This window comes from Neptunomonas concharum (assembly GCF_008630635.1).
Taxonomy (GTDB): Bacteria; Pseudomonadota; Gammaproteobacteria; order Pseudomonadales; family Balneatricaceae; genus Neptunomonas; species Neptunomonas concharum.
This window is the reverse complement of record NZ_CP043869.1, coordinates 3,110,001-3,166,555: the sequence shown is the minus strand read 5'-3', so window position 1 is coordinate 3,166,555 and position 56,555 is coordinate 3,110,001. Positions and strand designations below refer to the sequence as shown.

The 56,555-nt window shown below is 47.1% G+C and carries 59 protein-coding genes and 1 riboswitch (2 of these 60 cut by a window edge); of the genes, 34 read left to right on the top strand and 25 right to left on the bottom strand.

Features of this window, described 5'->3' with window-relative positions:
- The 8 genes from F0U83_RS15030 to F0U83_RS14995 all read right to left on the bottom strand — a co-directional run.
- Positions 1-460: the beginning of a formate dehydrogenase subunit gamma gene (locus F0U83_RS15030; protein WP_138989047.1), read on the bottom strand. It extends 506 nt beyond the left edge of the window; 460 of the gene's 966 nt are visible here — the first part of the coding sequence; it begins with the start codon at positions 458-460; its stop codon lies beyond the left edge, outside the window.
- Between the two features lie 51 nt (positions 461-511).
- Positions 512-1,117, bottom strand: coding sequence for a formate dehydrogenase FDH3 subunit beta (fdh3B, locus tag F0U83_RS15025; RefSeq protein ID WP_138989046.1), 606 nt, complete (start codon positions 1,115-1,117; stop codon positions 512-514).
- A gap of 12 nt (positions 1,118-1,129) precedes the next feature.
- Positions 1,130-3,994 (bottom strand): formate dehydrogenase subunit alpha, encoded by a 2,865-nt coding sequence (locus tag F0U83_RS15020; protein WP_138989045.1) that lies wholly within the window; start codon positions 3,992-3,994, stop codon positions 1,130-1,132.
- A 19-nt stretch (positions 3,995-4,013) separates the two neighbouring features.
- Positions 4,014-4,217, bottom strand: a complete 204-nt coding sequence (locus tag F0U83_RS15015; protein WP_138989044.1) for a twin-arginine translocation signal domain-containing protein — start codon at positions 4,215-4,217, stop codon at positions 4,014-4,016.
- Positions 4,218-4,222: 5 nt separating this feature from the next.
- Entirely contained in the window at positions 4,223-4,873 is a 651-nt protein-coding gene (locus tag F0U83_RS15010; RefSeq protein ID WP_138989043.1) for a TorD/DmsD family molecular chaperone, read from the bottom strand.
- An 8-nt stretch (positions 4,874-4,881) separates the two neighbouring features.
- A complete protein-coding gene (locus tag F0U83_RS15005; RefSeq protein ID WP_138989042.1) occupies positions 4,882-6,573 on the bottom strand; it encodes a 4Fe-4S binding protein in 1,692 nt (563 codons plus the stop codon).
- 212 nt (positions 6,574-6,785) lie between these two features.
- Positions 6,786-7,337 (bottom strand): DUF3306 domain-containing protein, encoded by a 552-nt coding sequence (locus F0U83_RS15000; protein ID WP_170221947.1) that lies wholly within the window; start codon positions 7,335-7,337, stop codon positions 6,786-6,788.
- Positions 7,327-7,773: a DUF3305 domain-containing protein gene (locus F0U83_RS14995; RefSeq protein ID WP_138989040.1), complete on the bottom strand. Its 447-nt coding sequence runs from the start codon at positions 7,771-7,773 to the stop codon at positions 7,327-7,329. Before F0U83_RS14995 ends, F0U83_RS15000 begins: the two co-directional genes overlap by 11 nt.
- Positions 7,774-8,019: 246 nt before the next feature.
- On the opposite strand from F0U83_RS14995, the gene fdhD reads away from it, so the two are divergent.
- Together fdhD and F0U83_RS14985 are read left to right on the top strand one after the other, a co-directional pair.
- On the top strand, positions 8,020-8,859 hold the full coding sequence (gene fdhD, locus F0U83_RS14990; protein ID WP_138989039.1) for a formate dehydrogenase accessory sulfurtransferase FdhD: 840 nt from the start codon (positions 8,020-8,022) through the stop codon (positions 8,857-8,859).
- Entirely contained in the window at positions 8,852-9,754 is a 903-nt protein-coding gene (locus tag F0U83_RS14985; protein ID WP_170221945.1) for a helix-turn-helix transcriptional regulator, read from the top strand. Before fdhD ends, F0U83_RS14985 begins: the two co-directional genes overlap by 8 nt.
- Here F0U83_RS14985 and F0U83_RS14980 read toward each other — a convergent pair whose 3' ends face one another.
- Positions 9,755-11,890, bottom strand: coding sequence for a sensor histidine kinase (locus tag F0U83_RS14980; protein WP_170221943.1), 2,136 nt, complete (start codon positions 11,888-11,890; stop codon positions 9,755-9,757).
- Positions 11,874-13,259, bottom strand: coding sequence for a sigma-54-dependent transcriptional regulator (locus F0U83_RS14975; RefSeq protein ID WP_138989037.1), 1,386 nt, complete (start codon positions 13,257-13,259; stop codon positions 11,874-11,876). The genes F0U83_RS14980 and F0U83_RS14975 overlap by 17 nt, the downstream gene beginning before the upstream one ends.
- Before the next feature lie 262 nt (positions 13,260-13,521).
- Here F0U83_RS14975 and F0U83_RS14970 point away from each other — a divergent pair, with 262 nt between their 5' ends.
- The 8 genes from F0U83_RS14970 to F0U83_RS14940 are packed head-to-tail and all read left to right on the top strand — an operon-like array spanning position 13,522 to position 20,305.
- The gene (locus tag F0U83_RS14970) at positions 13,522-14,331 is read left to right on the top strand and encodes an ABC transporter substrate-binding protein (protein ID WP_138989036.1); all 810 of its coding nucleotides are present in this window, start codon (positions 13,522-13,524) and stop codon (positions 14,329-14,331) included.
- Positions 14,332-14,336: 5 nt separating this feature from the next.
- Complete coding sequence (locus F0U83_RS14965) at positions 14,337-15,041, top strand: ABC transporter permease (protein ID WP_138989035.1); 705 nt, start codon at positions 14,337-14,339, stop codon at positions 15,039-15,041.
- Between the two features lie 46 nt (positions 15,042-15,087).
- On the top strand, positions 15,088-15,714 hold the full coding sequence (locus F0U83_RS14960) for an ABC transporter ATP-binding protein (RefSeq protein WP_170221941.1): 627 nt from the start codon (positions 15,088-15,090) through the stop codon (positions 15,712-15,714).
- Complete coding sequence (mobA, locus tag F0U83_RS17435; protein WP_211343721.1) at positions 15,707-16,795, top strand: molybdenum cofactor guanylyltransferase MobA; 1,089 nt, start codon at positions 15,707-15,709, stop codon at positions 16,793-16,795. Before F0U83_RS14960 ends, mobA begins: the two co-directional genes overlap by 8 nt.
- Positions 16,795-18,045 (top strand): bifunctional molybdopterin-guanine dinucleotide biosynthesis adaptor protein MobB/molybdopterin molybdotransferase MoeA, encoded by a 1,251-nt coding sequence (locus tag F0U83_RS14955; RefSeq protein WP_211343720.1) that lies wholly within the window; start codon positions 16,795-16,797, stop codon positions 18,043-18,045. The genes mobA and F0U83_RS14955 overlap by 1 nt, the downstream gene beginning before the upstream one ends.
- Before the next feature lie 7 nt (positions 18,046-18,052).
- A complete protein-coding gene (gene moaA / locus F0U83_RS14950; protein ID WP_138989033.1) occupies positions 18,053-19,045 on the top strand; it encodes a GTP 3',8-cyclase MoaA in 993 nt (330 codons plus the stop codon).
- Between the two features lie 46 nt (positions 19,046-19,091).
- Entirely contained in the window at positions 19,092-19,595 is a 504-nt protein-coding gene (locus tag F0U83_RS14945) for a hypothetical protein (RefSeq protein ID WP_138989032.1), read from the top strand.
- Positions 19,595-20,305, top strand: coding sequence for a tRNA-uridine aminocarboxypropyltransferase (locus F0U83_RS14940; protein ID WP_138989031.1), 711 nt, complete (start codon positions 19,595-19,597; stop codon positions 20,303-20,305). The genes F0U83_RS14945 and F0U83_RS14940 overlap by 1 nt, the downstream gene beginning before the upstream one ends.
- Here the strand turns inward: F0U83_RS14940 and dtd are convergent.
- The 3 genes from dtd to typA form a co-directional block, all read right to left on the bottom strand.
- The gene (dtd, locus tag F0U83_RS14935) at positions 20,302-20,742 is read right to left on the bottom strand and encodes a D-aminoacyl-tRNA deacylase (protein WP_138989030.1); all 441 of its coding nucleotides are present in this window, start codon (positions 20,740-20,742) and stop codon (positions 20,302-20,304) included. The genes F0U83_RS14940 and dtd overlap by 4 nt on opposite strands.
- Positions 20,743-20,753: 11 nt before the next feature.
- Positions 20,754-21,704: a prolyl aminopeptidase gene (pip, locus tag F0U83_RS14930; RefSeq protein WP_138989029.1), complete on the bottom strand. Its 951-nt coding sequence runs from the start codon at positions 21,702-21,704 to the stop codon at positions 20,754-20,756.
- A gap of 111 nt (positions 21,705-21,815) precedes the next feature.
- The gene (gene typA, locus F0U83_RS14925) at positions 21,816-23,633 is read right to left on the bottom strand and encodes a translational GTPase TypA (RefSeq protein WP_138989028.1); all 1,818 of its coding nucleotides are present in this window, start codon (positions 23,631-23,633) and stop codon (positions 21,816-21,818) included.
- 367 nt (positions 23,634-24,000) lie between these two features.
- Between typA and glnA the strand changes: the two genes are divergently transcribed.
- The 7 genes from glnA to F0U83_RS14890 all read left to right on the top strand — a co-directional run bounded on the left by glnA (position 24,001) and on the right by F0U83_RS14890 (position 30,942).
- Positions 24,001-25,407, top strand: a complete 1,407-nt coding sequence (glnA, locus tag F0U83_RS14920) for a glutamate--ammonia ligase (RefSeq protein ID WP_138989027.1) — start codon at positions 24,001-24,003, stop codon at positions 25,405-25,407.
- A gap of 252 nt (positions 25,408-25,659) precedes the next feature.
- A complete protein-coding gene (gene glnL / locus F0U83_RS14915; RefSeq protein WP_138989026.1) occupies positions 25,660-26,742 on the top strand; it encodes a nitrogen regulation protein NR(II) in 1,083 nt (360 codons plus the stop codon).
- On the top strand, positions 26,726-28,144 hold the full coding sequence (gene glnG, locus F0U83_RS14910; protein ID WP_138989025.1) for a nitrogen regulation protein NR(I): 1,419 nt from the start codon (positions 26,726-26,728) through the stop codon (positions 28,142-28,144). The genes glnL and glnG overlap by 17 nt, the downstream gene beginning before the upstream one ends.
- Before the next feature lie 69 nt (positions 28,145-28,213).
- Positions 28,214-28,678, top strand: coding sequence for a tRNA (uridine(34)/cytosine(34)/5-carboxymethylaminomethyluridine(34)-2'-O)-methyltransferase TrmL (gene trmL / locus F0U83_RS14905; protein WP_138989024.1), 465 nt, complete (start codon positions 28,214-28,216; stop codon positions 28,676-28,678).
- An 80-nt stretch (positions 28,679-28,758) separates the two neighbouring features.
- Entirely contained in the window at positions 28,759-29,418 is a 660-nt protein-coding gene (locus F0U83_RS14900) for a hypothetical protein (RefSeq protein ID WP_138989023.1), read from the top strand.
- 10 nt (positions 29,419-29,428) lie between these two features.
- Entirely contained in the window at positions 29,429-29,974 is a 546-nt protein-coding gene (locus F0U83_RS14895; protein WP_138989022.1) for a FlgO family outer membrane protein, read from the top strand.
- 95 nt (positions 29,975-30,069) lie between these two features.
- Positions 30,070-30,942 (top strand): M14 family zinc carboxypeptidase, encoded by an 873-nt coding sequence (locus F0U83_RS14890; RefSeq protein ID WP_246077914.1) that lies wholly within the window; start codon positions 30,070-30,072, stop codon positions 30,940-30,942.
- Between the two features lie 51 nt (positions 30,943-30,993).
- On the opposite strand, the gene secB is transcribed toward F0U83_RS14890, so the two are convergent.
- Genes secB through F0U83_RS14875 form a run of 3 tightly spaced genes read right to left on the bottom strand, consistent with a single transcriptional unit; the run spans position 30,994 to position 32,157 of the window.
- Positions 30,994-31,464, bottom strand: a complete 471-nt coding sequence (gene secB / locus F0U83_RS14885; protein ID WP_138989020.1) for a protein-export chaperone SecB — start codon at positions 31,462-31,464, stop codon at positions 30,994-30,996.
- Between the two features lie 9 nt (positions 31,465-31,473).
- Complete coding sequence (grxC, locus tag F0U83_RS14880; protein ID WP_138989019.1) at positions 31,474-31,734, bottom strand: glutaredoxin 3; 261 nt, start codon at positions 31,732-31,734, stop codon at positions 31,474-31,476.
- Positions 31,735-31,737: 3 nt separating this feature from the next.
- A complete protein-coding gene (locus F0U83_RS14875; protein WP_138989018.1) occupies positions 31,738-32,157 on the bottom strand; it encodes a rhodanese-like domain-containing protein in 420 nt (139 codons plus the stop codon).
- A 182-nt stretch (positions 32,158-32,339) separates the two neighbouring features.
- Between F0U83_RS14875 and gpmI the strand changes: the two genes are divergently transcribed.
- From gpmI to F0U83_RS14855, 4 genes are read left to right on the top strand one after another with little or no spacing between them, the layout of a single operon-like run.
- On the top strand, positions 32,340-33,887 hold the full coding sequence (gene gpmI / locus F0U83_RS14870) for a 2,3-bisphosphoglycerate-independent phosphoglycerate mutase (RefSeq protein ID WP_138989017.1): 1,548 nt from the start codon (positions 32,340-32,342) through the stop codon (positions 33,885-33,887).
- Between the two features lie 52 nt (positions 33,888-33,939).
- Positions 33,940-35,043, top strand: a complete 1,104-nt coding sequence (locus F0U83_RS14865; protein WP_138989016.1) for a murein hydrolase activator EnvC family protein — start codon at positions 33,940-33,942, stop codon at positions 35,041-35,043.
- 45 nt (positions 35,044-35,088) lie between these two features.
- Complete coding sequence (locus tag F0U83_RS14860; RefSeq protein ID WP_138989015.1) at positions 35,089-36,375, top strand: S41 family peptidase; 1,287 nt, start codon at positions 35,089-35,091, stop codon at positions 36,373-36,375.
- On the top strand, positions 36,375-37,205 hold the full coding sequence (locus F0U83_RS14855) for a divergent polysaccharide deacetylase family protein (RefSeq protein WP_138989014.1): 831 nt from the start codon (positions 36,375-36,377) through the stop codon (positions 37,203-37,205). Before F0U83_RS14860 ends, F0U83_RS14855 begins: the two co-directional genes overlap by 1 nt.
- Before the next feature lie 63 nt (positions 37,206-37,268).
- Here the strand turns inward: F0U83_RS14855 and slmA are convergent, their stop codons facing one another.
- Genes slmA through coaBC form a run of 5 tightly spaced genes read right to left on the bottom strand, consistent with a single transcriptional unit; the run spans position 37,269 to position 41,867 of the window.
- Positions 37,269-37,865, bottom strand: a complete 597-nt coding sequence (slmA, locus tag F0U83_RS14850) for a nucleoid occlusion factor SlmA (protein ID WP_138989013.1) — start codon at positions 37,863-37,865, stop codon at positions 37,269-37,271.
- Positions 37,866-37,875: 10 nt separating this feature from the next.
- Positions 37,876-38,778, bottom strand: coding sequence for an acetylglutamate kinase (gene argB, locus F0U83_RS14845; protein WP_138989012.1), 903 nt, complete (start codon positions 38,776-38,778; stop codon positions 37,876-37,878).
- 21 nt (positions 38,779-38,799) lie between these two features.
- Positions 38,800-40,188, bottom strand: coding sequence for a phosphomannomutase/phosphoglucomutase (locus tag F0U83_RS14840; protein ID WP_138989011.1), 1,389 nt, complete (start codon positions 40,186-40,188; stop codon positions 38,800-38,802).
- A gap of 21 nt (positions 40,189-40,209) precedes the next feature.
- Positions 40,210-40,665, bottom strand: coding sequence for a dUTP diphosphatase (gene dut / locus F0U83_RS14835; RefSeq protein ID WP_138989010.1), 456 nt, complete (start codon positions 40,663-40,665; stop codon positions 40,210-40,212).
- The gene (gene coaBC / locus F0U83_RS14830) at positions 40,662-41,867 is read right to left on the bottom strand and encodes a bifunctional phosphopantothenoylcysteine decarboxylase/phosphopantothenate--cysteine ligase CoaBC (protein WP_138989009.1); all 1,206 of its coding nucleotides are present in this window, start codon (positions 41,865-41,867) and stop codon (positions 40,662-40,664) included. The genes dut and coaBC overlap by 4 nt, the downstream gene beginning before the upstream one ends.
- Positions 41,868-41,980: 113 nt before the next feature.
- Here coaBC and radC point away from each other — a divergent pair, with 113 nt between their 5' ends.
- From radC to rpmG, 3 genes are all read left to right on the top strand, one after another.
- Positions 41,981-42,655, top strand: coding sequence for a RadC family protein (gene radC, locus F0U83_RS14825; RefSeq protein WP_138989008.1), 675 nt, complete (start codon positions 41,981-41,983; stop codon positions 42,653-42,655).
- Positions 42,656-42,827: 172 nt separating this feature from the next.
- Complete coding sequence (gene rpmB / locus F0U83_RS14820) at positions 42,828-43,064, top strand: 50S ribosomal protein L28 (RefSeq protein ID WP_138989007.1); 237 nt, start codon at positions 42,828-42,830, stop codon at positions 43,062-43,064.
- Positions 43,065-43,075: 11 nt separating this feature from the next.
- Positions 43,076-43,246, top strand: a complete 171-nt coding sequence (gene rpmG / locus F0U83_RS14815) for a 50S ribosomal protein L33 (protein WP_138989006.1) — start codon at positions 43,076-43,078, stop codon at positions 43,244-43,246.
- 25 nt (positions 43,247-43,271) lie between these two features.
- On the opposite strand, the gene F0U83_RS14810 is transcribed toward rpmG, so the two are convergent.
- On the bottom strand, positions 43,272-44,696 hold the full coding sequence (locus F0U83_RS14810) for an aminotransferase-like domain-containing protein (protein WP_138989005.1): 1,425 nt from the start codon (positions 44,694-44,696) through the stop codon (positions 43,272-43,274).
- Between the two features lie 135 nt (positions 44,697-44,831).
- Here F0U83_RS14810 and F0U83_RS14805 point away from each other — a divergent pair, with 135 nt between their 5' ends.
- From F0U83_RS14805 to F0U83_RS14765, 9 genes are all read left to right on the top strand, one after another.
- Positions 44,832-45,722 (top strand): DMT family transporter, encoded by an 891-nt coding sequence (locus F0U83_RS14805; protein ID WP_138989004.1) that lies wholly within the window; start codon positions 44,832-44,834, stop codon positions 45,720-45,722.
- 19 nt (positions 45,723-45,741) lie between these two features.
- Positions 45,742-46,554: a bifunctional DNA-formamidopyrimidine glycosylase/DNA-(apurinic or apyrimidinic site) lyase gene (mutM, locus tag F0U83_RS14800; RefSeq protein ID WP_138989003.1), complete on the top strand. Its 813-nt coding sequence runs from the start codon at positions 45,742-45,744 to the stop codon at positions 46,552-46,554.
- A 7-nt stretch (positions 46,555-46,561) separates the two neighbouring features.
- Entirely contained in the window at positions 46,562-47,482 is a 921-nt protein-coding gene (locus F0U83_RS14795) for an alpha/beta hydrolase (protein WP_138989002.1), read from the top strand.
- A gap of 85 nt (positions 47,483-47,567) precedes the next feature.
- Positions 47,568-48,101, top strand: a complete 534-nt coding sequence (locus tag F0U83_RS14790) for a phosphatase PAP2 family protein (RefSeq protein ID WP_138989001.1) — start codon at positions 47,568-47,570, stop codon at positions 48,099-48,101.
- Positions 48,098-49,114: an MJ1255/VC2487 family glycosyltransferase gene (locus tag F0U83_RS14785; RefSeq protein ID WP_138989000.1), complete on the top strand. Its 1,017-nt coding sequence runs from the start codon at positions 48,098-48,100 to the stop codon at positions 49,112-49,114. The genes F0U83_RS14790 and F0U83_RS14785 overlap by 4 nt, the downstream gene beginning before the upstream one ends.
- A gap of 381 nt (positions 49,115-49,495) precedes the next feature.
- A riboswitch (TPP riboswitch) is annotated at positions 49,496-49,587 on the top strand.
- Positions 49,576-50,430, top strand: a complete 855-nt coding sequence (gene thiD, locus F0U83_RS14780) for a bifunctional hydroxymethylpyrimidine kinase/phosphomethylpyrimidine kinase (RefSeq protein ID WP_138988999.1) — start codon at positions 49,576-49,578, stop codon at positions 50,428-50,430. Its footprint overlaps the riboswitch before it by 12 nt.
- Positions 50,431-50,438: 8 nt before the next feature.
- Positions 50,439-52,316, top strand: coding sequence for a phosphomethylpyrimidine synthase ThiC (thiC, locus tag F0U83_RS14775; RefSeq protein ID WP_276469570.1), 1,878 nt, complete (start codon positions 50,439-50,441; stop codon positions 52,314-52,316).
- A 54-nt stretch (positions 52,317-52,370) separates the two neighbouring features.
- Entirely contained in the window at positions 52,371-52,586 is a 216-nt protein-coding gene (locus F0U83_RS14770) for a hypothetical protein (RefSeq protein WP_170221939.1), read from the top strand.
- A 218-nt stretch (positions 52,587-52,804) separates the two neighbouring features.
- Positions 52,805-53,866, top strand: coding sequence for a GGDEF domain-containing protein (locus tag F0U83_RS14765; protein ID WP_170221937.1), 1,062 nt, complete (start codon positions 52,805-52,807; stop codon positions 53,864-53,866).
- Here F0U83_RS14765 and F0U83_RS17445 read toward each other — a convergent pair.
- The 3 genes from F0U83_RS17445 to F0U83_RS14750 form a co-directional block, all read right to left on the bottom strand.
- Complete coding sequence (locus F0U83_RS17445; RefSeq protein ID WP_476703675.1) at positions 53,863-54,033, bottom strand: zf-HC2 domain-containing protein; 171 nt, start codon at positions 54,031-54,033, stop codon at positions 53,863-53,865. The two genes, F0U83_RS14765 and F0U83_RS17445, sit on opposite strands and share 4 nt — an antisense overlap.
- A 26-nt stretch (positions 54,034-54,059) precedes the next feature.
- On the bottom strand, positions 54,060-54,629 hold the full coding sequence (locus tag F0U83_RS14755) for a sigma-70 family RNA polymerase sigma factor (RefSeq protein WP_138988995.1): 570 nt from the start codon (positions 54,627-54,629) through the stop codon (positions 54,060-54,062).
- Between the two features lie 73 nt (positions 54,630-54,702).
- Complete coding sequence (locus F0U83_RS14750; protein ID WP_138988994.1) at positions 54,703-54,969, bottom strand: DUF5062 family protein; 267 nt, start codon at positions 54,967-54,969, stop codon at positions 54,703-54,705.
- A 130-nt stretch (positions 54,970-55,099) separates the two neighbouring features.
- Here F0U83_RS14750 and F0U83_RS14745 point away from each other — a divergent pair, with 130 nt between their 5' ends.
- A protein-coding gene (locus F0U83_RS14745) for a methyl-accepting chemotaxis protein (protein WP_138988993.1) crosses the window boundary here: on the top strand, positions 55,100-56,555 show its 5' portion. It continues 101 nt past the right edge of the window; the window shows 1,456 of its 1,557 coding nt (coding positions 1-1,456); it begins with the start codon at positions 55,100-55,102; its stop codon lies off the right edge, out of view.

Here is a 56,555-nt window from a genome sequence, read left to right as displayed (position 1 = left end):
CCCTGAGAAAAAACTTCCCGTATAAAAGGCTCAAGCCGCTAATGCCTAAAATGATGAATAGAATGGCAACAGTCCAGTGATTTGCGCGATCAAGCCGTTTCCAGCGCTCAATTTTTTTTCCTGTACGTGGGTGATCAAGCTTCTTTTGGCCGACTATTAGGTAAAAAATTGCCAGCAGGCCTAGAGTTCCGCCCAGAGCAATAGCGCCAGCAGGGGTGATCCACTCATTACGCCAGTAGCGCCAGTACTCACCTTGTACATTGATAAGGCTGCCTGCTTCTGCACCTTGTACTTGAGTTTTACCTTCATTACCTTTACGGACGACGTCCCAGTATTCGGCTCCTGCGAAACCCGCGACATTGGGGTCCGATGGCGTCGCTGCTTGTAGCGGTTGTACAAGAGCAATCAGGAAAATAAAAACCGCGAAGGAGCGCGTCAGTAGATTTTTATATACATGCATAGAAATTACCAGACTATGCGACTGCCCATAACCTGAGCAGCCGCTTGTGTATCAAGCTTTAGGTTGGCTGGCGTCGTATGCCAGTTCATCTTCAGCTGCCCATGCTCCATCGTTATGTCCCCGATAGATAACACGTTCACGGAAAATGTCTGAAACTTCGTTTGCATCACCCGCTAGCAGTGCTTTGGTTGAGCAAAGCTCTGCACACATGGGTAGCTTTCCTTCAGCGATACGGTTTGCACCATATTTTGCTTTTTCTTCTGGGCTGTGATCCTCTTCTGGGCCTCCTGCACAGAAAGTACATTTGTCCATTTTGCCGCGTTCACCAAAGGCTGCGCTGCTGGGGAACTGAGGTGCTCCGAATGGGCATGCGTAGAGGCAGTAGCCGCATCCGATACATATGTCCTTATTGTGTAGGACAATACCGTCGTCAGTGCGGTAGAAGCAGTCAGTTGGGCATACCGCCATACAGGGGGCATCTGAGCAGTGCATACAGGCAACTGAGATAGACGTTTCACCCGGTTCGCCATCGTTGATGGTAACAACGCGGCGACGGTTTATTCCCCACTCTACTTCGTTTTCGTTTTTACACGCAGTGACACAACCGTTACATTCGATGCAGCGTTTGGAGTCACAGAGAAATTTCATATTAGCCATGGTCTGTTCTCCTTAAGCTGTCGCTTTTTCAATTTTGCAAAGAGAGACTTTTGTTTCTTGCATATTGGTTACTGGGTCATAGCCATAGGTCATGGCTGTGTTTGCTGCCTCACCAACTACGTAGGGTGCAGCTCCCTCAGGATACTTATCTGTCAAATCCTTACCTTGGAATTTTCCTCCGAAGTGGAAAGGTAAGAAAGCGACGCCAGGATCTACTCTACGGGTTACAAGCGCTTTAACTTTTATGCGTCCGCCTTCGGCGCCGGTCACCCAAACGTCTTCACCATCTTTGAATCCGATCGTGTTCGCATCAGCTGGATTCACTTCAACAAACATTTCCTGCTGTAGTTCTGCCAACCAAGGGTTTGAGCGTGTTTCCTCACCACCACCTTCATACTCAACTAATCGGCCAGAGGTTAGTGTCATGGGGTATTCATTAGAGACATCTTTGTCCTGAATGGACTTATAAAGTGTTGGCAGACGGTACATGGATTCCGCATCGTCCCATGTCGGGTATTTTGATACGAGGTCGCGACGGCTTGAGTACAATGGCTCACGGTGAAGTGGTACTTTATCTGGGAAGGTCCAAACAACGGCACGCGCTTTTGCATTACCAAAAGGAGCACAGCCATGTTTAATGGCAACGCGCTGGATGCCACCTGAAAGATCGGTTTTCCAGTTTTTACCTTCTGCTGCTGCTTTTTCTTCGGTTGTCAGATCATCCCACCAGCCTAGTTTTTTCAGCAAGGCGTCATTAAATTCTGGATAGCCATCTTTGATTTCAGAGCCTTTACTGAAAGAGCCGTTCGCTAAAAGTGAGACCCCGTCACGTTCTACACCAAAACGAGCTCGGAAGGTTAAGCCGCCTTCTGCTACAGGCTTGCTGGTATCATAAAGAATCGGCGTACCTGGGTGTCCCATTTCTGGCGTTCCCCAACAAGGCCAAGGCATACCGTAGTACTCGTTATTAAGTGGGCCGCCTTCTCCTTTTAAGGTTGTGTCATTAAAGGTGTGCCAGTTTTGCTGATGTAGTTTTAAACGTTCAGGGCTTTGACCTGTATAGCCAATAGTCCACATGCCTTTGTTAAATTCACGCGTGATATCTTCAATAACAGGCTCGTCACCTTTTACTTCGATATTCTTGAAGAGTTGATTATCGAAGCCAAGTTTTTTGGCGAATTTATACATGATCACATGATCAGGCTTGGATTCGAAAAGAGGTTCGACGATTTTATCTCGCCACTGCATGGAACGATTGGATGCGGTAACTGATCCGTAAGTTTCAAATTGTGTGGTGGCGGGTAACAAATATACCCCATCCTTTTTATCGTGCATTACCGCCGCATGAGTTGGGTAGGGGTCGACAATGACCATGAGATCTAGCTTTTCCATCGCTTTTTTCATCTCTACGCCACGGGTCTGAGAGTTTACCGCGTGCCCCCAATATACCATGGCGCGAATGTTGTCCTTTTGGTCCATACGGTCTGTTTGTTCTAGGACGCCATCTACCCAGCGAGAGACGGGTATACCCGCGTTGTTCATCGGCTTCAACTTGCGATAGATAGTCTGATCAAAGCGGCTCTGAACCCAATCGAAATCTAGATCCCAAACTTTTGACCAGTGCTTCCAAGCCCCATCGGAGAGACCGTAATAACCTGGTAGAGTATGAGATAGGACACCTAGGTCGGTAGCGCCTTGGACGTTGTCATGGCCACGGAAAATATTAGTACCGCCACCCGCTTTACCCATATTGCCTAGCGCGAGCATCAAAATACAGTATGCGCGAGTGTTGTTGTTACCGGTGGTGTGTTGTGTTCCGCCCATACACCAAATAACAGTGCCCGGGCGATTTTCTGCCAACTCTTTGGCGGCACGACGCATCTGTTCTTCTGATACACCCGTTACGCTTTCAACCTCAGCAGGAGGCCAATTGGCGACTTCGGCCTTGACTTCATCCATGCCATAAACACGTTGTTTAATAAACTCCTTGTCTTCCCAGCCATTGGCGAAAATATGCCATAAAAGGCCCCAAATGAAGGCAACATCAGAGCCTGGGCGTATGCGGATGAACTCGTTTGCATGAGCGGCGGTTCGGGTAAAACGAGGGTCAACACAGATGATATGTGCTTTGTTACGCTCTTTAGCGCGGAATATATGTTGCAATGAAACGGGGTGGGCTTCGGCTGGGTTGGAGCCGATAAGAATGATCGATTTACAGTTGTGGATATCGTTAAAGGAGTTTGTCATCGCGCCATAGCCCCAAGTGTTAGCTACACCTGCGACCGTTGTGGAGTGGCAAATACGCGCTTGGTGATCGACGTTATTGGTGCCCCATAACGCTGCGTATTTTCGGAATAGGTAGGCCTGTTCGTTACTGAATTTTGCAGAGCCTAGCCAGTAAACAGAATCCGGCCCTGATTGCTCGCGAATTTTGAGCATTTGATCGCCGATCTCATCGATCGCTTGATCCCAGCTTACTTTCTGCCACTTGCCGTTCACCAGCTTCATAGGATATTTCAGGCGGCGGTCACCATGGCCATGCTCACGCAGAGCAGCTCCTTTAGCGCAATGGCCTCCTAGATTGAACGGGTGGTCAAACGCGGGCTCTTGGCCTGTCCAAACGCCATTCTGTACTTCTGCATAAATGCCACAGCCGACTGAGCAATGGGAGCAGATGGTGCGTTTCACTTCTACCGGGGCACCATGGGGTGCTGTTTTGGCGGCTTCCGCTTTTTTCATCATGCCAGGAGCCATAAAGCCTGCGGCGGCTAAGCCTCCGGTTGTGATGCCGGTATTTTTCAAAAACTTACGACGGCTCAACCCAAGTGTGTTGGCAGATGATGATTGAGTCTTATCTGATCGTTTTGTTAACCGCATGGTCAATCTCCTCTATCTGCTACTTACGCAGTGTGTCGTAGTAACTACGCACATGGGGGGTTTCCTGGTAGCCGCTGCTTTGAGTGGCCTCGTTTTCTGGCACTTCAGCCGAAGCTGCTTGTGCTTGGCCGGCCAATGCAGCACCTGCGGTAGCGACACCTGCCATGCCTAGTGTTTTAAGAAAATCGCGTCTTTCTATATCGGTCTGCTTCTGACGGCTCATAGCGGTTACCCCGAATTTTTATTGTGACTAGCCGAAACTGTGGTTAGCTCGGCTGGTGATAGTTGCTGAAAGTAATCGGCCTCTTTTTGAACGAAGTGCTCACCAAGAAGCCCAATCGGGCTGTAGAAAACGGCCCGCTTTGCATGTTGTAGATCTGAGAAAAACTTTCTGGCCCAAGGCGCAATATGGCGTTGCCAAAATGTGTGTTGCTGTGAATATCCATGATGATTGAGGATCATAAGGCTCATGACTTCACACAGCGCTGCAATATGATCTTCTGGTTCATAGACGTCGGGTTGGCGGACATAGCCTAGTTGGGTAAGGTCATTACGTAGCTGTACCAAGGGCTTCTCCATCAGGGAGCCTGTTAGATACCAGCAGCCGAAAGGCATTAATTCTCCACGTCCAACACCGATAAAAAGATCTTGGTATTCATCAGCTATTGAGGCTTCAGTAGCGTAGTTTGCGGTCAAGGCGAGAGCCGACCAAGCGTCAGCCATAGAGCCAGAATCATCGTTATCAGGAGTTAATGTGCTCAGCCACTCCAGCGTTTCTGCTGAGGGTGCGCTACGCAATAAATTACCTAGCAGAGCATAGATGTCTGCTCTGAGTTGGTCGTGTTCCTGTAAGGCGGGGGTTAGGTTAATCATCTCCATATCTAACCTCACAGTTCCAATTGTTTTTCAGGATGGCTACTGAGGTCAGAAAAAATATCCCTGACTCTGCAGTCCTCGCACATTTTTAAACGATTCAGTGCTTCGCCTTGAAAGAATCTGTGCTCACTGAGTTTCTCGATCATTTTGTTAACCGTTCGCTCCGGCGCGAAGCCTTTACCGCAGGAGATGCAGTTAAAAGGTTCTTCGCTTAACAGAATCTGTTGGGCGTTGCGTTGCTCTGTGAGCAATAAGCGAGGTCGCAGGCTGATTGCATTCTCGGGGCAGCTGTTCTTACATAGAGAGCATTGCACGCAGCTCTGCTCGGTAAATTTGATCGCAGGTTTATCACCGCCATCGGTTAGTGCGGAGGTTGGGCAAACCGCTACACAAGACATGCATAGCGTGCAGCGATCCGTGTCTAACATCACTTCCCCAAAGGGGGCGTTTGCCGGCATGGTAATCGTTTCTGAGGGGGACTCTACATGCTTGGCTAAAAAGTCGATTGCCGCAAACAGCGTATCCCTTTTGGCCGTTTGTGGGGTCAATGGATAAGCAGGTGAATCTTGATAATAGCTTAAGACTTCGTTGAGCTCTGTGAGCGTATGTAAGTCATCAGGTGAAATAAGGGTAAGTCGTCGCGTATCCTGCTGCAAACCATGCAGAATGGTGTGTGCCAGCTGAACCTGCTCATTGAGCAGTTGCTTCATGCTTTCAGGAATCTGCGCTGTATCCAGAAGAACCAGGTGGCTTGCTCCCATCGCAAGGGTGCCTAGCCAAATCTCCATACCTGCAGCGGCAAGCTCTTCAAGCTCAATGGGGATAATATTGCTAGGTAACTTATCAGCCCAAGCGCTGATCGCAGATTTACCTTCTTGATGGTCGTGAAACAGAAAGACCGGTTGTTGCCCTCCCGCTAGACGATAGCTATTCAATAATCGTGATAAATAGTCGATCAAGTAAGCGGGTTTCGGCATCATGTAGTGTATAGCGCCTGTCGGACATGCCGTCGTACATCCACCTGCTCCATGACACAGGTACGGATCAATCGTGATCAGTTGTTTGATCGATTTAATTGCGTCTGCTGGGCAAACATCTAAACAACGGGTGCAACCTGTTTGTCCTCTGGACGAGTGCGCGCAAATATCATTGTTGACGCTGAAATATTTTGGCTTTTCAAAGGTTCCCAAGTAACCGGGCAGCTCCGTGAGCAGCTCTCCTAAGTGGGAAGCGTTGGGCGCTATATGAAAATATCCTGCCGGTAGTAGCTCGCTCTGCAAAAAAGCGGAACGCCCCAGATCCAATATCAAATCAAAAGAGGTTCGTTTAAGTGCAAGTTGAGAAAGCTCAGCAGGGGCTCCATCAACCTCGACTAGCACGTTGAATTGTCCCATATAGCCGCCAACACTTAACAACTTACTAAAAAATGTCGGCAGTGCTTGTGTTTTTTCTAGTGCTTCCTCTAGTCCTGACTGGTCGGCTGCTTGAACGGGTTCGCTGATGAGTAAGGTTAAACTTGCCATCTCTTTCAGTTGGCAGGCGGCGAGACGAACCAAATCCTCAGGACCTATGAGAAGCAGGTGACCATGGGAATCATAGGCAACGTGCGTAGCTGCTAAGTCATGCTGGAAGATGACCTCTGAAAGCGCACTTTGCTTTGCTAGCGCATTTTTATGCTCGTTATTATCTTGCGTTCTTGTCATTTTATTATTCTCTGTTCGTCTTAGGTGCGAACAGTTGATTATTTATCGCTGTCTTATGCAGCGTTGTTCTATGTAATAAGCAACTGCCGATCCATGAGTGTTAGAAAAAAAAGCATTAGAAGTGGTGTAGAGTCGGCCACTAATTGGCTATTGGGGTTTGTGTCGGGACAATTTGTCTTAATGTCCCTAAAAAACTGGGACAATTCATCGCGTTATCCCATTAGGTCGGCTTCGCCAAGATCTTCATCAACACTCTGATTTGCTGTTTGAGGTTGAGTATCTTCGGGCTGTGCTTGGTTAGGTCGAATATCTGACTCTTCTTCAGAAGGATGATCTTGTATGGCCTCTTCAAGCTCATCTTGATGCTTGTTGACCCAGTTGCGAATTTGCTTAGCGACCTCGGCTGTCATGGACGGGATCTGACTGAAGTCACCATCGTAGTCATTTAAGCCATCTCGTAGATTAAATTCGGGCAAGTGAAACAGTTTGCGTAGGGCTTGTTGGCGTATCGCGTCGCTGACTCCTTCCGATAAAAACTGAGCAAAATTTGAATCCTGATCGAGGCTTTCTATGTCAGGCATGTCTGCATCGGTTAATGCTTCTCTATCGGAGTCTATTTCAGGGTGTGTGGCCGCGGTTGTTAAGGGCTCTGAAGTCGGCTCTGTTACCGTTGCCTCTTGAGAGGAGTCTGGTGCATTGGCGTGGCTTTGTTCTGTTCGTTTTAGCCGAGACCAGCGACCCAAAAATGATTCATCAGTTGCCACTGCTACGTCCTCCACCTTTCCGTTTTTTCTTGCGCCCCATTTCGATGAGTTCGCCATGCAGGCCTAGATAGCTTTCTATCCAGCACTGCACGGCCGGTGGCATCGGGAATGACATCACTTGATGTTCTCCATCCATGTAGGATGAGGCTTCATCTTGGCTAGCGGTTAAATGAAGAGGGGTTAGCTGGTTATCTGTTTCATCTTCATTACAAAGTAGAAAGAGGCAGGGAGCTGTCGAGTTTAAGTTGAATCGATAAGCGCTACGCTGGTCTTTATGTAACTCTAACGTTATGTAGTCATAGCCTGATTGGGGCGCCCCACCTGGAAGCAAATCATCCAGGCTCCATCGTGGGCTTTCCCATTGACCTGTCATCACCATTTCAGACTTTAGCTTTAGCTGCATGGGCCAGCGGTCGCTTGTTTTGGCGAATGTCATCGGCACTCCTTAATGGTATTACTCAATATGATTGCGTAGTAATCGTTAGCAAGCTTTGCGCCATGCTTCTAAGAACCCCATGTTTTCAAGTTGGGAGGGATGTAAAGTCGCGCTATTGGGAAGAAATATCTCAATTATTGGGACATTTTGTCCCATGCGTGGATGGTGACTGTCCCCTAAGCCTGATAAACCGGTATGGGTATGGATCTTGCTCATGGTCTACCGATTTCGGTGGAGATTCGTTTTATGAGCCAGCAGAAAGATTCGATGATTCAACTTAGCCATGCTAGCGCACCACTTACTGAAGCGGTCAGCGTCTATGATGAAACGGGAGCGTCCCGTGAAATACATGTTGCGTGTGAAAGGCCGCTGACGATTTACCTCAATAAGCGTGAGATTGTGACACTCATGACATTGGGGGCGGATCCTGAAGCATTAGTGTTGGGCTATTTACGAAATCAGGGGTTTATTCAACACCTGTCTACCGTAAGAGCGATACAGGTGGATTGGGAAGTAGAAGCTGCTGCTGTTGTTACAGATGCCGACCCTGATGATTTGGAGGAGCGCTTGAAGCAGCGTACGGTCACCACCGGATGTGGTCAGGGAACGATGTTTGGGAGTGTTATGGATAAGTTGGCTCAGATCCGTTTGCCATCTTCTTCACTACGCCAAAGTACGCTTTATAGTCTTCTCGGGGCGTTGAGTCGCCGCAATGACACTTATCGAAATGCCGGTGCAGTTCATGGCTGCGCGATTTGTGAGGGGGAGCAGGTTATTGCTTTTGTGGAAGATGTAGGTCGCCACAATGCGGTTGATACATTGGCAGGGCGTATGTGGTTGGAGGATATATCAGCACAAGACAAGGTGTTCTACACCACGGGGCGATTAACATCTGAAATGGTAATAAAAGTCGCCCAAATAGGAATCCCTATCTTGTTATCACGTTCAGGGGTGACGCAAATGGGGTTGGCATTGGCAAGAGAGTTAGGTATCACAATGCTCGGGAGGGCTAAAGGGCGGCATTTTTTGGTGTTTAGTGGGGAGAAGAACATAATTCTAGATGCGCAAGGAGAGAGGAGTGAGTGATCCGTTACCGCCTTTTATGAATGTTCGCCAACTTGCGGAATATCTCCACCTAAATGAAAAGAAGGTGTATGCGTTAGCTGCTGAGGGTGGAATTCCTGCTACTAAGGCAACTGGCAAGTGGTTATTTCCCAGAGCATTAGTGGATCGTTGGTTGCTGGATACTGCTCACGGAGGGTTGATGGCTGATCGGCTGATCATTTCCGGTAGCGATGATCCTTTACTACAGGCAACAGCTAACCGTTTGACTCAGCGGCTAAAGACGCAAGCAGTGTTCTCTTATACTGTTACAGGTACTAAATTAGGTCTTGAGTTATTAGCGCAAGGGAGTTCAGACGCTTGTGCTATTCATTGGGGGAGAGCGGAAGAAAGTGGGGTTCGTCATCCTGCTTTGTTGCAACAATACAGCGCCTCCAAAGATTGGTTGCTGGTGCACCTTTTTAAACGTCAGCAGGGTTTGATTGTTCGCCATGTTGATTATGAACGTTATCAAGATCCGAAAGAGGCTTTGTTGTTTCAAACCCGTTGGGTTATCCGTCAGGAGGGTGCAGGGTCGCAGCGATTTTTAGGCGAGTGGCTTGCTAAGCAGGGGTACCCGATGGGGCAGCTGAGCCAAACCCAGGTGGCCTTTTCTGAGCGTGAAGTCGCTTCTTTAATTGCTAAAGGGGAGGCGGATATTGGCCCGGGTACTTATAGTGCTGCTAAAGAGTTTGGGTTGGACTTTATAGAAGTTTGTGAAGAAAGCTTTGACTTGGTCATTCCCAGAAAAGTGTATTTTCGGCGTTTGGTGCAACAGCTGTTTGAGTATGTGCAAAGCCCTGAGGGGATTGCTCTGGCGCAGCGCTTAGAGGGGTATAACTTAAGTCAGTGTGGCAAATTGATCTGGTGTGCTGAGTAGTTAAGCGCCTCTAATGGCGCGGCGATTGGTACGTTCGGCCTGGGCTAGCCCATCGAGTAGTTCACTGACGCTGTCATCTTGTGAGTTGGTAGGTGTATAGTGCTCGGGTAGGCATATCGTGAAGCAGGAGCCTTGTCCCTCTTTTGACTGAACATTAAATTTTCCGCTATGGCGTTGGATAATGCCATGGCTGACGGATAGGCCAAGACCGGTTCCACTCTCCTTAGTCGTAAAAAATGGGTCGAATACCTGCCTCAAATGATGGTTGGATATTCCATGACCGAAGTCTGTTACGGAAATGCAGACGCCTTTAGTCTCGTTTTCTTCAGTCCAGTCTTGTGTGCTTACTAGAATCTTTCCGGGCCCTTGTGTTGCGTGAGCCGCATTAAGGATTAAGTTTACCAATACTTGCTGGATCTGTTGGGTGTTAAATTCAACAAGCGTTGTGGCTTGGTAGTCTAAATCTACGCTGACGTGTTGCTTATCTAAGGCGTGTCTGACCAAAAGTAACGTGTCATCACATACGGTATTAATATTTTGCACTGCATGGCTATCGACATAGGTGCCGGGACGGCTGTATTGCAATAGGTTATTGATTAATGAGCGGATACGGTAAACCTGCTGGATGATCATGTCTATTTCAGCTTGGGCTGGCTCTGCTGCTGCGCCTAACTCATCTGTTAGCAGGTCTATACTGCCTAGGATTACTGCAGCGGGGTTGTTTATTTCATGGGCAATACCGGCGGTGAGTTCTCCTAAAACCGCCAGTTTCTCCTTATCCAAGAGCTGCCGACGTGTGTTTTTTAGTAGTTTAATGTGTTGCTTTAACGCTTCGGTTCTTCGCTTTAAGGAGCGGGTGCGTTGCTCTACGGTGGCTTCAAGCTCGTCATTTGCCTTGCGAATCTGATAGTCGCGCTCTTCTAGCAGATCCAGCATTTTGTCAAACTCAATAGCAAGGTCAGCTAGTTCATCGCTGGTTTCCAACGAGCCTATACGCTGTTCCATGTTTCCTCGCCGAACAGCTTGAACGGCATCATGTAATTGGGTCAGTGGTTGCAGTAATAAGCGACCTCTCTGGAAAACTAAAGCACCGGAGAATAGCATAATGAAGCCGATCATCACTGAAGACTCTATAAGCGTCTTAAAATAAATACGATTAAAAGGGGCTTCATTAAAGCCTGTGTAAATCATCCCGATCTTTTGATTATCTATGTCGAGAAGGGGTTGGTATGCGGAGATATACCAATCATTGACCACGAAGGCGCGATTGAGCCATTTGTTACCTTGTCGTAACACATGGTCTTTTACGGCTTGGGATACGCGTGTGCCAATGGCCCTGTCGTTAACGGATAAGGTCTTTCCTAGAATGGCCTCCGGTGTTGATTGGGGTACGTTAGTGCTAATACGTACATCATCTAGAAATAGTGTAACGGTGCCGATTCCCCCTTCCGGAAGCGAGCCTTGTCCATAAACAAGGTCTCTAATCATATCGACCACATTGGTATTTCGGTTGAAGATAACCCCAGCGTCTAATATGCCTATTAGTTGGTTGAAATCATTGAACACAGGGTAGAGTGTGCGCAAGAGCATCGCTCTGTCTTCAATACTCCTATCCGTCAGTTCGGCATAAGGCGTGTCGATTAATAATATTTTTGCCTGTTGGCTAAGACCGGACTGGATACTTTCCAACTCATCTGCAGGGAGAACGCTGAGCCCCGTGATGCTCTCTCCTTTCTTTAAGGTGTCACGCTGTCGGTGGAGAGTTGCCTCTTCGCTGGCCTCCAGTTGTGCTGCTGTGATAAAACGTAAAAAGTCTAGTTTACGGCTTTGCCGCACCTCTTGGAGCTGGTTCTGAACCCCTTGCCGGTAGGCTTTGAGTAGATTGGTACGAAACTCATAGCCGTTGGCTAGCTGGATAAGTGAGTCAAGCTGTTCTCTTTGTAGAATGTTTAATGTGCCCTGGGCAACAGATAGATCGGCGCTGACTTTCATATAAAGCTGTCGGTCGGTGTAGCTGGTGGTCCAATAACCCGCCATGACCGCAAAGCCTAATGCTGTCAGCAACAAAGGCAGAACGGTTAATAGTAACAGTTTGTACTTAAGAGAATGCTGCAGCGTTTCAAAGCGAGATAGCATTCTCATCTCCACTATTCCAAAGTGTTAGCTTTCTATCCAATGTTTTACGTGATACGCCAAGGATTCGTGCTGCCGAGGATTTATTACCACCTTCCTGCTTAAGTGTATTCAGAATGTGATGCTTTTCGACTTCTTCAAGCAGCCAGCCTTCATAGTTAAGACCCCCTTCACGCTTCGGATTCTGTTGCTCATGTAGGTAGTCGGCAGGTAGTTTTCCAAGCAAAATGCAGCGCTCTATCAAGTTCTTTAGCTCCCGGATATTACCCGGCCAAAGATGTTGCTGCATGGCATGTAGGTCATCGTGGCTGAAGGGAATTGCTGGAAGCCCAAGCTCTAAAGATAGTTTAGAGGAAAAGTGGTGTACCAGTTGGGGAATATCTTCTTGTCGGTCGCGCAGTGGCGGTAATGTAATACTCAGCACATTTAGACGATAATAAAGATCTTCACGGAAATTATTCTGAGCGACTTCGTCCTTTAGTTGGCGATTGGTAGCCGCCACAATGCGTACGTCAACCGCCATCTCTTGTTCACTACCTACAGGGCGTACCGCCTTTTGCTCTAATGCGCGGAGCAGCTTGGCTTGCATGAGCAGCGGCATTTCACCAATCTCATCCAGAAATAATGTGCCACCTGATGCGTAATTGAACAGTCCATCCCTAGGCTTATTGGCTCCGGTAAACGCGCCTTTGGTATGTCCAAAAAGCTCTGCTTCGAGTAGGTCTGGAGAAATAGCCCCGCAGTTAACAGGTACAAACGGTCCACTCCTTAAACTGTGTTGGTGGAGCATTCTGGCAACCAGTTCCTTGCCGGTCCCAGATTCTCCCTCAATAAGAATGGCCGAGGGGGTCGGTGCTACGCGTTTGATAACATCCAGTACTTGTTGGATTGCTGGGCTCGTACCTATCATACCGCTGACAGGAAATCGGCTAGATACTTCCCGTTGCAAAACAAAGTTTTTTCGGGCCATGCTGCGTCTCTCTAGGCAGCGTTCGACGGCATTCATCATCTGCTCTAAGCGAAAGGGTTTGAGAATAAAGTCTGATGCCCCAACGCGAAGTGCCTGAATAGCGGTTTCCAAATCGGCATAAGCTGTCATGAAAATGATATCACTACGCCTCTCGGAGGGCTCGAGTGCTTCATGCCACTCCATGCCGGAGCGGCCAGGAAGTTTGATATCCACTATTAACAAATCGAAATGACAGCGCTTGCGTAACGCTTCTGCCTCTTCCACGCTGCCTGCTGTTTCTACCAGGGCGAACCTTTTAGAGAGTGCTTTTTGGAGAAAACTACACATGCCCTTTTCATCATCGACGACTAATACCGATACGGCGGGTTGAGCTGGCGTGTTTGTCGGTGCTTCGGTATTCATGTTTTTCCTTAAAGCGTCTATACCTGACGGCATAAGAGCGAATGGTTCTTATGGTTGAGACAATTTGTCTAGATGAATATTAATGAGGGTCATTATGACTCAGTTGCAAGGCTGGGTCATCCTGTCCATAAGGCGTAATTGTGGGAATAGATAGATTGGCACTCATATTGCTGAACGTAGTGACTGTTTAGCTCATTGCTTTCGGCAAGCCTGTGAATGGCGGTGATGTGTGAAAAAGTACTTCAAATAATTAGGATGTATGATGAAAAACTGGATATTTCGAGCCCTCGCTACTTTGGTGGTTATCTGTGCACTGCCACTCCAGGCAGAAGAATCAATCGTGCGATTAGCAACAACGACGAGCACTTATAACTCAGGCTTATTAGATGCGTTATTACCTAGCTTTGAAGCTAGGCATAATCTGAAAGTTCAGGTAATAGCGGTTGGAACGGGCAAGGCACTGCGTATGGGTGAAGCTGGAGATGTTGATTTAGTGATGACCCATGCGCCAGCCGCTGAACAGAAATTTGTTGATGCTGGGTTTGGAGTGGAGCCGACAGGCTTAATGTATAACGATTTTGTGTTGATTGGCCCTGCAGCTGACCCTGCTCAGATTAGAGGCAACCAGTCAGCTGTTGATGCTATGAAGAAAATCGCTGATAGCAACAGTCTGTTTATCTCTCGGGGTGATGATTCTGGCACGCATAAGAAAGAGAAAGGACTATGGAAGTCGGCGGGTGTAGATCACCGCTTTGAAAACTATCGTGAAGTGGGACAAGGCATGGGTAAAGTGCTTCAGATGGCGGACGAGTTGAATGCATATACGCTAACCGATCGGGGTACATGGTTAGCTTATGAATCGCGTTTGCAGCTACAACTATTAGTTGAAGGGGATGAGGGATTGTTTAACCCTTATCAGGTTATTTTAGTTAACCCATCCAAACATGAAGGCTTGAATACCGAAGGGGCTAGAGCGTTACGTGACTGGCTAATCTCGGATGAAGGGCAACAGCAGATTGATGCCTTTAAGATTAATGGTAAGCCGCTTTTTAAAGCGTCTGCAGCACGGTAATACGGATGGACCCTCTGTTAGTAACCTGCTTGGATGCGATCAAGCTATTGGTGAGTGGAGATGAAGCGCTCTGGAACATCATTGGTGTTTCTTGTCGCGTTTCTCTCACGGCGCTGAGTATCGCAGCTCTTCCTGCTGTTTTACTTGGCTTTTTGCTGGCCATGGTTAGGTTTCCTGGTAGATGGGTCGTCATTACGATTTTTCACGCACTCATGGCCGTCCCTACCGTGGTGGTCGGGTTAAGCCTTTATCTTATGTTATCTAGAAGCGGGCCGTTTGGTGATCTTCATTTGCTATTTACGCAGCCAGCTATGGTCATAGGGCAGGTTCTCTTGTGTTTTCCTGTGTTGGTTTGCATGAGCCACTCTGCGTTTCAGAGTTTAGATAAGCGAGCATGGGAAACGGCAAGGACACTGGGTGCTTCACATGGTCGAAGTTTTATTGCGTTGGTACGTGAGGCTAAGTTTGCGTTGTTAGCGACACTCGTGGTGGGATTCGGGCGGATCATTTCAGAGGTAGGCTGCTCAATGATGGTTGGCGGAAATATCATGAGTTATACGCGTAATATCCCAACCGCCATTGCATTAGAAACCAGTAAGGGTGAATTCGCTCAAGGGGTTGCTTTGGGGATCGTGCTACTCCTGCTTGCTTTGGTGCTTAACTTCTTTTTGGCCTCTTTTCGTGGTCGAGGGCAATTGGTGAGTAGCTAATATGCGTATTCAAGTTCAGGGAATTTCGAAAAAATATGGAGAACGGATGCTGTTTTCCATACCAAGCTTAGAGATCGGCTCAGGGCAAAGCTTGCATTTGCAGGGAGAGAATGGTGCTGGCAAAACGACCTTGATGAAAATTTTAGCTGGCTTAGAGAGACCTTCCAGTGGCAGTATTATTCTTAATGGTATCGACAGCCGCAGTTGGTGGAAGCGTCCCCATTATAAGGTAATTTATCTACACCAAACCCCTTTTGTGTTTTCTGGAAGTGTTTCCGATAATGTTCGTTTCGGGTTGGGTTATCAGTTTTCTTCTCGAAGGGATCTTGATAAGCGGGTGGAGGCGGTACTTGAGTTGGCAGGTTTAACTCAGTTAGCGATGCAAGAGGCAAGAACGCTATCAGGCGGGGAAAAACAGCGTCTTGCGTTGGCAAGGGCGGCTATTTTAGAGCCGTCTATGTTGATGCTTGATGAGCCGACCGCGAATTTAGATGCCGAGTCTATAAAAATTGTAACCGAGATGGTGACAAGTTTAAGTGCTCAGGAATGCTGTATTATGTTGAGTAGTCACCAAAAAACCTCATTGACCCAATTGTGCCAGAGGCAGCTTCAGTTGAAAGCAGGCCAGTTGCTAGAGGTGTTTGCAAATCCGGAGTATTCGAAATATGCCTAATCAAGAGGTCACAGGTGTTGTACTGGCAGGTGGCATGTCACGCAGAATGGGAGGCACGGATAAAGGCTGGATCGAGTTAGAAGGTAAGCCACTTATTCGTCATGCCATCGACCTAATCTCCTCGCAAGTTGCAGAGTGTTTTATCAATGCCAACCGTAGTTTGGAAGCTTATCAATCCTTGGGCTTGCCAGTCCTCATGGACTTAGAGCCGGGTTTTCAGGGGCCATTGATGGGTATGGCTACGGGCCTTGAGCATGCGAAGACACCATGGGTGGCATTTATTCCATGCGACAGCCCACGTTTACCAGTTGATACGATTGATAGGTTGTATGCAGGGGCAATCGCAGCCGATGCACAGATTGCGGTGGCCCATGATGGTAAGCGGATGCAGCCAGTCGTGGCGTTATTGCATCGTGAACTGCTAGATGACTTGAAACAATCGTTGGCTGACGGGGAAAGGAAAATTGACCGCTGGTTTGCGCGCCATACGTTTGCTGAAGTGGATTTTTCAGATTGTATTGATGCATTCGCGAATGTTAATCGCAAAGATGATCTTGACGCTCTTGTTGCCATGCCTAGGTTGTTGGGCTTCTCGGCTTGGAGCGGTACAGGAAAAACAACACTTCTTAAAAAACTCATCCCAGCACTGCGTCATGAAGGTGTCCGTTTAGCCGTGATCAAGCACGCGCATCATCAGTTTGATGTAGATCATCCCGGCAAAGATAGCTACGAGTTGAGAAAATCAGGTGCGCAGCAAATGTTGATTGCCTCTGCGAATCGTTGGGCGTTGATGGTCGATAAGGAGACACCGGAAGAGCCCGTGTTGGCTGATTTGGTAGGGAAGTTGGATCTGGCAAAATTAGACTTGGTATTGGTGGAAGGTTTTAAGCGAGAAGCGATTCCCAAGATAGAGTTACACCGGCCATCGCTAGGCAAACCGCTGATTTTTCCGGATGATCCCAATGTTATTGCAATCGCTACTGATCAGACAGATACGCTAGATACGCAACTGCCGATATTGCCACTGGGGGATGTAGATAGCATCTTGGCGTTTGTACTAAATTATGTGAGCGCGCGCTAATGGTAGAAGTCATTAGTTGCTTCGATGCTGTTGCCAACCCCGGAAAGATGTTACCGGTAGAAGAGAGTATCAATAGAATTCTGAATGTAGTGCCCAATGCGACCAAAACAGAACGTATCCCTCTTTCTAAGGCGATGGATAGAGTTCTGGCCACTGACCAGTATTCGCCGTTTAATGTCCCTCCTCATACGAACTCGGCTATGGATGGGTATGCTATCGCTTTTACCGATCCCCTACCAGTTTCGTGGCGTTTGGTTGGAGAGGCGTATGCTGGGCGAGGCTATCCTGAAAAGCTTAATCAAGGCGAAGCGGTTGCCATTATGACAGGCGCCCCAGTTCCTGAAGGCGCTGACACTATCATTATTAAAGAAGCAGCGAGCCTTAAGGGCGCAGCGCTGAGTATTCAGGGTGGTGTACAAAAAGGCCAGCACGTTCGCTTGGCTGGTGAGGATATTCCCAGAGGAAGTCTATGTCTTCCATCAGGCTCTCTACTGAGCCCCCAAGCGTTAGGTTTGTTGGCATCGATGGGGTTGTCATCGGTTGAGGTTTTTAAGCCGGTGAAGGTGGCGATCTTCTCAACGGGAGATGAAGTAGTTGATCAAGGAGAAGCCTTACCAGAATTTGGTATTTATGATACCAATCGCTTTACATTGCGCGGTATGTTGACTCGTTTAGGGTGCGAAGTCATTGACTTAGGTATTATAGAAGATGATCAGCGCAGTTTGTCAGAGGCATTAGCACTGGCGGCCTCTTCTGCGGATATCATGCTTTCCTCCGGGGGCGTGTCTATGGGAGAGGCTGACTATATTAAGTCGGCTTTAAAACAAGAAGGCCGTGTCGATTTTTGGCGCATCGCTATGCGCCCAGGCCGTCCCTTAGCGTTCGGTGATGTTGGTGGTAAACCCTTCTTTGGTCTTCCCGGTAATCCGGTGGCAGTTATGGTGACGTTTATGCAGTTTGTGCAGCCGGCATTGCGCAAAATGATGGGGCAAACAGCATGGCAACCGAATCGTATGATAGCGATTGCAGAAGAAACGTTGAAGTCCCGTCTGGGTAGGACTGATTATAGCCGAGGCGTTTACCATATTAACGAGTCGGGGCAGCTGGTGGTTCGTTCGACAGGTTCTCAGGGGTCTGGCATTCTTACCTCAATGGTGATGGCGAACTGCCTAATAGAAATTACGGATGAATTTGAGCGGATTGATGTCGGAGAGCCAGTATTGATACAACCTTTTTCGGATTTGATGTGAGAGACTCATGACTGAGCAGTTGATCGACCCTTTCGGAAGGCATATTACTTACGTTCGTCTGTCAGTGACTGATCGCTGTGACTTTCGTTGTGTCTACTGCATGGATGAGGAGATGACTTTTTTGCCTCGGCAGCAAGTCTTATCCCTTGAGGAGATACATCAGGTCGCGCGTGCATTGACCGAAATGGGAGTGACCAAAATTCGTCTCACCGGTGGAGAGCCTTTGGTGCGCAAAGAGGTATTGAGCTTATTTGAGCGCATGGGCAGCCTTCCTGGATTGAACGACTTTTGTGTTACCACAAACGGTTCGCAGTTGGTCCGCTATGCGCAAGCGCTGAGAGCTGCTGGAGTTAACCGAATTAATATTAGTCTGGATACATTGCATGCCCCGTTGTTTAAGGAGCTGACCCGCACAGGACGGTTGGAGCAAGTGTTGGAAGGAATCGAAGCTGCTAGAACAGCGGGTTTCGAGAGAATTAAGTTGAATGCAGTTATCCTCAAAGGCCGCAACGATCATGAAGTGATTGAGCTGGTGGATTTTGCACGTGAGAGAGGCTTGGATATCTCTTTTATTGAAGAGATGCCACTGGGCCAGATATCAGAGCATGATCGAGAAGCGACCTATTGCTCTAGCGATGATGTGCGAGCAATGATTCAGCAGGTTTACCCGTTGATGCCTTCATCTCTGACAACAGGAGGGCCATCGCGTTATTGGAAAATGGCCGACTCAGGCACAAGAATTGGCTTTATTTCGCCTCATAGTCATAACTTTTGTGGCGAATGTAATCGAATCCGCATCACAGTCGAAGGTAAGCTGTTACTCTGCTTAGGTAATGAAAATGCTGTTGATCTAAAGGCGGTAATGCGGCGTTATCCCGGTGATTTGGAGCGCCTCAAACATACCATCAGAGAAGCGATTACCCACAAACCCGAGAAGCATCACTTTACCACAGATGGCAGTGTGCAAATTGTCCGCTTTATGAATACAACGGGCGGATGATCCGCTATCATAATGTGTCCATCAAGCGTTGCTAATTGGATAATTGATGATAAACCTTGCATCACTCTCATTTCATTTTGACCCCGTTGAAGACCGTATTCGCTTGATCGGTAATTTATCGAATAGCCATCAGCGGGTCGACTTTTGGCTGACTCGTCGCTTAGTTCTGCGATTGCTGGACGCCTCTGATCAACTCATTAAAAAGACATCGGAAAAAGTGAGCCAAATGCCCGCTGAACATCAGTCGGCGATGGCGCAGTTTGAGCACGATGAGGCTCAGCAGCAACAGTCCGTATTAAAAGAGGAATCGTTAGACCACACGGATGAAACGGTGCAATTACTGCAACGTCTTGATATTAGCTTCCGTGATGGACGTTATCAGTTAGGCTTCTTTGAAAATGGCCAGGCTGAGGCAACGGGCTTTAGTATTTTGTCTTATGCCGAGATGCATCAGATTTTGCATTGGCTGCATAAAGGGTGTCAGCAACTTGAGTGGGGTGCACCTTCAGTGCTCTTTGACTCAGGAGAAATCGAGAAGAGACTCCAGTAGTGGCGTATCAAGCAGATGCCCCCCGAAAGCCATTTGTAACGCGGGGTTCAAGGGTTATACGTTGTGAAACCTGTTTGTTGCCAGCCCAGCGTTGCTTATGTACAGATAAGCCTGGCGTCGCAGCTAAAGCCGTTTTTTGGTTATTAACCCATCATGATGAATTTTATAAGCCAAGTAATACCGGCCGTTTAATTGTTGATGCGATCCATGGTTCAAAAACCTTTGAGTGGTCGCGTACTGATCCTGATCCTGATTTTATTGCGCTATTGTCGGATGCGCGGTACCGACCCTATTTGGTGTTTCCTCAAGAGGCAGATTATCAGCAAAGAATGGTGGATGTTGAAGCGGTTCAGCGGCCAGATGAGCGTATTCCTGCCTTTATTATTCTGGACGGGACTTGGCGACAAGCTCGCCGTATGTTCCGTTTAAGTCGTTACCTTGATGCACTGCCAGTGTTTGAACCTACGGTAACGGGTTTGTCCCGCTATCAGCTTCGGCAATCGGCACAGCCCCATCACCTTTGTACGGCAGAAGTGGGCGCTGCCGTATTAAGAGATATACAAGATGAGCAAAGTGCATCTGTACTTGATGCTTATTTTGACCTGTTCAACGCAGAATATTTTGCATCACGGCGTTCCGCGGATACAAAGGGTGCCGCTTTAGCGGCACGTGAGCAACTGCAGTACCTAATGGCTAGTAAGCCGGACTAATTAGCTTCCAATAAAAAAGTAACCGGGCCGTCATTAAGTAATGAAACCTGCATGTTAGCGCCAAACTTTCCTGTTTCTACCTGATTATGCTGTTGCTTAGCTTGGTGAACAAAATAGTCATACAGTGCCTTACCGTGTTCAGGTGAGGCGCCGTTAGAGAAACCTGGCCTGAGTCCTTTATTGGTATCAGCTACTAAGGTGAATTGAGAGACCACTAATAACCCGCCTTCTGTTTGTTCAAGACTCAAGTTCATCCGATCTTCCTCATCAGCGAAGATACGGTAGCCCAAAACTTTTTTGAGTAGCTTGTCGGCTTGGGCTTGGGTATCGTCTCGCTCAATGCCCAGCAGTAGCAGAATACCCGACTGAATTTCACCTATACGTTTTTGATCGACATCCACAGATGCGGATTTGACTCTTTGTATGAGTCCTTTCATTCGAGAATCTCCTAAGCCAAGCTGCGAGCAAACTCATCTGTTGCCCTTATCAGATTATCAGTAATGGCTGCTTCAAAAGCCGAATGGCCCGCTTCTCTTACGATATGCAGCTCCGCTTCTGGTAGTGCTTTATGCAACGTGTACGCTTGCTCAATAGGACATACCATATCGTAACGGCCATGGATAATGGTGGTGTTGATATGGGTTATTTTGTGCGCATTATCGAGAATCTGGTTTTCATGTATGAAGCCGTGGTTAACAAAGTAATGGGCCTCTATACGCGCTATCGACAATGCGGTATGCGGGTCAGCATAATGATCAACCAAGTGGTTATTGGGTACCAAAGTCGAGCAGCGTCCTTCCCAAGTAGACCAGGCTTTGGCTGCAGACATACGCTCTAATTCATTCGCTGAGGTAAGCCGCTTATGGTAGGCATGGACTAAATCGCCCCGCTCAGCGGCAGGGATCGGCTGGGTAAAGGCTTGCCAGTAATCAGGGAAGATTGCGCTGGCTCCCTGTTGATAGAACCAGCGAATATCCTGCTGGCGACAAAGAAAGATCCCTCGAAGAATTAAGCCGCAAACCCGAGAAGGGTGCTGTTGCGCATAGAGTAAACTCAAGGTTGATCCCCAAGATCCACCAAATAGAAGCCACTCATCCACGCCGAGCTGAGTGCGAATCGTTTCCATATCCGCTATTAAATGTTCTGTGGTGTTATGGGCGAGATCGGCATGAGGGATTGATCGTCCGCAGCCGCGTTGATCGAATAAAATAATGCGATACTTTTCCGGATTAAAAAAGCAGCGGTGTGCGCTACTGGTTCCGCCACCGGGGCCGCCATGAACGAAAAGCACCGGTATCCCCTCGGCATTACCGCTTTCTTCTACATAAAGCGTATGCTGATCACTGACGTTAATGTGGTGTTCTTTATAAGGGTGGATATCGGGATAGAGAGTACGCATGATCTGTCCTTGTTGAGGCTTCGCCTTGCTCTAGTATAAGTCTCCGAAGAGATGAAGGAAATCTAAGGCATGAAAAAGGCGACCGAAGTCGCCTTTTAGGATTGTTTGCGATTACTTACCGCTACGAGCGAAGCGTTTGCGCTCGTTTTCGGTTAAGAATTTTTTGCGCAAGCGGATGTGATTAGGCGTTACTTCTACCAATTCATCATCTTCAATGAAATCCAATGCCTGTTCCAGTGTGAAACGAATCGCTGGCGTTAGCTGGATGTTTTCATCAGTACCTGATGCACGTACGTTGGTTAGCTGCTTACCCTTGATTGGATTAACGGCCAAGTCGTTACTACGGCTGTGGATACCCAGAATCATGCCTTCATAAACTTCAACGTTTGGCACGATGCATAGACGGCCACGTTCCTGCAGGTTCCATAAGGAGTAGCCCAGTGCTTTACCGGTTACCATGGAAATCAGCACACCGTTATTACGGAAGACGACTTCACCTTCTTTAACAGGACCGTAGTGATCAAAGATTGACGTCATGATGCCGGTGCCGGATGTCATCGTCAGGAATTGGCTACGGAAGCCGATCAAGCCACGTGAAGGAATCAAGAAAGATAGACGAATACGACCCGTACCATCCACTTCCATGTTTGTCATATCACCTTTGCGCTTACCCAACTCTTCAATGATGCTGCCTTGATGTTGTTCTTCAACATCAATCATCACCATTTCGTAAGGCTCTTGAATTTCGCCATCAACCACTTTTTGAATAACTTCAGGACGCGATACACCCAGCTCGAACCCTTCACGGCGCATGGATTCAATCAATACCGATAAGTGAAGTTCGCCACGGCCTGAAACACGGAACTTCTCAGGAGAGTCGCCTTGTTCAACACGTAATGCTACGTTGTGGATTAGCTCACGGTCTAAGCGGTCTTTGATATTACGGCTGGTTACGAATTTGCCGTCTTGACCTGCAAAGGGTGAATCGTTTACTTGGAATGTCATCGAAACGGTAGGCTCGTCAACACTCAAAGCTGGCAAAGCTTCTACTTGTTCTGGATCACATAAGGTATCAGAGATGTTGAGTTCATCGATACCGGTTACACAAACAATATCACCAGCACGTGCTTCGGTAACATCAACACGCTCCAAGCCAAGATAGCCCATGATTTTTTGAATCTTACCGCTACGGACTTTACCTTCGCGATCGATGATTTTTACAGGGTTGTTTAACTTGGCGACACCGCGTTTTACTCGGCCAACACCGATAACGCCTACATAGCTGTTGTAATCCAGTGCAGAGATCTGCATCTGAAATGGACCTTCCATATCCACTTGTGGAGGGCTAACGTGTTCGATAATCGCTTCGAACAGCGGTGTCATATCGTCCGCAAGGTTGTCGTGTTCGGTACCTGCAATACCATTCAAGGCAGAAGCATAAATGATTGGAAAGTCGAGCTGTTCATCTGTAGCACCTAGTGAATCAAACAGGTCGAATACTTTATCAACAGCACCGTCTGGATTAGCGCCTGGACGGTCGACCTTGTTAACTACAACAATCGGGCGTAAGCCTTGGTCGAAAGCTTTCTGGGTTACAAAGCGAGTTTGTGGCATAGGGCCATCAACCGCATCAACCAGCAAGCAAACACAGTCAACCATCGATAAAACACGCTCTACTTCACCACCAAAGTCGGCGTGGCCTGGTGTGTCTACGATGTTGATGTGGTAGCCATTCCACTCAATGGCTGTGTTTTTCGCCAGAATGGTGATGCCGCGCTCTTTCTCCTGATCGTTGGAGTCCATAATGCGCTCAGCGCCTTCATCTCGACGCCCCAGAGTGCCTGATTGCTGCAGCAATTTGTCAACCAGTGTGGTTTTACCATGGTCAACGTGGGCAATAATGGCGATATTTCTCAGCTTCTCAATCACGTGGAAGTACCTTAAAGGAGTTTCATAAAGCGCGCATTATACACTCAATTGTTGCTGTTGATCTTAATTAATAATTAGGTTTATACGTCTTTTTTACACAAGCCATTTATTGTGGCTTGGAGTATGATGCTAATCGGGCAGCGCAGTGAGCTATGGAGCGGTGTTTTTGTTCCATAATGGTGCAACTTGCTGTGTTATGCTCTTTTTTGGTGCACGAAGAGTGATCAAAATGATGCGCTAGCGACCTAAAATCAAGCGTTTGTATATTGGCACGCTAGTTGCTTTAGAAGAATCAACCGGCTTCGGCCGATATTTTCAAGACCGGATTAAAACGCGTCTGGCAACGTCTAATTGTGGAGAGAGCCAAATGTCAGAGAAGACTCTGAAGTTAATTGAAGAAAATGATGTTAAGTGGGTTGATATGCGATTCACTGACACCAAAGGTAAAGAACAGCACGTTACCATCCCTGTTCATCAGATGGGCGACGACTTCTTTGAAGAAGGTAAAATGTTTGATGGTTCTTCTATTGCTGGTTGGAAGGGCATCAATGAGTCTGACATGATTTTGCTGCCAGATGACAGTGCATCTGTATTGGATCCTTTCTCTGAAGAGTCAACGGTTATCGTTCGCTGTGACATCGTTGAGCCTGCAACAGGACAGGGCTACGAGCGTGATCCACGTTCTGTTGCGCGTCGTGCAGAAGAGTATTTGAAGTCTACAGGTATTGCTGACACGGCAATGTTCGGTCCCGAGCCTGAGTTCTTCGTATTTGATGAAGTACACTTCCATTCTGATATGAGTGGTTGTGGTTACACCGTTTCTTCTGAAGAAGCTGCATGGTCTTCTAACAGCAAGTTTGAAGGCGGTAATACAGGTCACCGTCCACGTGTGAAGGGCGGTTACTTCCCAGTTCCTCCTGTCGATTCTCTACATGACCTGCGTGGCAACATGTGTAACGCCATGACAGCAATGGGCTTAGATGTTGAAGTTCATCACCATGAAGTAGCAACCGCTGGTCAGTGTGAAATCGGTGCAGGTGCTAACACGCTAGTTAAAAAAGCTGACGAAGTTCAGGTTTTAAAATACTGCGTACACAACGTTGCACATGCTTACGGCAAAACAGCGACATTCATGCCTAAGCCAATCGTAGGCGACAACGGTTCTGGTATGCACGTTCACCAATCTTTGTCTAAAGATGGTGTAAACCTGTTTGCTGGTGATGCTTATGCAGGTATGAGCGAAATGGCTCTGTATTACATTGGCGGTATCATCAAGCACGCTAAAGCGTTGAATGCTATCACCAACCCAGGTACTAACTCTTACAAGCGTTTGGTTCCTCACTTTGAAGCACCTGTTATGCTGGCATACTCTGCTCGTAACCGTTCTGCTTCTATTCGTATTCCATACGTTACTAACCCTAAAGCACGTCGTATTGAGACGCGCTTCCCTGATCCAATCGCTAACCCGTACCTGTGCTTTGCTGCATTGATGATGGCGGGTCTGGACGGTATCCAGAATAAGATCCACCCAGGCGATGCTGCAGATAAAGATCTATACGACTTGCCTGCTGAAGAAGCAGCTGAGATTCCACAAGTTGCTGGATCTTTGGAAGAAGCATTGGCAGCTCTGGATTCTGACCGTGAGTTCTTGACAAAAGGCGGCGTGTTCACTGATGACATGATCGATGCTTATATTGCTCTGAAACAAGAAGAAGCAGATAAGATCAACCAGACAACTCACCCGCTTGAGTATGACCTGTACTACTCTGTATAAGTCAGTTGCTTAGTTAATAAAAAGCCTCCTTCGGGAGGTTTTTTTTTTGCCTGTATTTATTACAGGCGACATTACGATGCACGTGTTTTTCTGTTGTGCACTATAATGGTGCAATAAGTTCTTCACTTCGTTGCAGGGTTTAGGGATAAACATGGGGAAGTATCGATTTGACGCGAATATTGGTGTGTTGCCCTAGTTTGGGAAGTTGGCTCAATTTTTGCTGCTTTAAGCTATGTAATGGATGGTGCGCGGATGCTTAGAAAACAAACACATAAACAGATACTTGAGAACCTCTCTACCAGTGTCATCTTACTCGATGATCAGTTATGTATTGAGTACATGAACCCGGCTGCTGAGATGCTCTTGGCGGCCACATCGAAGCGCCTGAGTAGTGTTGGGGTGGAGCAGTGGTTAACTCAGGATGCTTCGGAGATAGAAGTACTAAAAGCGTCTGTTTATTCAGGGCACTCCTATACCCGCCGCGAGGCTAAATTGATCTCAATGAGCGGGGATGAGCTAACAGTTGATTACAGTGTTAATCCTATCCCGTGGGATAGAAGTAGTACTTTGCTGATCGAAATTCAGGCAAGGGACCGTTTGTTAAGGATTGAGCGGGAGGAGGAGCTGTTATCACATCATGCTACGACACGTAATTTAGTTCGCGGTATGGCACATGAGATTAAAAACCCCTTAGGTGGAATTCGTGGTGCAGCGCAACTGTTGGAGCGTGAGTTGGCTGATGTCTCACTTCATGAGTACACCCAAATCATTATCGAAGAAGCTGATCGCTTACGGAATTTAGTGGATAGATTGTTGGGCCCGCGACAGCTACCTAATATGACGAATGTCAATATCCATGCTGTACTTGAACGGGTTTGTTCATTAGTTTCAGCTGAGTCGGCAGGAGAAATTGAGTTAAAGAGGGACTACGATCCGAGTATTCCTGAGTTTATGGGAGATTCTGAGCAGTTAATACAAGCGGTGCTGAACATTGTGCGCAATGCCATGCAGGCTCTGCGGGAGAATATGTCTGATTCACCTGAAATACTGCTTCGCACTCGCGCAAAGCGTCAAGTGACGCTAGGAGCTGAAAGGCATCGCTTAGTTTGTTGCTTGGAGATTATTGATAATGGCCCTGGAATTCCAGAAGGGATGAAACAGATGGTTTTTTATCCAATGATCAGTGGGCGAGCAGAAGGAACAGGGCTAGGTTTATCTATAGCGCAATCCATTATTAATCAACATCACGGGCTTATCGAGTGCGCTAGTGAACCAGGTATGACCCGTTTCTCTCTCTTTATTCCTTTGGAGCAAAAGCATGACGATGTCCGGTAATGTGTGGATAGTGGATGATGATCGGTCGATCCGGTGGGTGCTGGAGAGAGCTTTGAGCCAATCGGGCTTTTCAATTACGACATTTGAAGGTGCCAACGAAGTACTTGGTCAGCTAGCGAAAACTCAGCCTGATGCCATCATCAGTGATATTCGTATGCCGGGTATGGATGGGTTGGAGCTATTGGAGCGAATTCAGGCCGATTATGCAGGCATCCCGATCATAATAATGACGGCACACTCAGATCTGGATAGTGCGGTATCTTCCTATCAAGGTGGGGCGTTTGAATATCTACCTAAGCCGTTTGATGTGGATGATGCGGTTGCGCTCGTAAAGAGAGCGGTTGAGCACGCTTATGAGCAGCGAAAGGAGGCCGCTCCTTTGGCCCCGGAATTGGACACCGCTGAAATTATCGGTGAAGCCCCTGCTATGCAAGAAGTGTTTAGGGCAATAGGGCGATTGTCCCACTCCAATATTACTGTGCTGATCAATGGCGAGTCGGGCACGGGTAAAGAGTTAGTAGCTCATGCTTTGCATAAACATAGCCCCAGGGCTAAGCAGTCCTTTATTCCACTGAATATGGCTGCTATTCCTAAAGATCTGATTGAGTCAGAACTGTTTGGCCATGAAAAAGGTGCATTTACCGGTGCCGCCGCTGCGCGTCGTGGGCGGTTTGAGCAAGCAGATGGTGGTACGCTGTTTCTTGATGAAATAGGTGATATGCCAGCCGAAACTCAAACGCGTTTGCTTAGAGTGTTAGCGGATGGCGAGTTTTACCGGGTAGGTGGGCACACACCGGTAAAGGTTGATGTGCGTATTATCGCAGCGACGCATCAAAACCTTGAGTCTTTGGTTGAGAGTGGGCGTTTTCGGGAAGACCTTTTCCATCGGCTCAATGTCATCCGTATTCATATCCCTAAGCTTGCCGAGCGAAGAGAAGATATCCCCAAGCTTGCACGCTACTTTCTGACACGTTCTGCAGAAGAGCTGAGTGTTGAGCCTAAAGTATTGCGCCCTGAAACCGAGCACTATATGTGTAATCTGGCTTGGCCGGGTAATGTTCGACAACTCGAGAACATATGTCGCTGGTTAACGGTTATGGCCTCTGGACGCGAAGTTCTGGTGTCTGATATGCCTCCTGAGCTAGTGGAGCAGCAAGGTGAAGCTGGCGTGACTACTTCCAATTGGGAGCAAGCGCTCAAAAATTGGGCTGATCAGCAGTTAGCGTCCGGACGTCAGCATATTCTCGATACAGCCGTACCCGCATTTGAACGTATTATGATCGAGACGGCGCTCAAGCATACAGCCGGGCGCCGGCGTGATGCGGCTGAGCTTTTGGGATGGGGGCGAAACACACTTACCCGAAAAATTAAAGAGCTGAACTTACAGGTTGATGATGACTGATTAGCCGGTGCTTTGTGGGGCAGGTTGCGTATAATTCAACATAAAGGTTATTAGAGTAGAGTGCTTACTATGCTTCATGTTGTGTTATATGAACCAGAAATCCCGCCCAATACTGGTAATATTATTCGATTATGTGCAAATACTGGGTTTAGGCTACACTTGGTGGAGCCTTTAGGGTTTGAGTTAGACGATAAAAAGCTTCGAAGAGCAGGCTTGGATTATCACGAGTTTTCATCGGTACGTGTACACAACAACCTATCGGATTGCTTGGAAGAGATAAAACCGGGTAAAGTGTGGGCTTTGACCACAAAAGGGACGGTATTTCACTCAGACGTTGCTTTTTCCGCTGGGGATGTGTTGCTTTTTGGGCCTGAAACCCGAGGCTTACCCTTACAAGTGCGGGAAGATTTGCCGCCGGAGCAGCGTGTGAAGTTGCCGATGGGCCCTCAGAGCCGCAGTCTGAATCTCTCGAATGCGTGCGCTGTGGTTGTTTACGAAGCTTGGCGCCAGTTAGGCTACTCAGGCTGTACTTAATGAATGTCGGCGTGTACCTTGGCGAATAAATCGAATAATATAGGGCCAAACGACAGGTCTTTTAATTGAAGGATAGAATGATGATAAGGAAAATAGCTATTCTGGGTGCTATGGCGGTGGTGTTGCCAGGCTGCTTCTATGCGCATACATCGCAAGCCCCTATCGCAACAACGTATCCCATTTCTGAGCAACAGAAAATGCAGGCTGCACATCATTGGCGTGTGTTGGCGGCAAACGAAGCGAATGGTATTTTCCAGAAGCTCAATGGACAATCCGTATATGTTAATGCCGGTACGGAAGAAGCGATTTTCAACGAAACCTTTAAACAGCTGCTGACCAGTGAGTTGGTTTCTAAGGGTGCTGCGGTGATGGTATCTCCGAAGGCTACAGTGGAAGTCAGTTATGATGTTAACCTGATCGAGCATAAAGATCGTGGCATGATTCGACCTCCAGAAGGGGCGCTAACGGCATTGGCGGCTGGCATTGCGGTTGCGTCTATCCCAATTAACCATTGGAAGGAACCTGCGTTGGGCCTGATTCCGATGGCGGCAGCGGGTGACTTCCTGATTGGTAACTGGTCGCCTGAGACTAGCCATGAGATTGCTATCACGACGCAAGTCACCAAAGATGGCATGTTGCAGCATTCATCAACTAATATCTATTACATCAATCCTGGCGATAAAGACCACTATGTTGCGCCAGCCAAGTCGGTACGGACCATCCGTGTGACTGATCATTAAGGAGAGGATTATGGCGCATATTACATGGACCAAAGTGGTCGCCTTATTAGCAGCAATGTTTCTTGTTGGCTGCGCATCTGACAAAAATGTACGCGTTGCGGATGCGAAGGTTAATTTGGTAGCAGTGGTTAATTCTGTGGGTTCCTCTTTGATCAAGAACACTGCCGACGAAATACCGAAAGATAAAGCAATTCTTGCTACCAGCTTCGTTAATATTGATGACCTGCAGCGTTCTTCGACGTTTGGCCGGCTGGTAGGTGACAGCATTGCTGGTGATTTAGTTGGCAAGGGCTATGAGGTAATTGAAGTCAGACTGAGAAACAGCCTATTTATGCAGCCACGTATTGGTGAGTTTATGTTGTCTCGTGAGCTGATGAACGTAGGTGCTGCCCATGATGCCCATGCAGTACTAGTAGGGACTTATGCTGTAGGCGGTGATTATGTATACGTAAATGCTCGTCTGGTCAGTGTTGTGGACAGCCGGGTTTTATCATCTCATGACTTCCGATTGCCTTTGAATAGAGATATTCGCAAGATGCTAACTAACACGCGTTAAGTGTTAATAGCTACCATCTAAACCGGCTTTTATAGCCGGTTTTTTGTGCTCATAATTTTATGTTGTTTTTTGGTGTAATGGCTGGGTTGTCAGATATGCGTTTCTTTTTTTTGTTTATGACTTTGCTGATCTCGTCTACCTGCGGCGTATGGGCAGCATCCGAAAGCAGTCCTGATATTACTAACGTACAGCTTATTTGTGGAAAAATCGGCAGCAAACTTTCGAGTGTCACTATAGCTGAATGTAATGATATATTATTCAATCAGCCTCGATTCTATTCATCAGATGGTCTTCCCATCTTAGAAAAGCACTATGCTGCTACCTCTGAGGATGCACCGAGAATCTTATTTATCGGGGGGATTCATGGGGATGAATACTCTAGTGTCAGTGTGACATTCAAATGGTTGGGTATGTTGCATAAGCACCATAGTGGTATTTTTGATTGGCACTTTATTCCATTGGCAAACCCTGATGGCTTGTTACAGAAGCGCTCTTCACGAGTGAATAAAAATAAAGTGGATTTAAACCGTAATTTTATACCTGCACCCAACTTCCCCGAGCCTTTAGCGCATTGGCGAGAACGTGCTAAAAAGCGGGCTCGCTACTATCCTGGACATGAGCCGTTAAGTGAGCCGGAAACTCGAATGATTCATCAGCTAATTGACGAATATCGACCAGACGTTATTATCTCTGTCCATGCTCCCCATGGCATTTTAGACTTCGACGGTAATAGCCTAAAGCCGCCCCGTAAGTTGGGGCCTTTATATCTTCGTCAGTTGGGAACGTACCCTGGGTCATTGGGTAATTATGCGTGGTTTGTTAAAGGGATACCTGTGATGACAATTGAGCTGCCTCACGCAGGGATTATGCCTACACCACATGATGTTAATCGGATGTGGACAGACTTGGTCAGATGGGTTGATCGTAAGGCTAAGTCACAAAGGGCCTTGGTTCTTAAAGAACCATAAGCCCTTCATTATAGCTTGCTGGGATAAATGACCGGTAAGCTATAGAGCACCTTAGTGTTGGTTTTCTTGAGCAGCTCTTTGCTGAAGCTGTTGAGCGTATAGCGCATCAAAGTTGACCGGTGCTAGCATCAATGGAGGGAAGCTTGCCTTTGTCACCATTGTATCAATTGCTTCGCGAGCGTACGGGAACAGAATGCTAGGGCAGAACGCGCCTAAAGCATGACCCGATTCCTGTTCGTTCATACCCGCAACTAAAAAGATACCGCCCTGTTGTACTTCAACAAGGAATGCTGTTTCTTCTTCATTCTTCGCAGTAACGGTAAGCGTTAGAACAACTTCGAAGTGCTCATCACTGAGTGGTGTTGTGCGCGTGTTCATTTCCAGATTGATTTCAGGTTTCCACTCTTTAGTGAAAATCTGAGGGCTGTTAGGCGTTTCCAAAGAAGCATCTTTTACATAAATACGCTGGATGGAGAACTGTGGTTGTGGCTGCTGTTGAGCCGCTTGTTCGTTATCAGGCATGGTTGATCCTTAATCTTTATTATTGGAAAGAAGTTCATCAAGCTTGCCCTGTCTTTCTAGGGCGAATAGGTCGTCGCAGCCACCCACATGAGTTTTACCAATGAAAATTTGAGGCACACTGGTGCGACCTGAGAGATTGGTCATTTCAGCTCGAATTTTTGGTTTATTATCAACATTGATCTCCTCGTAAGTTACCCCTTTGTGATCCAAGAGCATTTTTGCTCTTGCGCAGAAAGGGCACCAGTCAGAGCTATAGATAATAGTGCGCATGTATTAAGCCTTTTTGACGATTGGCAAGTTTTGGCCTTTCCATTCGGTTATGCCACCTTGCAAGCGCATAACGTTTTCGAAGCCCGCTGCTTTTAGTTGTTTGCTAGCGCTGCCTGCCACTTGTCCAAGGTTGCAAACGACAATGACAGGACGGCTTTTAAATTTCTCAATTTCGGTGATGCGGCGAGATAAGTCTGCCACAGGGATGTGTCTGGAGCCTGTGATATATCCAGTATCCCACTCTTTTTTTGTGCGTATATCAATCAATACGGCATCTTGTTTGTTGATAAGCTGTGTGGCGATGGCAGGTGAAACCGACTTGCCTGCTCGTTGGCCTTCACTCCATATAATCAAAATTAATGTGAGTACCCACGCGGCAACCAGCATGAAATGGTTGGACGCAAATTCAATCAGTTGTTCCATTATGTTTCCTAAACCGTCATTTTGCCGTTATAGGCGGCCACTTTTAAAGGCCAGAATTATACAATGCCCACGGCATTCATATAAGAGGCAAAGCGAAGAAGGCGGGGCAGAAGGTTAGCCAATTGCAGGGAATCACAGTAAAATGTCCCTCTTTTTCATGGATAGGATAGGTCTTAACCTTTATGAGTAATAAACGTACCCCTAAAGCCTTGTTAATCCTTGATGGTTTTGGTGTTGAATCCACCGCTTCCTCTGCTATTGAAGTAGCTAATACGCCAACGTGGGATGCTTTATTAAAGAATAACCCTAATTCGCGCATAGCAACTTCAGGCATGGCAGTCGGTTTGCCTGAAGGGCAGATGGGGAACTCAGAAGTAGGACATATGAATATCGGCGCGGGCCGTCCTGTTTATCAAAATTTTACGCGCATCTCCAAATCGATAGAAGATGGTGACTTCTACGAAAATCCAGTGCTTACATCGGCTATCGATAGCGCTATCAGCAATAACGCTGCTGTGCATATCTTTGGGTTACTGTCTCCAGGTGGGGTGCATAGTCACGAAGCGCATATTTTTGAGTTGTTGCGAATGGCCGCACAACGAGGTGCGTCTCAGGTGTTCTTACATGCCATCTTGGATGGTCGTGATATGCCGCCTCGTTCAGCGAAGCCATCGATCGAGAGAGCCGAAGCTGTTTTCTCTGAGATAGGCGTTGGAGGGATAGCCACGGTTGTCGGGCGTTACTTTGCGATGGATAGGGATAATCGCTGGGATCGAGTGCAGTTGGCCTATGATGCGATGACTGCTAGCCAATCACCGTACCAGTGTGAGTCAGCGCTAGAAGCTTTAGAACAAGCCTATAATCGAGATGAGAATGACGAGTTCGTACAAGCAACTGTCATCCGTTCAGCAGCATTAACTAACGGGGCAATTAAAGATGGCGATGCGGTTATTTGTGCAAACTTCCGCCCTGACCGCGCCCGTGAAATTACTCGTGCTTTTGTGGAAGACTCATTTGAGGGTTTTGAGCGACAAGTGCGGCCTGCATTGGCAGGCTTTGTCATGATGACCCAGTATGCCGCGACGATTCCCGCGGCGTGTGCTTACCCGCCAGCGACAATCACCAATGACTTAGGGGAGTACTTGTCAGCGCAAGGGCGTACTCAATTGCGTATCTCCGAGACGGAAAAGTATGCTCATGTGACTTTCTTCTTCAACGGTGGTCAAGAAGCTGTTTATCCTGGTGAAGACCGCATACTGATCCCCTCTCCGCAAGTGGCGACCTATGATTTAAAGCCAGAGATGAGTGCGCCAGAGATGACCGCTAAGCTGGTGGAAGCGATTAAAAGTGGCCAGTATGACTTGATTGTGTGCAACTACCCTAATGGGGATATGGTTGGGCATACGGGCGTTTTTGATGCTGCTGTCAAAGCGGTTGAAGCGGTTGATACGAGTTTGAAAGAGGTCTTGGCGGCGATGGCGGCAGTGGGCGGTGAAACCCTGATTACGGCCGATCATGGAAATGTCGAGATGATGAGAGACCCCGAAACGGGCCAGCCTCATACAGCCCATACAAACTTTCCTGTAGCCTTAATCTATGATGGGCCTAAAAACCAGACGTTAAGTCTTGAGGATGGTGCCTTGTGCGATTTGGCACCCACGCTGCTGGCGCTAATGGGCTTGCCGAAGCCGGATGAAATGACGGGGCATAGCCTTGCAACTTTATCCTGATTATCTAAGGCCGCCGTTGCGGCCTTTTTTTCCACTCCTTTTGTTAGGCTGTTTGTTAGTTACCAGCTTAGGGGGATGGGCGTCTGATACGGCGGCGACACAGTCACAACTTGCAACGCTTAAGAAAAGTATCAGCTATCTACAGTCTCAATTAAAAAATGATTTAAAAAAGCAAACAAAAGCCGCGTCTGCGCTTGCTGATGTCGAAAAAGAGATTGGTGAACTGGGTAAGCAGGTACATCAGATCGATCAGAAAATACTAACACTCAAAGTTGATCTAACAGGGTTTGAGTCAGAAAAAAAACGACTTGAGAATCAGTTAGCCGATAAAAAAGAACGATTAATTGAACTGGTTCGCCAGCAGTATCGACTGGGGCAGCAGCCTAGGCTGTTGTTGCTCTTAAATCAGCGAGATCCTGAGCAGTTGTCGCGCATGCTTAAGTACTATGATCGTTTTAGTAGTGCCCAAGCAGCAGAGTTGCGTGAATTTCAGCAACTATTAGCGAATTTAAAAAATACCCACCTCTCGATTGGTACAACTAAGCAGGCCATGCTCGATCAAAAGGCACAATTAGATAAGCAGCTATCTGATTTACAGGAGGTTAGACAGAGCCGAGAGAGCACACTTGCAGCGCTTAATAAACAGATCAAGGAAGATAAAAACCGCCTGAGTCAGCTGCAAGCTAATCGTACTCGGCTGGAAAAGGTGCTAAAAGAGGTAGAAAAGTCCGTATCACTTGCGAATCTGACACAAAATAACCAGAAGTTTAGAACCCTAAAGGGCAAACTTAAGGCGCCTGCCAAGGGTAAAACTCGCCGTCGTTTTGGTCATGTTCAGGATAATATCCGCTATGATGGACTGTTGATTTCGGGTAAGACTGGAGATCGCATTGAAGCGGTGCACCATGGACGAGTGGTATTCTCGGATTGGCTAAGGGGTTATGGTCTATTGACGATAGTTGATCATGGCGATGGTTATATGACGCTCTATGGACATAATGATGCGCTGCTGAAAGAAACAGGTGACTGGGTCGCTCAAGGTGAACAGATTGCTACGTTAGGAAATAGTGGTGGATATGCTGAACCGGGCCTGTATTTTGCGATCCGATATAAAGGCAAGGCTATTAACCCGGCTTCATGGCTATCGAACCGGTAATGTAAAAAGGATGTGTGTAATGGGCAAGCGATTGAGGGTAATACAATGAAGGCTAAAACAAAACTATCGCTAGCGATATTGAGCATGTGCTTATCTGTTCATGCCGCTGCAGAGGCTGTGAAGGATGATCTGGTTCAACCCTTGCCCTTAGAGGAGCTGCGCCGTTTTAGTGAAGTATTTGATCGTATAAAAAATGCGTATGTGGAACCTGTCGATGATGCGAAGGTGCTTGAAGATGCGATTCGCGGAATGATTGCAGGACTTGATCCTCACTCCTCATATTTGGAACCTGACGCCTTTGAAGAGCTGCAAGAGCACACTTCAGGTGAATTTGGAGGTGTGGGTATTGAGATCAGCCAGGACGACGGTTTTATTCGAGTAATTGCTCCGATTGATGATACACCAGCGGAGAAAGCGGGTATTAAGTCGGGTGATCTAATAACGCGACTTGATGGCGAGCCTATTCAAAATATGGGGATTGATGAAGCGATCAACCGTATGAGAGGGGAGCCTGGTACCAGTATTGTTCTGACGATTGTTCGTAAAGGGGAAGACAAGCCCCGAGAAATCAAGGTTGTTCGCGCTATTATTCATGTTGCCAGTGTCAAACAACGGATGCTCGGAGAAGACTTTGGCTATTTACGTATTACCCAATTTCAGAGTAATACCGGTGCAGACTTAAAAAAAGCGATGGTTAAGCTTGAAGCTAATCGGGCTCTTAAGGGCTTGGTCTTGGATCTGCGCAATAATCCCGGAGGGGTTTTGCAGGCGGCTGTGGATGTTGTCGATGCCTTTATATCAGAAGGTAAGATCGTTTATACCGAAGGTCGTCTAAAGAGCGCAGATACCTCATTTATGGCCTCAAAAGATACGGTGATTGGTGATATTCCTGTGGTGGTTTTGATTAATGGCGGATCGGCTTCTGCTTCAGAGATTGTTGCCGGTGCGCTACAAGATCATAAACGTGCTGTCATTATGGGTACGGGGAGTTTTGGCAAAGGCTCTGTACAAACTATTTTGCCTTTAGCAGAAAAAAGAGCCTTGAAACTGACAACGGCCCGCTATTTCACCCCAAGCGGGCGCTCTATCCAAGCGCAGGGTATTTTACCCGATGTTGTCGTGGAGGAGGCCGAGCTTAAGCGTGTTGAGTCTCAGGAGTTTTTAAAGGAGAAGGATTTATCCCGACATCTCTTCAATGGACAAACTGAAGAAGAAGCAGATAAAGCGCTGATTGATGCAACTAAAGGCTTGTCGCAGAGGGATTATCAGTTGTATGAGGCTCTGAATTTACTCAAAGCACTGACAATTGTGGGCAGGGCCAACCAATCTTAATGAAGCTGGAAGGAGTCTTTTGTTGGTTGATGGTCGCATGGGTGGCGCTCTTTTCAGGCGTGGCGTTTGCTGCTGATGAAGCGCCTCGTCTGGTAATTGTTATTGATGATATGGGCAATAACTTACAGCAAGGTCAAGCTGCTTTAGCCTTATCTGGGCCTGTGACCTATGCTGTTTTACCCCATACCGCTCATGCAGAACAGTTAGCCAGGGAAGCAAATCAGTTTGGTAAGGAGGTGATGCTTCATGCACCGATGGCCAATACACAGCGCTTGAAACTAGGCCCTGGTGCATTACTGCCGTCCTATAGTGAAACTCACTTCAAGAAAGTCTTGAATGAAAGCCTTGATGCTGTTCCTTATGCGGTTGGGTTGAATAACCATATGGGAAGTTTGTTAACGCAGCAGAAGGTGCCGATGCGCTGGGTGATGGATGTTGCTAAAGAGCGGGGTGTCTTCTTTCTGGATAGCAAAACGACACCCTCAAGTGTCGCGTGGGATGTGGCGAAGCAAGCGGGTGTTCCCGCATTAAAGCGGGATATCTTTCTGGATCACTTTCAAACCCGTGAATTCTTAAGTCAGCAGTTCTTGCGCGCAGTGAATATTGCAAGGCGGCATGGTTATGCTGTTGTGATTGGTCACCCTTATCCTGTTACCACCGAATTCTTGCAAGATGCTATTCCAGCACTTGATGAAGCGGGGGTGCAATTAGTATCCGCCTCAGCGCTATTAATGTTGCAAGAGCAGCGTCGTTTATTGCGTGCAAAAGCGCGCAAACATCATGATCTATTATCCCGCTGTGATTATTCAGAAGGTCACGACTGTCAGTAGTTCGGGGGTAGAATGAAAAGCTGGGAGCCGCCCCCCCCCCAGCTTAAGTGCCGGCTTCAAGCTTTAGGTCAGTGGTCTGAACACCCCAGCCGCTAGTCGTTGCCATTGGTCATTCCAGTTTTCGGTGGGGCGCTTTTGGAACTCGCTGCGAACAAACTGCCTGATTCGGCCTTCAACTACGGCTGTCATTAGATTGGCACTAATGCCCACTGTGGAGACGGTTCTGAGCCCTTCTCTTGCTTCTGCTTCGCGCAATACTTGTTTTAGTTGTGTCTCTACCCGCTCAAATAGTTGATGAATTCTGCCGCGTAAACGGTCGGTTTCGCCTGATAAGGCGTCACCTGTCAGAATGCGTGCCATGCCTGGATTACGCTCCACAAACGCTAGAATCAGTGTGAGTATTTGCTCACATTGGCGCGTGGCTGGACTGTCTGAGTGAGTAATCAAGGTGACACGAGAGAAAAGTGTCTCTTCGATAAAGCCGATCAGCCCTTCGAACATACGTGCTTTACTAGGGAAGTGGCGGTATAGCGCAGCTTCAGATACACCGACCTCTTTCGCCAGCGCTGCTGTCGTGATTCTCTGCCCCGGGTTGCCTTCTAGCATTCTTGCTAATGCTTGCAAGATCTGTTCTCGACGGGATAGTTTGTTTTCGCTCATGACTGCCCTGTTATAACGTGTGGTTAGTAATGAGTGTACCAACCCCTTCATCGGTGAATATTTCTAGCAGACAGGAGTGTTCCACGCGGCCATCGATGATGTGCGCGCTCACTACGCCACTTTTTACCGCACTCAATGCGCAGTCTATTTTGGGTAACATCCCGCCGTAGATCGTACCGTCTTCAATTAAAGCATCTACTTGCTCGGTTGATAAACCGGTTAATACATTCCCCTCTTTGTCCATTAAACCTGCAATGTTGGTTAACAGAATGAGCTTTTCAGCTTGGAGGACTTCAGCAACTTTACCCGCTACCAAATCAGCATTGATGTTGTAAGATGCACCATCAGGGCCTACACCAATGGGTGCAATGACAGGGATAAAATCAGAGTCGGCCAACATATTTAGCACAGCGGTGTTAACGTGCTCCACCTCACCAACATGGCCGATATCGATAATTTCTGGTGCTTCCATTTCGGGGGTTTTGTGTTTCACTCTGAGTTTGCGCGCACCTAATAGGTGGCCATCTTTACCTGTTAGGCCGATCGCTTTGCCGCCGTTACTGTTGATTAGCCCTACAATCTCTTTATTCACCATGCCGCCGAGCACCATTTCAACCACATCCATGGTTTTAGAGTCCGTCACGCGCATACCATTAATAAAGTGAGATTCAATATTAAGCTTGTTGAGTAGGTCGCCAATTTGTGGGCCGCCCCCATGAACGACAATGGGGTTCAACCCAATTAATTTCATCATGACGATATCCCGAGCGAAGCTGTTTTTTAGCTTTTCATCGGTCATCGCATTTCCGCCATATTTGATAACGATTGTCTTACCGACAAAACGCTGAATATAAGGTACTGCTTCGCTTAACACTTCGGCGGTGGTCATCGCCTGTTTTCTATTTAAAGGCATTTTTTTGGTTTCTCCCAAAACTTATTCATCGGGGATGATCAACGCAGGATCAATCTCCAGTAATCGAGTCTGAAATTGCTGACGAATACGAGTCAGTGCTATTTCATTGGTTGCTTCAAAGCGTAACACTAAGACCGGTGTTGTGTTTGAGGCTCTGACTAGCCCCCAGCCATCTGGATAATCAACCCGCAGGCCATCAATTTGGCTGACTTCTCCTTCAGGGTAACTCTGTTTTTGCAGTCGTGAGACTAGGTCGAATTTGGTTTCATCGTTGACGTCAATATTGAGTTCAGGTGTGTTTATATTAATGGGGTAGTGGCTAAATATGTCATCTAGGGAGCGGTTGGTGTTTGCGAGTATCTCCAGAAGACGTGCCGCACTATAGAGGCCATCGTCGAAACCAAACCAGCGCTCCTTAAAAAAGATATGCCCACTCATCTCACCCGCGAGTAGTGCGCCTGTGCTCTTCATTTTACGCTTGATGAGAGAGTGACCGGTCTTCCACATAGTGGGCTTACCGCCTTTAGATAGGATCGTCTCATGAAGTAATCGTGAGCATTTGACATCATATATGATCTCACAACCGGGGTTGCGTTGAAGTACATCCTCCGCGAATAGCATCATCAACCTGTCTGGGTAAATCACATCTCCGCTTGCGGTGACGACGCCTACTCGATCCCCATCGCCGTCAAACGCAAGGCCTATATCAGCGCTGTGGGTTTGTACCTCTGTAATACAATCACGTAAATTCTTTAACTTGCCAGGGTCTGGGTGATGATTGGGAAAGTTACCATCGACTTCGCAATATAAGGGGATGACCTCACACCCTAGTTGCTCCAGTAATACGGGGGCGATATTGCCCGCAATCCCATTGCCGCAGTCCACTACAATTTTTAGTCTGCGACCCAGTTGAATATCATCTTGAATGCGCTTTCGGTAACGTGTGCTCACATCTGCGCGTGACAGTGTACCATTGCCTTGCGAATAGTCTTGCTGCAACATTCGATGTTTGAGTGCTTGTATTTCGCCCTCTGCCAATGTATTTCCGGACATGACCATTTTGAAGCCATTATAGTTGGCTGGATTATGACTACCTGTGATCATGATCCCTGTTTGGCTATCGGTATGATACGTCGCAAAGTAGAGGACGGGAGTTGGAACATAGCCTATATCTTGAACATCTACACCACCATAGAGTAAGCCTTTGATCAGATTTTCTTTCAATGATGGGCTGGATAGGCGGCCATCGGCAGCGACCGTAACTTGGCTTAGGTTGTTAGCTAAAGCCTCAGCCGCAAAAGCTCGACCAAGGTGGTATACCATCTCAGGGGTCAGTGCTTCGCCAACAATACCCCGAATGTCATAAGCTCTAAAGAGGGTGTGATCTAGGTTGGATAGCGGCATTTCCATGTCATCGAGTCCTTTAATCAATTAAGAGCGCCCTGATGACCCAAAACCACCGTCACCTCGTTCTGAATCAGAAAACTGGTCGACGATTTCAAAATCACCTTGCACGACGGGTACTAATACCATTTGAGCGATACGCTCGCCGGGTTCAATGGTGAAGGTCGTATTACCTCGGTTCCAACAAGAAACGAACAGTTGTCCTTGGTAGTCCGAGTCAATGAGCCCAACGAGGTTGCCTAACACAATGCCGTGTTTGTGGCCCAACCCTGAGCGCGGCAGAATCATAGCGCATAGAGAAGGGTCTTCTATGTGGATGGCGATCCCTGTTGGAATTAGCTCTGTTTGGCCAGGCGCTAGTATCAAATCGTTTTCAATACACGCACGAAGGTCCATGCCTGCAGAGCCTGGAGTTGCATAAGCGGGTAGGGGGAAGCTGTCGCCAATGCGAGGATCGAGAATTTTTACCTGTATTTTTTTCATTTTGATGTCTTATAGTGTTTAGCAATCTGTTCAATCAACTGTACGGCAAGTTGACGTTTGCTTGTTTGAGGAATGCTGGTTTGTTGGTTAGCGGTCACCAGCGTTACGGCGTTTTCATCACTATTAAAACCGATACCTGCTTGTGATACATCATTGGCGACGATCATATCCAACCCTTTTTTGGCGAGTTTTCCTCGGGCGTAGTTGATAACATCTCGCGTTTCTGCGGCAAAGCCGACAGTAAAAGGCTTGTTTTCTAGCGAGGCGACGGTTGCCACGATATCTGGGTTTTTTACCAGATGTAGTTCCATAATCTCCTCATTGCCTTTTTTGATTTTATGCTCAGCAATAGCGGTTGGTCGATAATCAGCAACCGCTGCGCAGGCAATGAAAATATCACAGTCATCTATATTTGCTAATGAAGCGCTGAGCATCTCTTGCGCGGTGGTTACTGAGATGCGTTTAACGTGGTCGGGCTGGGCTAAGTTGACTGGGCCACTGATCAGGGTAACGGCTGCTCCTGCATCGGTCGCTGCTTGTGCTAGCGCATATCCCATTTTGCCTGAGCTATGGTTGGATATATAGCGGACAGGGTCTAAGGGCTCTTGTGTTGGCCCCGCGGTAATGTGTACGCGAAGCCCTGCTAATGTACCTGTATCAAAACAATTGCTAACAGCATCAAGAATCTCTAGAGGCTCGATCATTCGCCCAGGGCCTGTATCTCCACAGGCTTGCTCGCCAACACCGGGCCCCCACAGTGTTATACCCTGCTGTCGCAAAGCCTCAGCATTTTGCTGGGTTTGTGGCGCACGCCACATCGCTTGGTTCATCGCAGGGGCTAAGCAGATGGGGGCATCTGTTGCTAAACAGATCGTTGTTAATAGGTCATTCCCCATGCCATTGGCCAAACGCGCCATGAAGTCTGCACTGGCAGGGGCGATAACAATAAGATCGGCCCATTTTGCTAGCTCGATATGGCCCATGCCTGCTTCCGCTTCAGGATCAAGTAGGTGAAGGTGTACGGGGTGCCCAGAGAGTGCTTGCAACGTTAACGGTGTAATAAACTCCGTAGCGGCAGGTGTCATAACGACACGAACATCTGCGCCTGCGCCTTTTAATAAACGCGTAAGTTCAGCGCTTTTGTAGGCAGCTATTCCACCCGTAATTCCTAAAATAATCTGTTTGTTAGTAAGTCTATGCATACCTTGGGGCGCCTGTTAATACGCTGTTCCGTCAAAGGTGTGTAAGATAGCATCTCGAAGGATTCTTGCGTAGACCTCCTTCTGGATTATCTTAACAACACAGGGAAAAGTGGATGGCAATTACAGATTGGCCAGCGCATGAGCGGCCTCGTGAAAAACTGTTACTCCAAGGAGCGGTGACGCTTTCTGATGCGGAACTATTAGCGATTTTTTTACGTACAGGCATTAAAGGTGTCAGTGCTGTAGACTTGGCGCGTAATTTACTCAATCGGTTTGGTGGTTTGCGGCAGTTGCTGGAAAGTTCTCAAGAGGCGTTTTGTGAGGCTCCCGGCTTAGGTTCGGCAAAATATGCTCAGTTGCAGGCGGTCTTGGAGATGAGTCGTCGCCATTTGTTAGCGACCATCGAGCGGGGTGATTTAATGGACAGTCCTCAAGCGGTCCGGCATTACTTGCAAGCGCAGCTACGCCATTATCAGCAAGAAGTGTTTGCATGTCTCTTTCTTGATAACAAACATCGTGTTATTCGTTTTGAAACACTCTTTTTTGGCACTATAGATGCTGCGAGCGTTTACCCTCGTGAGGTGGTTAAAAAGGCGCTCTCTCTTAATGCTGCTGCATTAATACTGGCTCATAATCACCCCTCTGGTGTTGCTGAACCCTCAATAGCAGATCAGCAGATAACGCAGCGATTGGTTTCTGCTTGTCAGCTGGTGGATGTGCGTATTTTGGATCATATGATCGTAGGGGATTCCGAAGTGGTTTCCTTTGCAGAGAGGGGATTAATTTAACGAAAAGCTAGCATCTATTGTTGGTTTTCTATACAATGCGCGCCTCTCATTTATGACTGGTACGGGAAATTGTTCGGTGTATTGGACGCTCCGCCTGAGGCTACGAGGTAAATTAGGTAGCCGATAGACATCCGATGAGAGTTATTATTGATCTATTTTTGAGGTTTTAAACATGGCTAAAGTTTGTGTTGTTACTGGCAAGCGCCCAGTAACCGGAAACAATGTTTCCCACTCGCAGCGTAAAACGCGTCGTCGTTTCCTGCCTAACTTGCACTGGCACCGTTTTTGGGTCGAGAGCGAGAACAAGTTCGTACGTCTACGTGTATCTTCTAAAGGTATGCGTATTATTGATAAAAAAGGCATCGACACAGTTCTGGCTGAACTTCGTGCTCGTGGCGAAAAAGTATAAGGAGCTAGACGATGGCAGCTAAAGGTAATCGTGAAAAGATCCGTCTGGTTTCTTCTGCAGGCACTGGTCATTTTTACACCACTGACAAAAACAAGCGTAACATGCCTGAAAAATTTGAGATCAAAAAGTTTGATCCTGTAATTCGCCAGCACGTTATGTATAAAGAAGCTAAAATCAAATAAGATGTTTGCTTCGTAAAAAGCCCGGCTAGTCCGGGTTTTTTTGTGCTCGTAAAATCTCTTCTCTGAGTAGTTTGGATAAATGAAGCAGTGCATTCATTTGAAGATCTGTTTGCGTGAAGCTACTAAAATTCAGTCGTATGCAGTGGCGAAACTGTCCTTCTGTACCAAACAAGCTTCCGGGCGTAATACTAATCTGAAAAGATTTGGCTTGATCAAAGATGCGATCTCCCGAACAGCCTGATGGAAGCGAGATCCAGCAGAGAAAACCTGCGTCAGGGACTATGATCTCGGCTTCAGGTGGAAAGACTCTGCGAAGTACTTCGGCGAAGACTACTTTTCTCTGGCGATAACGATTTTGAATCTGTCTTATGTGTCTGTCGTAATCTGGAGAGGCCATCCAAAGTGCAGCAGCCTGTTGAAGAAGGCCTGAGGTTGCTAGTGTTGTAACATATTTTAAGTAATTGATTTGGTCGAATTGAACTCCAGCGGCTATCCAGCCAATGCGAATGTCTGGATCTAAGATTTTTGATAACCCACTACAGAGCAGGACACGTCCTTGCGTATCCATTGCTTTGAGTGTTTGCTTACGTTGGGGCGTTGGAATTAGGCTTCCAAACACATCATCTTCGATAATATAAAACTGATGTAGGTATGATAGCTGTAATAATTTACGTTGGTTTTCCTCTGGCATAATAAAGCCTAGGGGGTTGTTTGCTTGTGGGTTTAGCAAAACGACTTTAACCGACCATTGTTGCAGTATCTGTTCAAGCTGCTCTACCTGAATGCCGATATTGGCTGAGGAAGGTAACTCAATGACGCGTAACCCCAAAGCTTCGATACATTGTAAAATACCGTAAAAACAGGGCGACTCAACAAGCACTATATCGCCTGTAGAGGTAAGGCTTCTCAGAGCTAACGAAATAGCTTCTTGTGCACCATTGGTGATGATAATTTCTTCGGGATCGAGCTCCGCAAGGCCTGAATGTGTTTTTCTGGCGATCTGTTGGCGTAACAATTGATTGCCGGGAGGAGATTGGTAATGCGTATAAGTTGCCGGGGATGTCAGCTCTTTACGAGTCAGGCGGCTAAGTTGTTTATAGAATGCTGTTCTACCTTTGAATGCGGTTTCGGGGTTGGCGCTACCAAAGGCAACGTTAGCCGCTTTTTGTGCTGGGCCGATAATGTCGAGCGCTGTAGCACCAAGCACAACCCGACGGGGTGAGGGTGGTTTGTCTACATGGGGTGTGCTGGAGACGATAAACCCTTTTCTGGGATAGGCGTTTATCAGTCCTTCGGACTCTAGTGCTTGATAGGCGCGAATTACACTGTTCTTACTTGTGCCAAGGGTGTCGCAGAGTTGCCTGACCGAAGGGGCCCTGTCGCCATGCCTGAGTGCGCCTGCTGCAATCTGATCTTTAATGTAGATGATAATCTGCTCGTAGACTTTCATGGGTACAGTTTCTGATTTATTTGCTCATAAATGAGGTGGTAAATGAACTGTACCCTAAAAAAAGCAGTGTTGTTGTCTCTTTTTACCCCAATAGAGCTGGGTTAAGCTGTGGATACTTTGTAGAGAGTATTCAGTATGTCTAGTTTACGCGCCAAGTTTATTCCATTGATCCCTTTCATCTTTGTTTTGCTATGGAGCACCGGTTTTATTGGTGCCAAGTATGGCCTGCCTTATATAGAGCCTTTTTACATGTTGTTTATTCGCATGTTGATGACCCTTTGTGTTTTTCTCTGTTTGATATTTATTTTAAAGTCTCATTGGCCAACAGGGCGGCAAGGTCTGCATCAGATGGTGACAGGCTCCCTTGTACATGCAGCGTATCTAGGGGGAGTGTTTGCGGCAATTAAGTGGGATATGCCAGCGGGGGTCGTGGCGATTGTCGTGGGGTTGCAACCTATATTGACGGCGCTGATTGGTCGGTTTTGGTTACAACAGCCGCTCAGTCGCATGCAGGGAGTCGGGCTTGTTTTAGGGTTGATTGGTGTCTCTGTGGTACTGACGGGTGGGAAAGAGCTAAGTACGTTGTCGTTTCATCCAATGGCGGTTGTGGCTGCGATTGTTGCTCTTTTGGGGATATCTATCGGCACCCTCTATCAGAAACGATTTGGTGGCGGTGTTGATCTTATGACGGGCTCTTTTTATCAGTATTTGGCGACGGCTCTGTGGATGGGAGTGTTAGCTTTTACAACTGAAACGCGGGAAGTTGTGATCTCAGTCGAATTAATACTGGCTTTGGGATGGTTGGTGTTTGGCCTCTCTGTATCTGCTATCCTATTGCTAATGTATATGATCAGGGAAGGTGAGGCTGCTAGAGTGGCCAGCTATTTTTATTTGGTACCCCCTGTGACAGTGTTGGAGGCGTGGCTACTCTTTGATGAGTCCCTCAGTCTCTATTCGCTACTAGGTATTATGATTACTGTGCTGGGTGTTTATTTAGTCTTAAGACCATCGGCCCGTTCGGTATAAGTGCAATTAGAGGTTATGTTTGCCTGAGTTACCTGAAGTAGAAACCACGCGTAGTGGAATAGCGCCTTATGTTGCTCAACAGATTATTACTGGATGGGATATCCGGCAACCGCAGCTTCGTTGGGCTGTGCCCGTGGAGTCGTTACAGAGTATTGTCGGAGAGGTTATCACCTCCGTAGGACGGCGAGGCAAGTACCTGATGCTGAACACACCTAAAGGGTGTGTGCTTGTGCATTTAGGCATGTCCGGTAGCTTGCGTGTCATATCCGATGGCCGAGAGCCTGGTAAGCATGATCACGTAGATTTGTTACTCCGCGATGGCGTATGTTTGCGGTTGACCGACCCGCGTCGTTTTGGCGCTGTGTTATGGCAACCGTTGGGCGAAACGCACCCTTTGCTTTCTCATTTGGGCCCAGAGCCTCTCAGTGATGCATTTGATACAGTTTATCTTTCAAACCAAGCCAAAAATCGCTCTGTAGCTATTAAACAGCTCATTATGAACAGTCGCGTTGTTGTTGGTGTGGGAAATATCTACGCTAATGAAGCCCTGTTTGCTGCTGGCATTGATCCGCGTAGAGCGGCTGGCAAGATATCTTCAGCTCGAATTGCTATACTTGTCTCAGAGATCAAAAAAGTGCTGTCTCGGGCGATAGAGCAGGGAGGTACGACGCTAAAAGATTTCGTGGATTCTCAAGGTAAGCCGGGTTATTTCCAGCAATCTTTAAATGTTTATGGCTGTGGCGGGGCCCCCTGTCCACAGTGTGGGAAACGCTTGAAAGAGGTGCGTTTGGGGCAGCGTAGTACGGTCTTCTGTAGTTTTTGTCAGCGATAGGTCCTTTATGTCCGCATCTGATTCATCTGTATCATCTTTCCCTGGTAGTTTGTGTCCTATTCAGCATCGTAGTCGATTGCGCGAAAAGTTAGGTATTGAAAACTATCTCTCACAGCGGGAAGTGTTTAATTTGGGCGATTGTCCAGTTCACTGTGAGCTTTATGAAGCGGCAGACATTCAATCTCCATTGGTTATTTTTTTACCCGGCATTGGTACCTACGTTGAGCTTTATGCTGAGCTATTAGCTAAGTTGGCGTCTCAAGGTATTCATGCGGTTGGTTTAGATTATCCTGGCCATGGATACTCTGGAGGTAGTCGAGGGCGCTATAGCGTTAACGACGTGAAGGCATCGGTGGGTCTATTGATAGATCGTCTACGTGAACGCTTCACGGGTGATATCTTTATCTATGGCTATTCGATTGGCTCCTTATTAGCGGTTGCTTGTGCTGAATCGGATGAGCGAATCGAAGGCGTAGTCTGTGGAACACTCTTGGTGCCAGAAATTGCACCTGACTTTGTACATATGTTGGGTTGGCAGTGGACGTGGGGAGTTGCTCAATTTGTTCCGGGTTTGAAGCTTCCCTTGAAGTCTTTAATTGATTATGAGCAGCTGCTCGCAGGGCATCCCGCTGCGAAAGAGATCAATCATGATCCTCTTATCGTGTTTGACTATCCTTTGGCGACATTGTCTAGCCTTTTCTCGTGCCGGTTGGGTATCAGTCAACATCGTTACCCCTTTAGTTTGACCGTTTTGCACGGTGATAAGGATGAAGTGCTGTCTTGGGAGTATAGCGAGCGACTGGTTAAAGCCTTAGCGCAACCTTTACGTTTGGTTAAATTACCAGGTGGGCATATGCTGCCTTGGGATAATCCTGAAATAGTGGTCAACGAGATCGCCAATGTCGTTCTGCCGTCCAAAGCTCAATAGCGTCATAAACTTTTAAAACAGGTGTAACAAAAGCGTCACCTTTGGGCTGAGATAATAGCGCATCACTCTAGCATAGGGGGCCGTGATGCGATCACTTCAGGCGCTTCATTCTCTGGATACACTAGCGTTCCACTGGTTTCAGGCCTATCGCAATATGCACTCGGGTGTTGCGTATTTTAGCCGTTGTGTCTCTCGTTTAGGTGACGGCTTCGCCTATGCTATTGCAGGCTTGTTACTTGCTGTCTTTGAGCCGAATAACGGTTCATTATTTTTACAAACAGGCTTGATCGTTTATCTGCTGGAGCTTCCTCTCTATCTGTTACTAAAAAATACAATAAGACGCTGTCGCCCAAGCGAGTTGGCAGGCGTTGATGCACTGATTCAACCCTCAGATAAGTTTAGCTTTCCATCAGGACATTCAGCGGCAGCGTTTGTATTTGCGACCTTGCTGGTTCAATTTTATCCACAGCTGTTTTTTCTGGCCTATTCGGTAGCGGCCCTGATTGGCCTGTCGAGAGTGATGCTGGGAGTGCATTATCCTTCAGATATTGTCGCGGGAGCAGCACTTGGCGTTGTATGTGCTGAAGTTGTGTTTCAGCTTCTTGGGGTTGGTGTATGAAGGTTCTATACGGTGTTCAGGCAACAGGAAATGGACACATTACGCGTGCGCGAGTGATGGCTCCCGCGCTAGAAGCAGCAGGTGTAGAGGTGGATTATCTTTTTAGCGGGCGACCTGCTGAGAAGTTGTTTGATATGGAACCCTTTAAAGCGTTTCAGGTAAGACGTGGTTTAACTTTTTGCATGGGTGAAGGAGCGAAGGTTCAGCTCATGAAAACGCTGATGCAAAATAGTATATGGGAGCTGCTTCAGGATGCGCGCTCATTGGAGTTGGATGCATATGATTTGGTGTTATCTGATTTTGAGCCTGTCACCGCATGGGCTGCAAAGCTCAAGAAAAAGCCAAGCGTAGGATTAGCGCATCAGTATGCATTTCTGCATAGTTTACCGGATCGTTATCGATCTAAATTATTAAAGCCGGGTGTGAAACTATTCGCACCTGTTGAGAAGGCGGTTGGTGTGCATTGGGATCACTTTGGCGGCGCCATTGTTCCTCCTTTGATACAACCCCCTCGTTTTGAATCGACGGATGAGCAAAACCTAGTTCTGGTTTACATGCCTCATGAGCGAGACGAAACATTGTACTACTGGTTTAGTGGCTTTCCTGATCATCAATTTCATGTATATGCTGATGTGAGCGGACCAAGCGTTAAAGGTAATGTCCATTTTTTACCGCTGAGCAGAGAGGGATTTGAAAGGGATTTGGCAGCGTGCTCGGGTGTTATTACAAATTGTGGATTTGGTTTAGCCAGTGAAACTATGCAATATGGTAAAAAATTACTCAGTAAGCCAATGAAAGGGCAAACTGAGCAGGCATCTAATGCATGTATCTTACAATCTTTAGGCTTGGCGACCATTATTAAAGAGCTAGATGCAGAGGTTATCAGTGAGTGGCTAAGCGCTTCACATCCTGAGCCACGTTGCTTTCCTGATGTGGCATCCCATCTGTCGGACTGGATTGCAAACGGATGTACGAAACCTATTGATCAAATGGCCAAGGACGTTTGGGGTTAAAGTTACAAAGCTGTTGGTGTACTTGAATCTATTTGCTGCTGATTTGGCGTGTTTTGGATAAAATAATGATGGCTGGTGGTTATATTTTACATGAAGTAGAGGTGCGAAGGCTTTATATTCCTTTATAAAGCCTTCAATCATGGCATCCATTTTCCTTGCGGTTTGGTGTATCCTTTCGAGCTTCCGTTTGTCCCTTCCGCTTGCCTTGGCCGTCCTTGAATTCGTTCCTTGAACAGGAGATCCACACTTCTTATTATGGCGACTCTGACTTTTTTTTATATAGGAAAAAGTCCTATTTTTATTAGGTTATTGTTGAATAGTTGTTCATAATTTCTTACAGGTTAGCCATGGACAGGTACACTAATTAGCCTTACACTGTTGTAAATCTTGTCGGGGTGCCTAATTGGGCTGAGATTAAACCCGCTGAACCTGATCCAGTTAACACTGGCGTAGGAATCGAGATGTCCCAAGTTTTAGATGATTCGTGTAGTCCTCCTGTTATTCTTACAATCGCTGGCTCTGATACTTCGGCAGGGGCTGGCATTCAAGCAGACCTTAAAACCTTCTCGGCATTATGTGCTTACGGTGCCACTGTTATTACTACTTTAACGGCACAGAATACCTGTGGTGTTAGAGCGTCCTATCCTGTTCCAGCTGACCAAGTAACTGCCCAACTTACCGCTGTATTGGATGATATGCCTGTGCGTGCTATTAAGCTGGGGGCACTAGGGTCGGGTGATAATGTCGCTGCGATTATTGAAACCTTAAATAACTACCAGCCTATCCCTTTGGTTATTGATCCTGTCATTACCTCCAGTAGTGGTACTCGTTTGTTGGACTCTGAAGGTGAAAGCTTGCTCAAAAGCGCATTGTTGCCGCGCTGCCGCATTGTCACTCCCAATATCCCTGAAGCTGCTTTCCTTGCCCAACGCGTAGTGCCGAATACGCTAGCAGGCATGTATGAGCTGCTTAATCCATTACATGATTTGGGGATTGAATGGGTGCTGCTCAAAGGGGGGCATTTATCTTCCCAATACGAAGCGATAGATCTTCTATCAAACGGTACGGAGGTCATTGAACTGAGATCTGCTCGAACACATACAAAAAATACGCACGGGACAGGGTGCACGTTGGCATCAGCCGTTGCTGTGGGAATTGGGCGAGGGCAAGCAGTGCCTCAAGCGGTTAGGTTCGCTAAAGAGTATATATCAGGGGCTATTTTGGCCGCCGATCAGCTTCAGGTGGGGCAAGGTTCTGGGCCTTTGCATCACTTTTCACTCCTTTGGGAATCCTTTGAGAGAAATAATATTAAGTAGGGTGAGTTATGTCTGATAACACAATGTTGAGTCAAAGTGCCGTTGTGGACCAAGCGTCCGTACAGCCTTTTCCGAAATCGCGTAAGGTTTATATTGAAGGTAGCCGTCCGGATATCCGCGTACCAATGCGAGAAATTTCTCTAGATGACACGCCGACTGCCATGGGTGGGGAAACAAACGCGCCACTTTATGTATACGATACGTCTGGACCCTACACTGATCCAGATGCGGTGATTGATGTTCGAAAAGGACTTGTGCCCCTGCGCAGTGCTTGGATTGAGGAACGGGCGGATACGGAGCAGCTTAGTCACCTCTCTTCAGAATATGGTCGCGCACGTGAGGCTGACTTGCGTTTGGACGAGCTGCGCTTTGAGCTGACGCGCAAGCCGAGACGTGCAAAAGAGGGAAAGAATGTCACTCAACTGCATTATGCACGTCAGGGGATTATTACCCCAGAGATGGAATATATCGCTATTCGTGAAAATATGAAGCTTGCTAAAGCGCAGGCTGAAGGTCATCTAGTCGCGCAACAACATCCAGGTCATAGTTTTGGTGCACGCTTGCCCAATGAAATAACGCCGGAGTTTGTGCGCCAGGAAGTTGCCGAGGGTCGAGCTATTATCCCCTGCAATATCAATCACCCTGAATTAGAGCCAATGATTATCGGTCGTAATTTTTTGGTGAAAATTAATGGCAATATTGGTAATTCTGCGCTGACCTCTTCCATTGAAGATGAGGTCGAGAAGATGACGTGGGGTACACGCTGGGGGGCCGATACGATAATGGATTTGTCGACCGGAAAAAATATCCATGAAACTCGCGAATGGATACTGCGTAACTCACCCGTTCCTATTGGTACAGTGCCTATTTACCAAGCATTAGAGAAAGTAAATGGTGTTGCTGAGGATCTCAACTGGGAAGTATTCCGTGACACTTTGATCGAGCAGGCAGAGCAGGGGGTGGACTACTTTACCATCCATGCGGGTGTGTTGCTGCGCTATGTCCCGATGACGGCAAAACGTATGACCGGTATCGTCTCCCGAGGGGGTTCGATCATGGCTAAATGGTGTCTTGCTCACCATGAAGAGAATTTCCTTTACACCCACTTCGAGGAGATCTGTGAAATTTGCAAAGCCTATGATGTCGCCTTCTCATTAGGTGATGGGTTACGTCCTGGATCCGTATATGATGCAAATGATGAGGCTCAGTTCGCAGAATTAGAAGCCTTAGGTGAGTTGACCAAAGTCGCGTGGAAGCATGATGTTCAAGTTATGATCGAGGGGCCAGGGCATGTACCGATGCATATGATCAAAGAGAACATGGATAAACAGTTGCAGGAATGCCATGAAGCACCGTTCTATACATTAGGACCTTTGACAACTGATATCGCACCGGGATATGACCATATTACTTCCGGTATTGGCGCTGCAATGATTGGTTGGTATGGCTGTGCAATGCTGTGTTATGTGACGCCAAAAGAACACTTGGGTCTACCCAATAAGGATGATGTAAAGACAGGTATTATCACCTATAAGATTGCTGCTCATGCGGCGGATTTAGCGAAAGGGCATCCAGGTGCCCAAATTCGAGATAATGCAATGTCAAAAGCTCGTTTCGAGTTCCGTTGGGAAGATCAGTTTAATATTGGTTTGGATCCTGATACGGCACGTGCTTACCATGACGAAACGCTTCCTAAAGAGTCTGCAAAGGTGGCTCATTTTTGCTCAATGTGCGGACCAAAGTTCTGTTCTATGAAAATATCTCAAGAGGTTCGGGACTTAGATGAAACGCAAGTGGCGGCAATGACGGCACAAGTAGAGCAGGGAATGGAAGAGAAGTCCGCTGAGTTTAAGGCAAGCGGTGCAGAAATTTATCACAAAGTTTAATTATTTCTCTCTTTTCGGCTAACCTATAGGAAATTTTCCTAGAGACAAATGTCGATGATTGAATGGAAATATCTCGCGGTTGGTGCGTTTGTGCTCCTAGCCTTCTTGCCTGTCACTTACCAGGCAATTAGGCAGCGAAAGCAGCGCCCACCGCTACTTGCTCAGCAAGATCGCAAGCTTTACCGACTCTGGAAATCTGACCCGGATGCTTATGAGCGCCAATACGGTGCATTGGATAGGGCTTCTGATAAGAGGGCTCAGCGTGGCTGACCTGTTTTCTGGTATCTTAGAGCACGTATTTTCGTATTATGAGTAACTTCTCCCACACCAAGCTTAAAACTCGCCTAATAGAAACGGTATTTCATAATACTTGTATCGCGGTAGCAGGGAATATTTTTTTAGGCGCGTGTGCCACGGCTTTTTACTGGCCATATCTAGATGCTTGGTATGTTTTAATCTGGTTTATAGGTCTAGTTGGTGTTTGCCTTTTGAGGTTGCTGCTTCGGTGGATGTACGGCGCTAGGGAAACCGTCTACAAGCAGTTTAGTGAGCGTCAGTGGATAGTCTTTTTTAGTGTACTTTGTGTAGCGGGTGGGGCATTTTGGGGAGCTGCTCTAAATTATGTTATTAGAATGTTGCCACTGAGTGAGTCGATGGTGATACTGTCGATTGGCTTTGCGCTTGCAACGGTCGCTATCGGTATGATGGCAGCGGTATGGTGGGTGTATGTTGCCTACCTTACGGCGCTTTTGTTCCCACTTATTTTCTTGTTTGTCAGTCAATCAGGGCAATTCGAGTTATTAGGGCTCCTATCGACTGCGTTCTATGGGTTCAACCTTATCTCGTCACGGAAAATGTATCAGGTGCTTCGACAGTCCATTATTCATCAGCTATCTAATGATCGCTTGTATATGGCACTGCAAAATGAAAAAGACAGGGTGATGAGCTTAAATCGACAATTGGAAATGGATGTCAGAGCAGGGAAGCGTACCGCGCAAGAGTTGCTAGCGCAAAAACATGAGGCTGAGCAGTTGGCTGAGCGCCTGCATACCCTGTCCGCCATTGACGGATTAACCGGTATCGCAAACCGAAGGACGTTTGATGAGGTGCTTGAGCGGGAGTGGTCCAGGGCAAAGCGGCAGCATGCTCCGCTTTCATTGTTGCTGGTTGATATTGATCACTTCAAGCTTCTGAACGATCACTATGGCCACCAATACGGTGACCAATGCTTAAAAAGTGTAGTGGATGTGATGCGCAGTCATCTTAAAAGGCCCTCTGACTTTATAGCGAGATATGGAGGAGAGGAGTTTGTTGTTATATTGCCCATGACAACGGCTGGAGCAGCCCAAAGTCTCGCCGAAGAGATAAGGGAGGCTGTTGCCAATGCCAGAATGGAGCATCAAGTGTCGCCGGTGTTGCCTTTTGTTACTATCAGCATCGGCTTGTCTTGCATGTGTGACAATGAAATTTTAACGGCTAAGACATTATTTGAGAAAGCGGATACGGCTTTATATGCAGCTAAAATGGGGGGGCGAAACCGCGTTTGTTAGTGGTTTTGCTTAGTGTCTTCTATCTCTTTCTTGTGCCGTTGGCGGCATGTATTTTGAATTTGTTTCAATTGTTGGTTGCACCTTGAGCAGTTCTTGCACATAGCGATATGCACACTTAAGGAAAGTTTTTCCGTTAAGGATAAGGGGGCGTCTAGTTGCTTTGACATTAAAAAGGATGCTTTTTTACAGGATTTCATACGGGGCTCCCCTTCAAAAACCAGCCCTTCTCAATGCAACCACGCAGTTTTAATCGAGCTCTGTGTAAGATGGTCCAACAGTTCTGTTCGGAGATGTCGAGGCATTCGCATATCTCTTCAGTTTCGAGATCCATTAATTCTCTTAATGCGAATACTCTGGCGGTATTGCTGGGCAGGTGTAACATACATAGGTCGAATACTTCCCAGAAATCGCTCCTCAAATGCAAGTCTTCAGGGCTTTTCCATTGTTCAGGCTTGGAGTCCGCGTCCCAGTGCTCTCTGTTATCAAACAGGCTGTCGATATCTATTTCATGGTCGTCAGAAACGAACCTTTCTCTTTCTCGCTTAGTTCTGCGTATATAGTCAATCAATTTATGTCGAAGAATGCCGTATACCCATGTGTCAAATTGAGCACTGCCCTCATATTTATCAATGTTTTCTAATGCAGCGATTAAGGCATCTTGGACTAAATCTTCGGCATGTTCTCGATCTTGAACTTGTAATAGCGAGAAAGCGATAAGCTTTGGTCTAAGCGTCTCAAATCTTGATGTATAAGATGATGTCATATGAGTCCAACAAATATTGGCCGAAGGTGCGATCTGAAAAATAGTGCCAAAGGTATACTGATAATAATGGGATCTAATCTGTTTTCAAAGGGTGGTCATCAGGTAATTGCCTGTAAATCCACAACGCAAGTTTATGTTTCATATTCGGTTCAGTTGCTTGGGCGTTATTCAATGGTGTGATTAGTTGATCGTGAACTAGTAGTTGGTATAGCAAGGAGATTTTTTTTGATGCGCTGTCCGTTGCTTCAAACTGGCCTGCACCTCGTTTATCTACATAGATCGCCCCGACTCTGAGAGCTTCTTTAAGAAGCTGAGCTTCCTGTTTTGGCTTAAGTTTCATGAAAGATGCCTAGAATTAGTTGCGTTAAGGTAGTTATGTACTAACATGCATTCGAGCGCAACCGTATTTTTGTAGTTATTTAGCTACAAGGTTATGAATCGATATCCTCAAGCGGTCAAGGAAGGTCAAAATGGTCACAGGTCTGACAGGGAAGGCTGTTCATATCCCTCTAAATCATCGTCTGATTTCAACTACCGATCTTAAAGGTGTCATTACTTACGCGAACGATGATTTCGTTTCCGTGAGTGGTTTTACTCGTGAAGAGTTAGTTGGGCAGCAACATAGTATTGTCCGGCACCCGTTTATGCCCAAAGTCGCATTTGCGGATTTATGGAAAACGGTCGCTCAAGATAAAGCATGGCGAGGTATTGTAGTTAACCGTTGTAAGAATGGTGATTATTACTGGGTTGATGCTTACGTTACGCCAATATATCGGGATGGGAAGAAAGTAGGGTATCAGTCTGTGCGCGTGGCCCCTCCATCCGCGCTAGTTACTCGTACTTATGATCTGTATTCGGCAATCAATAACAAAAAGCCGGTCTCTTTTACTTCTCGCTCCACTATGCGTAAGGTTTGCGTAAGTTTGCTTTTTATTTCGGTGTTATTTGCTTCTTTCTTGAGTATTAAGGAACTTTGGGTCGAGCTGGTGGGCTTTTTACTTACCCAAGTATCAGCTGCTGGTATCTTGTATTTTCTTTTGTTACAGCCCCTTGGACGAACAAAGCGCAGTAGTGCAACCGTTGTCGAGAATGTATTAATTCAAAAAGTATTTTCCGATTCGATGGATGAATGGGGGCAAGTACAACTTGCGCTTATGATGGAAAGTGCTCGAATTCGCACCGTTTTAGGCAGGGTTGAGGATTATTCGGGGGAGCTCGATAAAACGGTACAAGTTACTGAGAAAGTTATTCGTCGAACTCGAGAGGGGTTACTTCAGCAAGATCAAGAGACGGATATGGTGGCAACTGCCGTTACCCAGTTAGCGTCATCAGCGGTGGAGATCGCGAATAATATGTCGGATACCTCAGCTGTGATCCAAGAAGCGCATCAAAGTGCAGATCAAGGAACTAGGTATCTCAAGCAGATGGTTTCTTCATCACTTTCTATATCTGAAGAGGTTTCAGAAGCAGCTGAAGAAGCGCTCTTGTTAAAAGAGCGTACCAAAGAGATTGAACACGTTATCGAAGTGATCTCCAGCATAGCTGAGCAAACAAACTTGCTGGCACTTAATGCAGCTATTGAGGCCGCGAGGGCTGGGGAGTATGGCCGAGGTTTTGCGGTTGTGGCAGACGAAGTGAGAACATTGGCAACGCGTACAAAAGAGTCGACTAACAGCGTTAGGGAAACGGTACTAGGCATAGTTAACGCCGTATCGGCGGTTGTTAATAAGTTAGAAACCTCCAAAGGCAGTGTAGATGAAAGTAGGCAGCTTTCTGATGAGGTGTCCCAGATGTTTTTGGCTTTAAAGCACGCTATAGAAGGAATCGCTGAGCGTTCTATCAGTGTGTCCAGCGCTGCTGAGCAGCAAACTGCCGTGATTGATGAAATTCAAAAAAATGTCGAGTGTTTAAGAAGCTTATCAGCGA

Bases quoted from the DNA above. Each gene is read 5' to 3' on its own strand.
- glnL (WP_138989026.1), top strand. From the start codon at position 25,660: ATGCTTAGAAAACAAACACATAAACAGATACTTGAGAACCTCTCTACC.
- F0U83_RS15015 (WP_138989044.1), bottom strand. From the start codon at position 4,217: ATGAGCCGTCAGAAGCAGACCGATATAGAAAGACGCGATTTTCTTAAA.
- F0U83_RS14785 (WP_138989000.1), top strand. From the start codon at position 48,098: ATGAAGGTTCTATACGGTGTTCAGGCAACAGGAAATGGACACATTACG.
- glnG (WP_138989025.1), top strand. From the start codon at position 26,726: ATGACGATGTCCGGTAATGTGTGGATAGTGGATGATGATCGGTCGATC.
- F0U83_RS14975 (WP_138989037.1), bottom strand. From the start codon at position 13,259: ATGAATACCGAAGCACCGACAAACACGCCAGCTCAACCCGCCGTATCG.
- moaA (WP_138989033.1), top strand. From the start codon at position 18,053: ATGACTGAGCAGTTGATCGACCCTTTCGGAAGGCATATTACTTACGTT.
- F0U83_RS14755 (WP_138988995.1), bottom strand. From the start codon at position 54,629: ATGACATCATCTTATACATCAAGATTTGAGACGCTTAGACCAAAGCTT.
- slmA (WP_138989013.1), bottom strand. From the start codon at position 37,865: ATGAGCGAAAACAAACTATCCCGTCGAGAACAGATCTTGCAAGCATTA.
- F0U83_RS15005 (WP_138989042.1), bottom strand. From the start codon at position 6,573: ATGACAAGAACGCAAGATAATAACGAGCATAAAAATGCGCTAGCAAAG.
- dut (WP_138989010.1), bottom strand. From the start codon at position 40,665: ATGAAAAAAATACAGGTAAAAATTCTCGATCCTCGCATTGGCGACAGC.
- F0U83_RS14750 (WP_138988994.1), bottom strand. From the start codon at position 54,969: ATGAAACTTAAGCCAAAACAGGAAGCTCAGCTTCTTAAAGAAGCTCTC.
- grxC (WP_138989019.1), bottom strand. From the start codon at position 31,734: ATGCGCACTATTATCTATAGCTCTGACTGGTGCCCTTTCTGCGCAAGA.
- pip (WP_138989029.1), bottom strand. From the start codon at position 21,704: ATGCGTACTCTCTATCCCGATATCCACCCTTATAAAGAACACCACATT.
- F0U83_RS14805 (WP_138989004.1), top strand. From the start codon at position 44,832: ATGTCTAGTTTACGCGCCAAGTTTATTCCATTGATCCCTTTCATCTTT.
- coaBC (WP_138989009.1), bottom strand. From the start codon at position 41,867: ATGCATAGACTTACTAACAAACAGATTATTTTAGGAATTACGGGTGGA.
- secB (WP_138989020.1), bottom strand. From the start codon at position 31,464: ATGCCTGATAACGAACAAGCGGCTCAACAGCAGCCACAACCACAGTTC.
- F0U83_RS14955 (WP_211343720.1), top strand. From the start codon at position 16,795: ATGGTAGAAGTCATTAGTTGCTTCGATGCTGTTGCCAACCCCGGAAAG.
- radC (WP_138989008.1), top strand. From the start codon at position 41,981: ATGGCAATTACAGATTGGCCAGCGCATGAGCGGCCTCGTGAAAAACTG.
- F0U83_RS14795 (WP_138989002.1), top strand. From the start codon at position 46,562: ATGTCCGCATCTGATTCATCTGTATCATCTTTCCCTGGTAGTTTGTGT.
- fdhD (WP_138989039.1), top strand. From the start codon at position 8,020: ATGAGCCAGCAGAAAGATTCGATGATTCAACTTAGCCATGCTAGCGCA.
- rpmB (WP_138989007.1), top strand. From the start codon at position 42,828: ATGGCTAAAGTTTGTGTTGTTACTGGCAAGCGCCCAGTAACCGGAAAC.
- F0U83_RS17445 (WP_476703675.1), bottom strand. From the start codon at position 54,033: ATGTCAAAGCAACTAGACGCCCCCTTATCCTTAACGGAAAAACTTTCC.
- F0U83_RS14790 (WP_138989001.1), top strand. From the start codon at position 47,568: ATGCGATCACTTCAGGCGCTTCATTCTCTGGATACACTAGCGTTCCAC.
- mobA (WP_211343721.1), top strand. From the start codon at position 15,707: ATGCCTAATCAAGAGGTCACAGGTGTTGTACTGGCAGGTGGCATGTCA.
- dtd (WP_138989030.1), bottom strand. From the start codon at position 20,742: ATGAAAGGACTCATACAAAGAGTCAAATCCGCATCTGTGGATGTCGAT.
- F0U83_RS14995 (WP_138989040.1), bottom strand. From the start codon at position 7,773: ATGACATTCGCCAAAACAAGCGACCGCTGGCCCATGCAGCTAAAGCTA.
- F0U83_RS14960 (WP_170221941.1), top strand. From the start codon at position 15,088: ATGCTGTTTTCCATACCAAGCTTAGAGATCGGCTCAGGGCAAAGCTTG.
- fdh3B (WP_138989046.1), bottom strand. From the start codon at position 1,117: ATGGCTAATATGAAATTTCTCTGTGACTCCAAACGCTGCATCGAATGT.
- F0U83_RS14810 (WP_138989005.1), bottom strand. From the start codon at position 44,696: ATGAAAGTCTACGAGCAGATTATCATCTACATTAAAGATCAGATTGCA.
- F0U83_RS14855 (WP_138989014.1), top strand. From the start codon at position 36,375: ATGAAGCTGGAAGGAGTCTTTTGTTGGTTGATGGTCGCATGGGTGGCG.
- F0U83_RS14860 (WP_138989015.1), top strand. From the start codon at position 35,089: ATGAAGGCTAAAACAAAACTATCGCTAGCGATATTGAGCATGTGCTTA.
- F0U83_RS14970 (WP_138989036.1), top strand. From the start codon at position 13,522: ATGAAAAACTGGATATTTCGAGCCCTCGCTACTTTGGTGGTTATCTGT.
- thiC (WP_276469570.1), top strand. From the start codon at position 50,439: ATGTCTGATAACACAATGTTGAGTCAAAGTGCCGTTGTGGACCAAGCG.
- F0U83_RS14900 (WP_138989023.1), top strand. From the start codon at position 28,759: ATGATAAGGAAAATAGCTATTCTGGGTGCTATGGCGGTGGTGTTGCCA.
- F0U83_RS14965 (WP_138989035.1), top strand. From the start codon at position 14,337: ATGGACCCTCTGTTAGTAACCTGCTTGGATGCGATCAAGCTATTGGTG.
- F0U83_RS14770 (WP_170221939.1), top strand. From the start codon at position 52,371: ATGATTGAATGGAAATATCTCGCGGTTGGTGCGTTTGTGCTCCTAGCC.
- argB (WP_138989012.1), bottom strand. From the start codon at position 38,778: ATGCCTTTAAATAGAAAACAGGCGATGACCACCGCCGAAGTGTTAAGC.
- thiD (WP_138988999.1), top strand. From the start codon at position 49,576: ATGTCCCAAGTTTTAGATGATTCGTGTAGTCCTCCTGTTATTCTTACA.
- F0U83_RS14895 (WP_138989022.1), top strand. From the start codon at position 29,429: ATGGCGCATATTACATGGACCAAAGTGGTCGCCTTATTAGCAGCAATG.
- F0U83_RS14980 (WP_170221943.1), bottom strand. From the start codon at position 11,890: ATGCTATCTCGCTTTGAAACGCTGCAGCATTCTCTTAAGTACAAACTG.
- F0U83_RS14875 (WP_138989018.1), bottom strand. From the start codon at position 32,157: ATGGAACAACTGATTGAATTTGCGTCCAACCATTTCATGCTGGTTGCC.
- glnA (WP_138989027.1), top strand. From the start codon at position 24,001: ATGTCAGAGAAGACTCTGAAGTTAATTGAAGAAAATGATGTTAAGTGG.
- trmL (WP_138989024.1), top strand. From the start codon at position 28,214: ATGCTTCATGTTGTGTTATATGAACCAGAAATCCCGCCCAATACTGGT.
- F0U83_RS15020 (WP_138989045.1), bottom strand. From the start codon at position 3,994: ATGCGGTTAACAAAACGATCAGATAAGACTCAATCATCATCTGCCAAC.
- F0U83_RS14840 (WP_138989011.1), bottom strand. From the start codon at position 40,188: ATGGAAATGCCGCTATCCAACCTAGATCACACCCTCTTTAGAGCTTAT.
- F0U83_RS14945 (WP_138989032.1), top strand. From the start codon at position 19,092: ATGATAAACCTTGCATCACTCTCATTTCATTTTGACCCCGTTGAAGAC.
- gpmI (WP_138989017.1), top strand. From the start codon at position 32,340: ATGAGTAATAAACGTACCCCTAAAGCCTTGTTAATCCTTGATGGTTTT.
- F0U83_RS14890 (WP_246077914.1), top strand. From the start codon at position 30,070: ATGCGTTTCTTTTTTTTGTTTATGACTTTGCTGATCTCGTCTACCTGC.
- rpmG (WP_138989006.1), top strand. From the start codon at position 43,076: ATGGCAGCTAAAGGTAATCGTGAAAAGATCCGTCTGGTTTCTTCTGCA.
- F0U83_RS15010 (WP_138989043.1), bottom strand. From the start codon at position 4,873: ATGGAGATGATTAACCTAACCCCCGCCTTACAGGAACACGACCAACTC.